We start from the raw sequence: 56,306 nt of genomic DNA, 5'->3' as shown, positions 1-56,306 counted from the left end.
TGCGCCGGGCTCAGCGTGGTCTGCGGCGTAACCTGCCAGTTGCGACGGGCAAAGTCGACAATCTTCTGCCACTCTGCGGCCTCAAGCGGCTGCTTGAGCGCTCCCTGCAGCGAGGTCAACGTCGGCGCGGTTTGCGCGCTGAGGGTCTGCCGCGCCTGTAGCCAGTAGGAAAGCGGCGTGAAGTGCGTCGCCGGGATCAGCTCCCCGGACTTGACGCCGCAAAGTTCCAGCATGGACTGCCAAATCAGCTTGCTTGGTTCGCCAGTGGCGGCCGCCAGCTTCGTCACCAGCTGATTGAGCGTGTTGTGCTCGGCTGGCAACAGCGGGCGGAGGGTCGGCGGGCGCTGCTGCGGCTGCGGGATAGACAGCTGACCACGCTGCAGCAGATGCAGAATGTGCTCCAGTTGCGTCTGGCTGAGGGCATGCAGCGCCGTTTGCCCATAATGCTGACGAATATAATCGCTCACCGCCTGACGGTTATTGCCCTGGCCGAGCAGATCGCTGAGCTGCGCCAGGGTCTGGCGATGATGATGATTGTCCTGCGCGGCGGCTAAGCGCTGGTTGAGACTGGCCTCTGCGGCGCTGAAATGGCGGGCCAGCAGGGGCGTGTCGCCTTTTAGTCCGAGATCATGTTTGACGCAGGCCCACACTTCCGCATTCTGCTGCGAGGTCAGCGCCACCAGGCGCGTGATCAATCGCTCCAGGACGGTGCGTTGCTGCATGGAAAGCGAAGGTTCGCCGGTGGCGGCAGTGCCTGATGGGCCTCGCCCAGGAGGACGGTCTGGCATATCTGCAAGGGGGTGCGTCATGATTCATCCTTTCGATATCGCGGTACTGGAACCAGGTGATGAGTATGCCTGGCGGCCAGATTATGGCACACTTCCCCGGTTAACTCTCGTTCTCAGACAGGTACTGAACTGTGAAAATCCTCGTTGATGAAAATATGCCCTATGCCCGTGAGCTTTTTAGCCGTTTAGGCGACGTGCAGGCGATCCCGGGTCGCCCGGTTCCGGCCGATGCCCTGACCGATGCGGATGCCTTAATGGTGCGCTCGGTCACCCGGGTCAATGAAGCATTGCTTGCCGGCAAGGCCATCAGGTTCGTCGGCACCGCGACCGCAGGCACCGATCATGTCGATCAGGCGTGGCTGCAGCAGGCGGGGATTGGTTTCTCCGCGGCGCCCGGCTGCAACGCCATCGCGGTGGTGGAGTATGTCTTTTCAGCGCTGCTGATGCTGGCTGAACGTGACGGCTTCGCGCTGCGCGATCGCACCGTCGGGATCGTCGGCGTCGGTAACGTCGGCGGGCGGCTGCAAAAGCGCCTGGAGGCGTTGGGTATCAAAACCCTGCTTTGCGATCCCCCGCGTGCCGACCGCGGCGACGAAGGCGACTTCCGCTCCCTCGACGATCTGGTCCAGCAAGCTGATGTCATCACCTTCCATACCCCGCTGTATAAAGAAGGGCAATATAAAACCCTGCATCTGGCGGATGAGGCGCTGATTAGCCGCCTGAAGCCCGGAACGATTTTGATCAACGCCTGCCGCGGGCCGGTGGTGGATAACGCTGCGTTGCTGAAACGACTGGAAGCCGGTCAGTCCCTAAGCGTGGTGCTGGACGTTTGGGAGCCGGAGCCGGATCTCAACGTAGAGCTTCTTAAGCGAGTGGATATCGGCACGGCGCATATCGCCGGCTATACCCTTGAAGGGAAGGCGCGCGGGACGACGCAGGTGTTCGAAGCCTATAGCGCCTTTATCGGCCATCCGCAGCAGGTGGCGCTGGATACCCTGTTGCCGGCCCCGGAGTTTGGCCGCATCACCCTGCATGGCCCGCTCGATCAGCCGACGCTGAAAAGACTGGTTCATTTGGTGTATGATGTGCGCCGCGATGATGCGCCGCTGCGGAAGGTGGCGGGCGTCGCCGGTGAATTCGACAAGCTGCGTAAAAATTATCAGGAACGTCGCGAATGGTCTTCGCTGTACGTGCAGTGCAGCGATGAGCAGGCGGCGGCCCTGTTGCGCCAGCTCGGTTTTAACGCCGTGCATCATCCTGTTCGTTAATGTCTTCTTAATGCCCCTGCCGGATACTCCGGCAGGGCCGCTTTATTTCTGGAGTAAACCACCATGTCTGAAGGCTGGAATATTGCCGTACTGGGCGCAACGGGCGCCGTAGGCGAAGCCCTGCTCGAAACTCTTGCTGAACGCCAGTTCCCGGTGGGGGAGATTTTTGCTCTGGCGCGCAATGAAAGCGCGGGCGAACATCTGCGTTTTGGTGGCAAGTCGGTGATCGTCAAGGACGCCGCCGAGTTTGACTGGACCCAGGCCCAGCTGGCTTTCTTTGCCGCAGGCGCAGAAGCCAGTGCGGCGTATGTCGAAGATGCGACAAACGCCGGGTGTCTGGTTATCGATCTCAGCGGCCTGTTTGCGCTGGAGCCGGACGTACCGCTGGTGGTGCCGGACGTGAACCCGTTTGTGTTAGGCGATTACCGCAACCGCAATCTGATTGCGGTGCCCAACAGTCTGACCAGCCAGCTGCTGACGGCGCTCAAGCCGCTTATCGATCAGGGTGGACTGTCGCGCATTAGCGTTACTAACCTGCTCTCCGCCTCAGGGCAGGGGAAAAAAGCGGTGGATGCGCTGGCAGGGCAGAGCGCCAAGCTGTTGAACGGCATCCCCATCGATGAAGACGATTTCTTTGGCCGCCAGCTGGCGTTCAACATGCTGCCTCTACTGCCGGATCGTGAAGGTAGCGTGCGCGAAGAGCGCCGTATCGTCGATGAAGCGCGCAAAATTCTGCAGGATGACGGGCTGATGATCTCCGCCAGCGTCGTCCAGTCGCCGGTCTTCTACGGCCATGCGCAGATGGTGAACTTTGAAGCGATGCGTCCGCTGGCGGCGGAAGAGGCGCGTGACGCCTTTACCCGCGGCGAGGAGATCGAACTGTCTGAAGAGGGCGAATTCCCCACTCAGGTTGGCGACGCCTCCGGTAACGCCCGTCTCTCCATCGGCTGCGTGCATAATGACTACGGCATGCCGGAGCAGGTCCAGTTCTGGTCGGTGGCGGATAACGTCCGCTTCGGCGGCGCGCTGATGGCGGTGAAGATCGCCGAGAAGCTGATTGAGGAGTACCTGTACTGATGTCTGAGATGGAGCAACAGCCGGTCTGTAAAATCGCGCTGGGCATCGAGTACGACGGTAGCAAATATTACGGCTGGCAGCGGCAAAACGAAGTGCGCAGCGTGCAGGAGAAGCTGGAAAAGGCGCTCTCGCAGGTGGCGAACGAACCGATTACCGTCTTTTGCGCCGGCCGCACCGACGCCGGTGTCCATGGCACCGGCCAGGTGGTGCATTTCGAAACCCGGGCGCAGCGTAAAGATGCCGCCTGGACGCTGGGGGTAAATGCGAATTTACCTGGTGACATCGCGGTGCGTTGGGTCAAACATGTACCGGCGGATTTTCATGCCCGGTTCAGCGCCACGGCGCGCCGCTATCGTTACGTCATCTATAATCATCGCCTGCGTCCGGCGGTATTGAGTCATGGCGTCACGCATTTTCACCAGCCGCTCGACGCCGCGCGCATGCAGCGCGCCGCGCAGTGTCTGCTGGGGGAGAATGACTTTACCTCGTTTCGCGCAGTGCAGTGCCAGTCGCGAACCCCGTGGCGCAACGTGATGCACATTAACGTTACCCGTTACGGCGCTTATGTGGTGGTGGATATCAAAGCGAATGCCTTTGTACATCATATGGTCAGGAATATTGTGGGCAGCCTGATGGAAATCGGGGCCGGTAACCAGCCGGAGAGCTGGATGGCAGAACTGCTGGCAGCAAAAGACAGGACGCTCGCTGCGGCAACGGCAAAAGCGGAAGGGTTGTATCTGGTGTCGGTGGATTACCCGGCCCATTATGATTTACCGGTGCTGCCAATGGGCCCGCTGTTTCTGGCGGACTAATAGGGTCATTAAGGGTAAAGACAAACATGGACTTGATTCACTTTTTAATTGATTTCATCCTGCATATTGATGTGCACCTGGCCGAGCTGGTCGCCCAGTACGGCGTCTGGGTTTATGCCATTCTGTTTTTGATTCTGTTCTGCGAAACCGGGCTGGTGGTGACGCCGTTTCTGCCGGGAGATTCCCTGCTGTTCGTCGCGGGCGCGCTCTCGGCCCTGCCCACCAACGATCTTAATGTCCATCTGATGGTATTGCTGATGGTCATCGCGGCTATCGTCGGCGATGCGGTCAACTACACCATTGGCCGGCTGTTCGGCGCAAAGCTGTTCAGCAATCCGAACTCGAAGATTTTCCGTCGCAGCTATCTGGATAAAACCCATAGCTTCTATGAACGTCACGGTGGAAAAACCATTATCCTCGCGCGCTTTGTGCCGATAGTCCGAACCTTCGCGCCGTTTGTGGCGGGAATGGGGCATATGTCCTATCGTCATTTTGCGGCCTATAACGTCGTCGGGGCGCTGCTGTGGGTGCTGCTGTTCACCTACGCCGGCTATCTGTTTGGCGATCTGCCGGTGGTGCAGGAGAACCTGAAGCTGCTGATCGTGGCGATCATCGTGCTTTCCGTCCTGCCGGGCGTGATTGAGATTATTCGCCATAAGCGGGCGGCGGCGAAGCAGGCGAAGTAGTTTAGCCTGTGTTGCGCGTGACGGTGCAGAGCGTCACGCGCAGCGGTTTGACCACTTTTTTATCCCATGTTCCGGGATGATATGATTTAATGTGCAACATTCATGGTCTGTAAGAGGCAAAAATGGCATTATGCGCCCCTTACGACAAAACTGGCATCGACCAGGTTCAGGCAGAAAGGTTATCAATGAGCTGGATTGAACGAATTAAAAGCAACATCACTCCCACCCGCAAGGCGAGCATTCCTGAGGGTGTATGGACCAAGTGCGACAGCTGCGGTCAGGTACTCTACCGCGCCGAGCTGGAGCGCAACCTGGAGGTTTGCCCTAAGTGCGATCACCATATGCGCATGTCGGCGCGTAATCGCCTGCATAGCCTGTTGGATGAAGGTTCTCTGGTAGAACTGGGTAGCGAACTTGAGCCAAAAGATGTGCTGAAGTTCCGCGATTCAAAAAAATATAAAGACCGCCTGGCGTCCGCTCAAAAAGAGACGGGCGAGAAAGACGCGCTGGTGGTAATGAAAGGTACGCTCTACGCGATGCCGGTTGTGGCCGCCGCGTTTGAGTTCTCCTTTATGGGGGGATCGATGGGTTCCGTCGTTGGCGCACGCTTTGTGCGCGCGGTGGAGCAGGCGCTGGAAGATAACTGCCCGCTGATCTGCTTCTCCGCCTCCGGTGGCGCCCGTATGCAGGAAGCGCTGATGTCGCTGATGCAGATGGCGAAAACCTCCGCGGCGCTGGCGAAAATGCAGGAGCGCGGATTACCGTACATCTCTGTGCTGACCGACCCGACCATGGGCGGCGTATCGGCGAGCTTTGCGATGCTGGGTGACCTGAACATTGCCGAGCCGAAAGCGCTGATCGGCTTTGCCGGTCCTCGCGTTATTGAGCAGACCGTACGTGAGAAGCTGCCGCCGGGATTCCAGCGCAGTGAGTTCCTGATTGAAAAAGGGGCGATCGATATGATCGTTCGCCGTCCGGAAATGCGTCTCAAGCTGGCCAGCATTCTGGCGAAGCTGATGAACCTGCCGGCGCCGGTTGCCGCTTCGGAAACGCCTCATGAAGGCGTGGTGGTGCCGCCGGCACCGGATCAGGAACCCGAGGCCTGATAAAGCAGAGGGCAGGGCCTGGCGGCGCTGCCCTTTTTTATTCATACGCGTTAACCGTCAATTCTTGCGGGCATCATGGAAAAAGATCCTATTCCTCAGGCCACGTCGCCCCTGGCTACGTGGCTTTCTTATCTGGAACATCTGCACAGTAAAACCATCGACCTGGGGCTGGCGCGCGTCAGCGAGGTCGCACGGCAGATGGATATCGTCAAACCGGCGCCGTTCGTCTTTACGGTCGCGGGCACCAATGGCAAAGGCACCACCTGCCGCACGCTGGAAACCGTCCTGATGGCGGCCGGCTATAAAGTGGGGGTCTACAGCTCTCCGCATCTGGTGCGTTACACCGAACGCGTGCGCATTCAGGGAGCGGAACTGCCGGAGGCGGCGCATACGGCCTCGTTTGCGGAGATTGAAGCGGCGCGGGGCGACATCTCGCTGACCTACTTTGAATACGGCACGCTCTCTGCGCTATGGTTGTTTAAGCAGGCGCAGCTGGATGTGGTGATCCTGGAGGTGGGGCTCGGCGGCCGTCTCGACGCCACTAATATCGTGGATGCCGATGTCGCCGTGGTTACCAGCATCGCTCTCGATCATACCGACTGGCTGGGACCGGATCGCGAAAGTATCGGCCGGGAGAAAGCCGGTATCTTCCGTGCCGGAAAACCGGCGGTAGTAGGGGAGCCGGATATGCCGCACACCATTGCTGAAGTGGCGAGCGAGAAGGGCGCCCTGCTCCAGCGCCGCGGCGTCGACTGGCGCTATGAGGTGGAAGGCGAGACATGGTCTTTCCGCGACGCGGGCGGGGCGTTAAGCCGCCTGCCTCTGCCTCAGGTGCCGTTGCCGAACGCCGCCACGGCCGTGGCGGCGCTGCGCGCCAGCGGACTTGCCGTGGATGACGCTATCCTGCGCGCGGGGATCCGCGACGCGATGCTGCCGGGACGCTTTCAGATAATCAGCGACGCCCCGCGGGTGATCCTCGATGTGGCGCATAACCCGCACGCGGCGGCTTATCTCGCCGGGCGTCTCAAAACGTTAGCGAAAACGGGACGCGTGCTGGCGGTTATTGGTATGCTGCATGATAAGGACATTGCCGGCACGTTGGCCAATCTGGCCCCGGAAGTCGACGCCTGGTACTGCGCGCCGCTGGAAGGGCCGCGCGGGGCGACGGCGGAGCAGCTGGTGGAACATTTGCGTGGCGGCACAGTCTATAGCAGCGTGGCGCAGGCGTGGCATGCGGCCATGGCTGACGCTAAAGTGGAAGATACCGTGCTGGTGTGTGGTTCGTTTCACACGGTCGCACAGGTTATGGAAGAGATAGACGCGGGGAGAATCGGTGGCGAGTAAGTTTCAGAACCGTTTAGTCGGGACAATCGTGCTGGTGGCGCTGGGGGTGATTATCCTGCCAGGGCTGCTGGACGGGCAGAAAAAGCATTACCAGGATGAGTTTGCCGCGATCCCGCTGGTGCCGAAACCGGGCGATCGTGATGAACCGGATATGCTGCCGGCGGCGACTCAGGCGCTGCCTTCGCAGCCGCCGGAAGGGGCGGCGGAAGAGGTGCGGGCGGGCGATGCCGCCGCGCCATCGTTAGATCCGTCGCGTATCCCGGTGAACAGCAACAGCTTCGATGACGTTCAGGAGCCGGTAGTGGCCGCGAAACCCCAGCCTAAACCTCAGCCGAAGCCGCAGCCGCAACAGCAGGCCGCGACGCCAACGCCGCCGCCTGCTAAGCCACAGCAGCAACAACCGCAGCAGCAGGCGGCCCTGCCGGCGCCGACCGGCAAAGCCTATGTGGTTCAGCTGGGCGCGTTGAAGAACGCCGATAAGGTGAACGAGATCGTTGGTAAACTGCGGGCGTCGGGCTTCAAAGTCTATACGTCGCCTTCGACGCCGGTACAGGGTAAAATTACCCGTATCCTCGTCGGGCCGGATGCGTCAAAAGACAAGCTCAAGGGCCAGCTGGGCGATCTGCAACAGATCTCCGGGCTCAGCGGGGTAGTGATGGGCTTCACCCCGAACTGATTGTTTTTTCCACGATGCGGAAAGAACGCGGCGGGGCTAAACGCCCCGTAAACCCTGTCTCAGCCGCCCTGAAGAGGCGAAAGACAGTCTGGCGTTGAATGTTTTTTCAGCGCCATTTTTATTTCTGTAGGGCAAGGAAATCCCTACGCAAACGTTTTCTTTTTCTGTTAGAATGCGCCCCGAACTGGACGACAGGGCGTAAAATCGTGGGACGTATATGGTCTGGATTGATTACGCCATTATGGCGGTGCTGGGTCTTTCTTGCCTGGTCAGCCTGATCCGCGGCTTCGTTCGCGAAGCTTTATCGTTAGTCACGTGGGGTTGCGCGTTTTATGTCGCCAGCCACTACTACGCTGATCTGTCTGTCTGGTTTACGGGCTTTGAGGATGAACGGGTTCGAAATGGGATTGCTATTGCGGCGCTGTTTATCGTGACGCTCATCGTTGGCGCTATCGTGAACTATGTGATAGGCCAGCTGGTGGAGAAAACCGGTTTGTCAGGTACCGACAGGGTATTGGGGATCTGCTTCGGCGCGCTACGTGGGGTGCTGATCATCGCCGCTATTCTGTTCTTCCTTGACACCTTTACCGGGATGGCGAAGAGCGATGACTGGCATCAGTCGCAGTTTATTCCCTATTTTACCCCCGTCATCAGATGGTTTTTTGAATACCTGCAAAGCTCGTCAAGTTTCTTGCCTAAAGTATAGACTTTAGGTCGTTGCTGAACGAGGAAAAGACGTATGTGCGGTATTGTCGGTATCGCCGGTGTTATGCCGGTTAACCAGTCGATTTATGATGCGCTAACGGTGCTCCAGCACCGTGGACAGGATGCCGCTGGCATCATCACCATTGATGCCAACAACTGCTTCCGGTTGCGTAAGGCTAACGGGCTGGTAAGCGACGTATTCGAAGCCCGCCATATGCAGCGTATGCAGGGCAATATGGGGATTGGCCACGTGCGTTACCCCACGGCGGGCAGCTCCAGCGCCTCCGAAGCGCAGCCGTTTTACGTCAACTCGCCGTATGGCATCACGTTGGCGCATAACGGCAACCTGACCAACGCCCATGAGCTGCGTAAAAAGCTGTTTGAAGAAAAACGCCGCCACATCAATACCACCTCAGATTCCGAAATCCTCCTCAATATTTTCGCCAGTGAGCTGGATAACTTCCGTCACTACCCACTGGAAGCGGATAACATCTTTGCCGCGATTGCGGCGACCAACCGCTTGATCCGCGGCGCGTACGCTTGCGTGGCGATGATCATCGGTCATGGCATGGTGGCCTTCCGCGACCCGAACGGCATTCGTCCGCTGGTGCTGGGCAAACGTGACGTAGGCGATGGCCGCACCGAGTATATGGTGGCCTCGGAAAGCGTGGCGCTTGACACCCTTGGCTTTGAATTCCTGCGCGATGTGGCGCCGGGCGAAGCGGTTTATATTACCGAGAAGGGCCAGCTGTTTACCCGTCAGTGCGCCGATAACCCGGTCAGCAACCCGTGCCTGTTCGAGTACGTCTATTTTGCCCGTCCGGACTCGTTTATCGACAAAATTTCCGTCTACAGCGCCCGCGTTAATATGGGGACCAAGCTGGGCGAGAAGATTGCCCGCGAGTGGGAAGATCTGGATATTGACGTCGTTATCCCGATCCCGGAGACCTCCTGCGATATCGCGCTGGAGATCGCCCGCATCCTCGACAAGCCTTATCGACAGGGCTTCGTGAAGAACCGCTACGTCGGCCGCACATTTATCATGCCTGGCCAGCAGCTGCGTCGTAAGTCTGTGCGCCGCAAGCTCAACGCCAACCGTGCGGAGTTCCGCGATAAGAACGTGCTACTGGTGGACGATTCCATCGTTCGCGGCACCACCTCGGAGCAGATCATCGAGATGGCCCGCGAAGCAGGGGCGAAAAAAGTGTATCTGGCCTCAGCCGCGCCGGAAATTCGTTTCCCGAACGTGTACGGTATCGATATGCCGACCGCCAACGAACTTATCGCTCATGGCCGCGAAGTGGATGAGATCCGCCAGATCATCGGCGCCGATGGCCTGATTTTCCAGGATCTCAACGATCTGATCGAGGCGGTGCGCGCGGAAAATCCGGATATTCAGCAGTTTGAATGTTCTGTGTTCAACGGCGTGTACGTCACCCGGGATGTCGACCAGCAGTACCTCGACTACCTCGATTCCCTGCGTAACGATGATGCCAAAGCGGTTCAGCTGCAGAACGAAGTCGAAAACCTCGAGATGCACAACGAGGGTTAAGCCGTTCACGCGTCGCGGGCCCGCCGTTCCTGATGGACGGCGGGCCTTTTTTTCGCCCGGCAACGGTGCGTCAATGGTTGCGCCAACGGCTATAATCCGGCAAAGTCTGCGGCATGACGCGCAAGGGGTAACAGAACGTGAAACGACTGATTATTGGCATTTCCGGCGCCAGCGGCGCCATCTATGGCGTGCGGATGCTGCAGGTGCTGCGGGATGTGCCGGATATTGAAACCCATCTGATCCTCAGTCAGGCGGCGCGCCAGACGCTGGCGATGGAGACCGACTTTACCGTGCGTGAAGTGCAGGCGCTGGCTGATGTGGTGCATGATGCCCGCGACATCGCCGCCAGTATCTCCTCCGGCTCGTTTAAAACCGCCGGGATGGTGATTTTACCCTGCTCAATGAAAACGCTCTCGGGTATTGTCCATAGCTACACGGATGGTCTGCTGACGCGGGCGGCGGATGTGGTGCTGAAGGAGCGTCGTCCGCTGGTGCTCTGCGTGCGGGAGACTCCGTTCCATCTTGGCCATCTGCGACTGCTGGTGCAGGCTGCGGAGCTGGGGGCGGTGATTATGCCGCCGGTGCCGGCCTTCTACCATCGGCCGCAAAGCCTGGATGATGTTATCAACCAGACCGTCAACCGGGTACTCGATCAGTTCGACATTAGCCTGGAACAAGACTTATTTACGCGCTGGCAAGGGTCACAGGATTGCACCAAATAGGTGCGTGAAATGTACGCTTGCGCTGCGCTGGTGCAAATTTGTCGTCCCGATCAAATCCTCGACATTTATTTCGTCTTTTTGCGCTCAGGCGCTGCGGTTTCGCCAGTAATGCTGGTATCTTCCCTTTTAAGACAATCCTGCAACTTTATTTTAACAAATTTAACCCTGTTCCCGGCACGCACCGGGAAGATGGCACAAAAACTGCAGGATTGATCGGCAATCACCATAACAAGCAACGCACCACATCACGACACTTAAGGGTACTGTATGAAGAAGACGATTCTGGCTCTCTCTTTACTCGTGGGAATGAGCAGCACGGCCAGTGTGTTTGCTGCTCTGCCGCAGAGCATTCGTATTGGCACTGACGCGACCTATGCGCCCTTTTCGTCGAAAGACGCGAAAGGGGACTTTGTTGGCTTTGATATCGATTTAGGCAATGAACTGTGCTCCCGTATTAAGGTGAAATGTACCTGGGTCGGCAGTGATTTTGACTCCCTGATCCCCTCCCTCAAGGCGAAGAAAATTGACGCCATCATCTCCTCGCTCTCCATCACCGAGAAGCGCCAGCAAGAGATCGCCTTCTCTGACAAGCTTTATGCCGCCGACTCCCGGCTGATCGCGGCCAAAGGCTCGCCGATCCAGCCGACGCTGGAGGCGCTGAAAGGTAAGCACGTCGGCGTGCTGCAGGGCTCCACGCAGGAAGCCTATGCTAACGATCGCTGGCGCAGCCAGGGCGTTGACGTGGTGGCATATCAGAACCAGGACCTGATCTATTCCGACCTCTCCGCTGGTCGTCTGGATGCGGCGCTGCAGGATGAAGTCGCCGCCAGCGAAGGCTTCCTGAAGCAGCCTGCCGGGAAAGATTTCGCCTTTGCCGGCCCGTCCGTTAAAGACAAAAAGTACTTTGGCGACGGCACCGGTATCGGCCTGCGTAAGGACGACGCCGAGCTGAAAGCCGCGTTTGATAAAGCGCTGGGCGAGATGCGCAAAGACGGCACTTACGACAAAATGGCGAAGAAATACTTCGATTTTAACGTCTACGGCGACTAAGACTGCCGCAGGCCCGCGCTATCGGGTGGGCCTGCCGCCATGCTCGTGTAAAAGCCCTGAAAAGGTGCATCGCCAGACGCTGTGGATCATTTTAGTGCAAAGGCAGGCGCTTTTGTGGCTAAAAAATGCATAGTTAAGCGTTTGTGGTGCAAAAAAATGGCCTTTCTGGTGCATAAATCTTTGCCCTCAAGGGGCGAATAATGGCACGATAACTGGTGTTAATAGTTCTAATAAACCCGTTAGAATGACAGTCTGTCGAGGATAGTTATGAAAAAACTGGCGTTGTCTCTCTCTTTAGCGCTGGCCCTTTCCAGCGTTTCCACGGTCTTTGCCGCTATTCCGCAAAAAATTCGTATCGGTACCGATCCGACTTATGCTCCCTTCGAATCGAAGAATGCGCAGGGGGAATTGGTGGGTTTTGATATCGATCTGGCAAAAGAGCTGTGTAAGCGTATTAATACCCAATGTACCTTTGTGGAAAACCCGCTGGATGCGCTGATCCCCTCTTTAAAAGCGAAGAAAATCGACGCGATTATGTCTTCGCTGTCGATTACCGAAAAGCGTCAGCAGGAAATCGCTTTCACCGACAAACTGTATGCGGCTGATTCGCGTCTGGTGGTGAAAAAGGGCAGCCCGGTAACGCCGGATCTTGCCACCCTGAAGGGTAAGCGCGTGGGCGTGCTGCAGGGTACGACGCAGGAAACTTATGGTAATGAGCACTGGGCGCCGAAAGGTATCGAAATTGTCTCCTATCAGGGGCAGGACAATATCTATTCCGACCTGACCGCCGGCCGTATTGACGCCGCTTTCCAGGATGAGGTCGCGGCCAGCGAAGGGTTCCTGAAACAGCCTATCGGTAAAGATTATCAGTTTGGCGGTCCGTCGATTAAGGACGAAAAGCTGTTCGGCGTCGGCACCGGTATGGGGCTGCGTAAGGAAGACAACGAACTGCGCGAAGCGCTGAATAAAGCGTTTGCAGAGATGCGTAAGGACGGCACCTACGACAAGCTGGCGAAAAAATATTTCGATTTTAACGTATACGGCGAATAATTCTCACGCCTCACCATTGCGCGTCCGATTCACGCGCAATGGTGGATGACAGACAGGGTAGGCAGCATGCTGTATGGGTTTTCACAGGTTATTTTGCAGGGTGCGCTTGTCACCCTGGAGCTTGCGCTCAGCTCGGTCGTTCTCGCCGTCCTGATTGGGCTGGCGGGCGCTGGCGCAAAGCTATCGAGCAATCGTCCTCTGGCGCTGGTATTTGAAGGCTATACCACACTGATCCGCGGCGTCCCCGACCTGGTGCTGATGCTGTTGATTTTCTACGGCCTGCAGATTGCGCTTAACAGCGTTACCGATGCGCTGGGCATGGCGCAGTTTGATATTGACCCGATGATCGCCGGGATTATTACCCTTGGCTTTATCTATGGCGCCTATTTTACGGAAACCTTCCGCGGCGCCTACCTGGCGGTGCCGAAGGGGCATATCGAAGCGGCCACCGCCTTTGGCTTCAGCGGCGGGCAGACGTTCCGGCGCATCCTGTTCCCGGCGATGATGCGCTACGCGCTGCCGGGGATCGGCAACAACTGGCAGGTTATCCTCAAGGCGACGGCGCTGGTCTCGCTGCTGGGGCTGGAGGATGTGGTCAAAGCCACGCAGCTGGCGGGCAAAAGCACCTGGCAGCCGTTCTACTTCGCCATCGTCTGCGGCCTGATTTATCTGGTATTTACCACCCTTTCTAATGGCGTACTGCTGCTGCTCGAACGCCGCTATACCGTTGGCGTCAAGAGGGCTGACCTGTGATTGAAATTATTCAGGAATATTGGAAATCCCTGCTGTGGACCGACGGCTATCGCTTTACCGGCGTGGCGATTACCTTATGGTTGCTGATCTCTTCGGTGGTCATGGGCGGCATCCTGGCGGTCTTTCTGGCAATCGGCCGCGTTTCGAGCAATAAGTTCATCCAGTTTCCCATCTGGCTGTTTACTTACATATTTCGCGGCACGCCGCTGTATGTGCAGCTGTTGGTCTTTTACTCCGGTATGTACACCCTGGAAATCGTCAAAGGCACTGAACTGCTGAACGCCTTTTTCCGCAGCGGGCTAAACTGTACGGTGCTGGCGCTGACCCTGAACACCTGCGCTTATACCACCGAAATTTTCGCCGGCGCGATCCGCTCGGTACCGGCGGGCGAAATTGAAGCGGCGCGGGCCTACGGCTTCTCTTCGGTCAAACTGTACCGCTGCATCATCCTGCCTTCCGCGCTGCGGATTGCGCTGCCGGCCTACAGTAACGAAGTGATCCTGATGCTGCACTCGACGGCGCTGGCGTTTACCGCTACGGTGCCGGATCTGCTGAAAATCGCCCGCGATATCAACTCGGCCACCTATCAGCCGTTCACCGCCTTTGGCATCGCCGCGGTGCTCTATTTAATTATCTCGTATGTGCTGATTAGCTTGTTCCGCAAAGCGGAAAAGCGTTGGTTGCAGCATATCAAACCTTCTTCGACGCATTGAGAACGCCATGTCCGACAATAAATTAAACGTTATCGATCTGCATAAACGCTATGGGGAACACGAGGTGCTGAAGGGCGTCTCGCTGCAGGCGAAAGCCGGGGACGTTATCAGTATCATCGGTTCATCGGGTTCCGGGAAAAGTACCTTTCTACGCTGTATTAACTTCCTTGAAAAACCGAGCGAAGGCACGATCGTCGTCAGCGGCCAGAATATTGGCCTGGTACGGGATAAAGACGGTCAGCTGAAGGTGGCCGACAAGAACCAGCTGCGCCTGCTGCGCACCCGGTTGACCATGGTGTTTCAGCATTTCAATCTGTGGAGCCATATGACGGTGCTGGAGAACGTCATGGAGGCGCCGATTCAGGTGCTGGGCTTAAGCAAACAGGAAGCGCGCGAACGGGCGGTAAAATACCTGGCCAAGGTCGGGATAGACGAACGTCAGCAGGCGAAATACCCGGTGCATCTTTCCGGCGGCCAGCAGCAGCGTGTCTCTATTGCCCGCGCGCTGGCGATGGAGCCGGAAGTGCTGCTGTTCGATGAGCCGACCTCCGCGCTGGATCCGGAGCTGGTGGGCGAAGTGTTACGCATCATGCAGCAGTTGGCGGAAGAGGGGAAAACCATGGTGGTGGTGACCCACGAAATGGGCTTTGCCCGCCACGTCTCTTCACATGTCATTTTCCTGCATCAGGGAAAAATCGAAGAGGAAGGGCATCCGGACGCGCTGTTCGGCGCGCCGAAAAGCCCGCGCCTGCAGCAGTTTCTGAAAGGTTCGCTGAAATAAACGGCTTACCCGGCGTCTGCGGGCGCCGGGTGGGATTCACGCTCCAGCCGGTAAATCCAGTCATCGTAATCGACGCCGTTCAGATGATAGGCTTTCTCCAGCACCTGCGTGCGCACAAAGCCTTGCTTCTCCAGCAGGCGCGATGATCCACGATTCTCTCCCAACACCCAGGCATTGATGGCCTGTACCCCCAGCGTGCTGAAACCATAATCGCAGATCGCCCGCAGCGCTTCGCTGGCATAGCCTTTTCCCTGAGCCTCGGGCAGCAGCGCATAGCCGACGTCGGCCTCGTGCGGATTTTTAGGGCTGATGCGAAGCCCAATATCGCCCAGCGCATCGCCGCGCTTATTACGCAGAACATACACGCCGGGATCGGCGCAGCGACTGGCGAACACGCTGCGCAACGCCTCCTCGCTTAACACTTCGCCCATAAAACGCATCACCTGCGGATCCTGGCGCAGGCGCAGAAAAAAGGGCCAGTCATCGGTAACAAAGCGGGTAAGCGAAAGGCGAGGCGTGGTGATGGTCGTCATAAAGCAGTCAATTCGAAGAAGGAAAGGCCTACCTTAGCACTTTGCTTCGCCAGGTAACACCTGCGAACCGGCCGGCTGGCGATGAACTCAGGCGCTTCAGGGCGCTGGCTGTCCGGGATATGGCGATGCTGCAGCGCCAGGCTGAGGCCATCCAGGCGTGGAGCATGAGCCAGCAGAATGGAATCAGGGGAGCCAATGCTCCCCTGTGTCAGCCATTAACTCAGCACATCCTTTAGCGCTTCGTCGAGATCGTACCAGCGGAAGGCGAAGCCGGCGGCTTCCAGTCGCTTAGGCAGCGCGCGCTGGCCGCCGAGCACCAGCACAGCGGATTCGCCCATCAGCAGGCGGATGGCGGCGGCGGGAACGCGGAAAATCGCCGGTCGATTGAGCGCATGACCCAGCGCGTGGGCGAACTGCTCGTTATGCACGGGATAGGGCGAAACCATATTGAATGGGCCGCGCAGATCGTTATCCAGCAGCCACAGAATGCCGTTAACCATATCGTCGATATGGATCCAGGCCAGGTACTGTCTGCCGCTGCCGATAGGCCCACCGAGGCCGAGCTTAAAGGCCGGGGTCATTTTGCCAAGAATACCGCCCCGCGGCGCCAGTACCACGCCGGTGCGCAGCAGACAGACGCGGGTGCGCTCGCTTTGCGCTTCGCAGGCAATTTGCTCCCAGCGGGCGCAGAGCTTATGGGTAAACTCATTGTGCGGCGGCTCTTCTTCAGTCACCACCACTTCGCCGAGGTCGCCGTAATAGCCGGTGGCTGACCCGCTGATCAGCACGGAGGGAGGGGTGTCGCTGGCGTGGATCAAGCCCACCAGCCGCTGAGTGAGATCCCAGCGACTATGGCATAAGCGCTGTTTCTGCTCGGCGGTCCAGCGTTTATCGGCGATGGGCTCGCCCGCCAGATTGATGACGGCATCGATGTCATTGAGGTGGTGATGGCCCTCGAAATCGCGCCACAGCGTGACGCGCGGATCGAGACGGGCGCGGGCGGTATCCGGATGTCGGGTGGAGACCGTGACGCTATGCCCAAGCTCCAGCAGTCTGGGTATCAGATGTCGGCCAATCAGGCCGGTACCACCAGTAAGCAGGATCTTCATACCACCTCCCTGACATGGTTAGCGCCGCCAGCTCATGGTCATGGATACCGAGTCGGCATAGCGCAGCGCGTGAAGTTTATCGATCTCCACTTCAGCATATGTGACCCAGTGATGTTCGCATGCGATATTCAGCACATCCTGAGTTAATTTTTCCAGCAGCGAGAAACGACCATTCTCAAGATGGCTAATGATGCGTTTGGTAATGGTGCGGTAGTTCAACGCATCATTAATGTCCTCGCTGTCGCGCGCTTTATCGGCAGGGTAGTGAATGGCCACATTCACTACCACGTCCTGGCGGTTGGCGATCTCTTCCTCTTTAATACCAATAAAAGTACGCAGGCGCAGGTTCTTAATACGAATAATGGCGTCTGGTTGAGACATTGCAGGCTTCCTCCGTGGTTTAAGTCCTGCAATCATACAACAAAGCGCGACGGGCGAGCAGGGGGTTAATAAGGCTGAATTTTTAGCATCGCTTCCACCGTCGCCGGCCGCTGCTTAATGCGCTCATACCAGTTATGCACCGCCGGATAGTTCGCCAGATCGATCCGCTGGCGGACATGGCAGTTCACCCAGGGCCAGGCGGCGATGTCGGCGATGCTGTAGTGGTCCCCGCCCAGCCACGGGCTGGATCCCAGGCGATGATTCAGTACCCCATAGAGTCGCTGGGTTTCCACCTGAAAACGCTCAATCGCGTAGGGCACGGTTTGCGGCGCTGAGTGGGAAAAATGCTGATTTTGCCCCAGCATCGGCCCCAGGCCGCCGACCTGCCAGAACAACCACTGCAGGGTGGTATAGCGCGCCCGCAGCTCCCCGCTCAGCAGCTTGCCGCTTTTTTCCGCCAGATAGAGCAGGATGGCGCCGGACTCGAAGACGCTCAACGACGCGCCGCCGTCGGCAGGCATGTGGTCGACGATAGCTGGAATTTTGTTATTCGGCGAAATCGCCAGAAACTGCGGATGAAACTGCTCCCCTTTGCCAATATCGACCCGAATTAGCCGATAGGCCAGCTGCGCCTCTTCGAGAAACAGGGTGATTTTGTGGCCGTTTGGGGTGGGTGCATAGTAGAGATCGATCATAATATTTCCCGCCGTCGTGGGTCGCAAACTGATCGAGTATAGGTGAAGCTGCGCGACCCGGGAAAAAATCCGCGAGCGGGGCGCCAGCCACGCAGCGGACGAGCAGTGACATCGCCGGTAAGACAGGCTATGTTGGTTTATTGCCCTGTCTACCAACCCTGAGGAAGTTATGAGCCAGCCTGTGATTACCCTGTGGTCCGATGCCGATTTTTTCTCACCGTACGTGATGTCTGTTTATGTCGCGCTGCAGGAAAAGAGCCTGCCTTTTAGCCTTAAAACCATCGACCTGGGCAGCGGCGAACATCTGCAGGCCGGCTGGACGGGCTATACTGCCACCCGTCGCGTACCGCTGCTGGAGGTTGACGATTTCGCGCTGAGCGAGTCTTCGGCGATTACCGAATATCTGGATGAGCGTTTCGCGCCGCCTGAGTGGGAGCGCCTTTATCCACACGATCTGCAAAAGCGGGCCCGCGCTCGGCAGATCCAGGCCTGGCTACGCAGCGATCTGGTGCCCATTCGTGAAGAGCGATCCACCGCCGTGGTGTTTGGCGGGGTGAAAATGCCGGCGCTCAGCGAGGCAGGCAAGCGGTCGGCGGAAAAACTGTTTGCCACCGCTACCACGCTGCTGGCCCACGGCGGGCAAAATTTATTCGGCGAATGGTCTATTGCCGATGCCGACCTGGCGCTGATGCTCAATCGTCTGGTTCTCAATGGCGATGAGGTGCCGGAGGCGCTGGCGGATTATGCGACTTTCCAGTGGCAGCGGGCCTCAATCCAGCGTTACGCGGCGCTTTCCGCCAAACGCGGAGGCTGATAACCCGCCGCGCTTCCGCTATCATAGAGGCATCGTAACCAGTGGAGATGGAACCTATGAAGCTGATGTTTGCCTCCGATATTCATGGTTCGCTACCTGCGACGGAACGCGTGCTTGAGCGGTTCGCGCAAAGTGGCGCCAGGTGGCTGATCATCCTCGGCGATGTGCTTAATCACGGGCCACGCAACGCGCTGCCGGAAGGCTATGCGCCGGCGGAGGTGGCCGAGCGGCTGAACAGCGTGGCGGAGCGCATCATTGCGGTTCGCGGTAACTGCGACAGCGAAGTGGATCAAATGCTGCTTCGTTTTCCCATGACCGCGCCCTGGCAGCAGGTGCTTGGCGAAGGCTACCGCCTGTTTCTGACCCACGGTCATCTTTATAGCCCGGATAATTTGCCGCCACTTGCCGCTGGCGATGTCCTGGCGTATGGCCATACTCATATTCCGGTTGCTGAAAAACGCGGGGCGTTCTCTCTGTTTAATCCAGGCTCAGTGAGTATCCCAAAAGGGGGATATTCCGCCAGCTATGGGCTACTGGATGAGGGGCGTCTGCAGGTTTTAGCACTCAATGATAATCAGGTTATTGCAGAGGTCGCAATTTACCCGTAATTTAGCCCTCAATCATAAAGACGCGCCGCAAGAGCGCTTTTAAAGTAAGGTTTCCTGATGGCGGAACAGAATCATTTGGCAAGCACAGAATGGGTCGATATTGTTAATGAAAACAATGAGGTGATAGCACAGTCCAGCCGCGAGCAGATGCGCGCGCAGTGCCTGCGCCACCGGGCGACCTATATCGTCGTTCACGACGGAATGGGGAAAATTCTGGTGCAGCGACGCACCGAGACAAAAGACTTTCATCCGGGCATGCTGGATGCCACCGCCGGCGGCGTCGTGCAGGCTGATGAGCAGTTGCTGGAGTCGGCCCGTCGCGAGGCGGAAGAGGAGTTAGGCATCGCCGGGGTGCCGTTTGCCGATCACGGCCAGTTCTACTACGAAGATAAATTCTGCCGCGTCTGGGGAAGCCTGTTCAGCTGCGTCTCCCACGGGCCGTTTGCCCTGCAGGAAGAGGAGGTGAGCGAGGTGTGCTGGTTAACGCCGGAAGAGATCACCGCCCGCTGCGATGAGTTCACGCCCGACTCGCTGAAAGCGCTGGCGCTGTGGATGACCCGTAACGCCGGCAACGAGTATGATGACGCGGAAGAGAGCGAGCGCGAATAAACGCGCTAACGCGTGGCAGCAACTGCTGTTCGCCTCCTGACAAAAAAGGCAGCCATCTGGCTGCCTTTTGCTTTCTCTCAGCGGGCGATTACTTCTGCTGCTGAGCTGACTGGATCGCGGTCAGTGCGATGGTGTAGACGATATCGTCAACCAGCGCGCCACGAGACAGATCGTTGACCGGCTTGCGCATACCCTGCAGCATCGGCCCGATGGAGATCAGGTCGGCAGAGCGCTGTACCGCTTTGTAAGTGGTGTTACCGGTGTTCAGATCCGGGAAGATGAACACGGTCGCGCGGCCAGCTACCGGCGAGTTCGGCGCTTTGGATTTCGCGACGTCAGCCATCACCGCGGCGTCATACTGCAGCGGGCCGTCGATCATCAGGTCAGGACGTTTTTCCTGCGCCAGACGGGTCGCTTCGCGGACTTTTTCTACATCGCTACCCGCGCCAGAAGTACCGGTGGAGTAGGAGAGCATCGCCACGCGCGGTTCGATGCCGAAGGCAATCGCGGAGTCAGCGGACTGAATCGCGATTTCCGCCAGCTGCTCTGCGGTCGGATCCGGGTTGATCGCGCAGTCGCCGTAAACATAAACTTGTTCCGGCAGCAGCATGAAGAACACGGAAGAGACCAGCGAGCTGCCCGGTGCGGTTTTGATCAGCTGCAGCGGCGGACGAATGGTGTTGGCGGTGGTGTGTACCGCGCCGGACACCAGGCCATCGACTTCGTCCTGTTCCAGCATCAGGGTGCCGAGAACCACGTTATCTTCCAGCTGCTCGCGGGCGACGGCTTCGGTCATGCCCTTGTTCTTACGCAGTTCGACCAGGCGAGCCACGTAGCTTTCGCGCACTACTTCCGGGTCGACGATTTCGATACCGGCGCCCAGCTCAACGCCCTGCGCTGCTGCAACGCGGTTAATCTCATCCGGGTTGCCCAGCAGCACACAGGTGGCGATCCCGCGTTCGGCGCAGATGGCTGCAGCTTTCACGGTACGCGGCTCGTCGCCTTCCGGCAGAACGACGCGTTTGCCGGCTTTGCGCGCCAGCTCGGTCAGCTGGTAGCGGAAGGCTGGCGGAGAGAGACGACGGCTGCGCTCGGAGGTCGCGGTCAGCGATTCGATCCAGTCGGCGTTGATGTAGTTGGCAACGTATTCCTGAACTTTCTCAATGCGCTCGTGATCGTCAACCGGTACTTCGAGGTTGAAGCTCTGCAGGCTCAGGGAGGTCTGCCAGGTGTTGGTGTTGACCATAAACACCGGCAGGCCGGTGGCGAAGGCGCGTTCGCACAGCTTGCTGATGCGCGCGTCCATTTCATAGCCGCCGGTCAGCAGGATGGCGCCGATTTCCACGCCGTTCATCGCTGCCAGGCAGGCGGCAACCAGCACGTCAGGACGATCTGCGGAAGTAACCAGCAGCGAACCTGCGCGGAAGTGCTCCAGCATGTGCGGGATGCTGCGCGCGCAGAAGGTCACGGATTTCACGCGGCGGGTGTTGATATCGCCTTCGTTGATGATGGTCGCATTCAGGTGATGGGCCATGTCGATCGCGCGGGTGGCGATCAGATCGAAGCTCCACGGTACGGCGCCCAGCACCGGCAGCGCGCTGCCTTTTTGCAGCTGAGCCGGGTCGATCTTCACGACTTTCGCTTTGGATGAGTCGTCGAAAATTTCCGACAGATCAGGACGGGTACGGCCCTGCTCGTCGACCGGCGCGTTCAGTTTGTTGATGATAACGCCGGTGATGCTGGTGTTTTTCGCGCCGCCAAAGCTGTTGCGGGTCAGTTCAATACGCTCGTTCAGCTGTTCTGGCGTATCGGTGCCTTGCGACATGACGAAGACGATTTCCGCGTTCAGGGTTTTGGCGATTTCAAAGTTCAGCGCCTGAGCGAACTGATGCTTACGGGTCGGCACCAGGCCTTCCACCAGCACCACTTCCGCGTCCTGGGTGTTCGCGTGATAGTTGGCGATGATCTCTTCCATCAGCACATCTTTCTGATTGCTGGAGAGCAGAGATTCAACGTGGTTCATCTTCAGCGGTTCAGCAGCGGTGGTGGTGGAGGAGCTGGCGCGAACGATGGTGGTGGTCTGGTCCGGGGCATCGCCGCCGGAGCGCGGCTGGGCGATAGGTTTAAAGACGCTCAGACGAACGCCTTTGCGTTCCATAGCGCGGATCACACCGAGGCTGACGCTGGTCAGACCTACGCTGGTACCGGTAGGAATTAACATGATAGTACGGGACACGGTATATCCTCTTTCGTTACCGCCAGTATCAGGCGGGATACAAAACAGCACCACCAGCGACCCGTCATACTCCACGTTGCACGTGCGTTGGCTCTACTTGCTCACCCCGGTCGCGTATGCGCCGGGGATCTGCTGTGTCGCCGCCTTCCTGCAGCGCGAAGTATTGCGGGTCAGGGCTGGCGGTGTGGAATTATGCGGTCAGACGGCTGGCGTCTTGCGCGATGACCAGCTCTTCGTTGGTCGGGATAACCACGGCAGGACGGGTGCCTTCTTTGTTGATGAAGCCAGACTTGCCGAAGCGGGCAGCCAGGTTACGCTCATGGTCAACTTCGAAGCCCAGTACGCCCAGTTTGCCCAGCGACAGCTCACGCACCATCGCGGCGTTTTCACCAATGCCACCGGTGAAGACCACGGCGTCGAGACGGCCGTCCATCAGCGCGGTGTAGGAGCCGATGTATTTCGCCAGGCGGTGGCAGTAGACGTCCATCGCGCGTTTAGCGTCGGCTTTTTCCTGGTAGTTGTCTTCTACGTAGCGGCAGTCGCTGGTGACTTCGGTCAGGCCCAGCAGGCCGGACTCTTTGGTCAGCATTTTGTTGATGGCGTCAACGCTCATGCCCAGGGTGTCGTGCAGATGGAAGATGATTGCCGGATCGATATCGCCGGAGCGGGTACCCATCACCAGGCCTTCCAGCGGGGTCAGACCCATGGAGGTGTCAACGCATTTGCCGTTACGAATAGCGGAAACCGAACCACCGTTGCCAAGGTGGCAGGTGATGATGTTCAGCTCTTCAACCGGCTTGTTCAGGATCTTAGCGGCTTCCTGAGTCACGTAGAAGTGGCTGGTGCCGTGTGCGCCGTAACGACGAACGCCGTGCTCTTTGTACAGGCTGTACGGCAGGGCGTAGAGATAGGATTCTTCCGGCATGGTCTGGTGGAACGCCGTATCGAATACTGCCACGTTTTTGTCTTTCAGGTGCGGGAAGGATTTCAGCGCTTCAGCGATGCCGATCAGATGTGCCGGATTGTGCAGCGGTGCGAAGGACGCCGCGTCTTTAATGCCCTGAATCACGGACTCGTCGATGACGACGGAGCTGGTGTATTTTTCACCGCCGTGGACGATACGGTGGCCAATTGCGGTCAGCTGAGCAGACAGTTCTGGTTTTTGTGCCAGAATAGTGTTAACGATAAAGTTCAGTGCTTCGCTGTGCGCGGCGCCCGCGCCTAATTCGGCTTCTTGTTTGCCGCCGTCAATTTTCCATTTGATACGGGCTTCTGGCAGGTGGAAGCATTCCGCTAAACCGGACAGGTATTCGTCGCCGTTAACGGCGTCAAGGATAGCAAATTTCAGAGAGGAGCTACCGCAGTTCAGAACCAGTACTAACTTACTCGACATGGAAGTACCTTTTTATGATACGTGGCTAAAAAAACGTCAGTGTGTCATTAGCGTAGCGCAGGATGACCTCGACATTTATGATTAACATCATGCCTTGTTCTGTTTTCAGGCACGATGAGATAAGTACATTTGATTTTATGCCATTTTGCATAATTTTCAGCCAATGGCAGAATATGCGATAATTTGACTAGCCTGGCAAAAGAGTCTATCCGCCCTTTCAGGCGGGCACAGGATACCTGATTGCGGCATCCTTTGCCAAAATCTTTTGAACGATGTCATGCATAGTTGGTGTTTTGCACGAATTTTTTAAGTTTTATATGTAAAGTTGAGGTAAAGCCATGTCGACCCCTGAGAAACGCCCCGTTAGCTTCTTTAGCTTGTTCAACCGCGGGCAGCACTACGCGAAGACCTGGCCTCTCGACAAGCGCCTCGCGCCGGTATTTATTGAAAACCGCATCATTCGTGCCACCCGCTACGCCATCCGCATCATGCCGCCGATCGCCATTTTCACCCTCTGCTGGCAGATAGCGCTGGGCGGCCAGCTGGGGCCCGCCGTGGCCACCGCGCTGTTTGCACTGAGCCTGCCGATGCAGGGGTTATGGTGGTTGGGTAAACGTTCAGTGACGCCGCTGCCGCCTTCCATTCTTAACTGGTTCTACGAAGTACGCGGCAAACTGCAGGAGGCGGGGCAGGCGCTGGCGCCTGTCGAAGGCAAGCCCGATTATCAGGCGTTGGCTGACACGCTTAAGCGCGCCTTCAAACAACTCGATAAAACTTTCCTTGATGATTTGTAATTCACTACGGAAAACGCATATAAAAGAAGGCGCATGATTTATGCGCCTTCTTTATTTCACGCCCTACCGTGCTACAGGAGTCACAACATGGAAATGACCAATGCGCAGCGTCTGATTTTATCCAATCAGTACAAGATGATGACGATGCTCGACCCGGACAATGCGGAGCGCTACCGTCGTCTACAAACCATCATTGAGCGTGGGTATGGGCTGCAGATGCGTGAACTGGACCGCGAGTTCGGCCAGCTGACGGAAGAAACCTGCCGTACCGTTATCGACATCATGGAGATGTACCACGCGCTACACGTCTCCTGGACCAACCTGAAAGATGCGGCGGGTATCGACGAGCGTCGGGTCACCTTCCTCGGATTTGATGCCGCCACCGAAGCGCGTTTTCTCGGCTACGTGCGCTTTATGGTCAACGTTGAAGGCCGTTACAGCCACTTTGACGCCGGCACCCATGGCTTTAACTCGCAGACCCCGATGTGGGAGAAATATCAGCGGATGCTGAGCGTCTGGCACGCCTGCCCACGCCAGTATCATCTGAGCAGTAACGAAATTAACCAAATCATCAATGCCTGAGGGAGGTGCCCGTGCAGTGTAAAGGTTTCCTGTTCGATTTAGACGGGACGCTGGTGGATTCCTTGCCGGTGGTGGAGCGTTCATGGTGCAAATGGGGGGATCGTTTCGCCATTGACCATGATGAAATTCTCAGTTTTATTCACGGCAAGCAGGCCATTACCTCCATTCGCCATTTTATGCCGGGTCGCAGCGAGGAGGATATCCAGGCCGAATTCCGTTATCTCGAGCAGATGGAAGCCACTGATATCGAAGGCATCGTCGCTCTACCGGGGGCGTTAGCCCTGCTGAATACGCTCAATGAGGCCGGGATCCCGTGGGCGATTGTCACCTCCGGCTCGATTCCGGTTGCCCATGCGCGTCACCGCGCGGCGGGCCTGCCGATGCCGGAGGTGTTTGTCACCGCTGAGCAGGTGAAGCATGGCAAGCCGGCGCCGGACGCCTATCTGCTGGGCGCCGAGCGGCTGGGTCTGCCTGCCGGGGAGTGCGCGGTGGTGGAAGATGCGCCGGCGGGGCTCCTCTCCGGACTGGCGGCCGGCTGTCGCACTATCGCGGTCAACGTGCCCGCCGATGCCCCCCGTCGGGATGAAGCCGACCTCGTGCTGAGCAGCCTGGAAGATCTGGTGGTTGAACGCCAGACTGACGGCGTGGTAAATGTGCGTCTTAAAGCATAAACCCATGATTTCGCCCCGCGTCGTCGGGGCTTTTTTATGCCACTATGTCGACTCCCACTTGTGACAAGGAAACGTTGTGAACGGTGAATTGATTTGGGTTTTATCCCTCCTGGCCATCGCGGTTGTGCTGTTTGCTACCGGTAAGGTGCGCATGGATGCTATCGCCCTGATGGTCATTGTCGCCTTTGTCCTCAGCGGCACGCTGACGCTGACTGAAGCTTTTTCCGGGTTCAGCGATCCTAACGTGATCCTGATTGCCGCCCTGTTTATTATCGGCGACGGCCTGGTGCGTACCGGGGTGGCCACCAAGATGGGCGCCTGGCTGGTGAGCGTGGCAGGCAACAGCGAAACCAAAATGCTGATCTACCTGATGCTCACCGTCGCCGGGTTGGGCGCGTTTATGAGCTCCACCGGCGTGGTCGCCATTTTCATTCCGGTGGTCCTTAGCGTCTCGGCGCGGATGAATACCTCACCCTCGCGGCTGATGATGCCGCTGAGCTTCGCCGGGCTTATCAGCGGGATGATGACCCTGGTGGCGACACCGCCCAACCTGGTGGTCAACAGTGAACTGCTGCGCGAAGGACTGCACGGCTTCAGTTTTTTCAGCGTCACGCCGATTGGCCTGGTGGTGCTGATCCTGGGCATCGTCTATATGCTGGCGGTGCGCTTTATGCTGAAGACGGATAATGGCGATTCCGCGCGCGATGGGCGAAAAAGAAGTACCTTTCGCGATTTGATCCGCGAATATCACCTCACCGGCCGCGCTCGCCGGCTGGCGATCCGACCCGGTTCGCCGATGATCGGTCAGCGGCTGGATGATTTAAAGCTGCGTGAGCGCTACTGTGCCAACGTCATCGGCGTTGAGCGCTGGCGGCGGTTCCGCCGGGTGATTGTTAACGTCAATGGGGTCTCGGAATTTCGCGCCCGCGACGTCCTGCTGATCGATATGTCTGCCTCCGATGTCGACTTGCGCCAGTTCTGCGGCGAGCAAATGCTCGAGCCGATGGTGTTGCGCGGGGAGTATTTTGCCGATCAGGCGCTGGATGTGGGGATGGCGGAGGTGGCGCTGATCCCGGATTCAGAGATGATAGGCAAAACGGTGCGTGAGATAGCCTTCCGCACCCGGTTTGGTCTCAATATCGTCGGCATGAAGCGCGATGGCAAGGCGATGGATGGTTCCGTGGTCGATGAGCCGCTGCAGCTCGGCGATATTCTGCTGGTGGTCGGCAACTGGCGGCAAATTGCCCTGCTGGCGAAGCGCGGCCGGGATTTCGTGGTGCTCAATATGCCGGTTGAGGTCGATGACGCTTCGCCGGCCCACAGCCAGGCTCCGCACGCGATTTTCTGTCTGGTGCTGATGGTGGCCCTGATGCTGACGGATGAAATCCCCAACCCCATCGCCGCGATCATCGCCTGTCTGCTGATGGGCAAATTCCGCTGTATCAACGCCGAAAGCGCCTACAAGGCGATCCACTGGCCGAGCATCATTCTGATTGTCGGGATGATGCCGTTCGCCCTGGCGTTGCAGAAAACCGGTGGGGTGGATCTGGTGGTTAAGGGACTAATGGACGTCGCCGGAGGCGAGGGGCCTTATCTGATGCTCGGCTGCCTGTTTGTGATGTGCGCGGCGATAGGCCTGTTTATCTCTAACACGGCCACCGCGGTGCTGATGGCGCCTATTGCCCTGGCGGCGGCGAAGTCGATGGGTGTGTCGCCTTATCCCTTTGCCATGGTGGTGGCGATGGCGGCTTCGGCGGCGTTTATGACCCCGGTCTCTTCGCCGGTTAATACTCTGGTGCTTGGCCCGGGTAAGTACTCATTTAGCGATTTTGTCAAAATCGGCGTGCCCTTTACCGTGCTGGTGATGGTGATCTGCGTTCTGCTGATCCCGGTGCTCTTCCCGTTTTAAGATATGCAGGCCGGGTAGGGGGCGACCGCTGCCCGGCCTGAAAAATTACAGCGGCGAATCCTGGCTGATTTCATCCAGCGACAGCTGGAAGCTCGGGACAAACACCTGCATAAAGTAATCCATCTCCGCGCTGCGCCGCGAGGCCAGCGTTTTTTCCAGACGCCCTTTGGCCAGCAGAAATTCGTTGTTGCCCGCCGACAGCTCTTCGAGGCATTTCAGGTAGGCGCAGAGGGCGTCAGCCTGTTTGACGATCGACTGCTCTTCCTCACTGTAATGATGCTCGTCAATCAGCGGTTCGAAAATATCGCGCAGCTCGTCAGGCACCATATCCACTAGCTTCTGCTGGGCGATTTTCTCAATCGCCTTATATTCCTGGGCAATCTGTGAATTAAAATATTTCACCGGGGTAGGGAGATCACCGGTTAAAACCTCGGAGGCGTCGTGGTACATCGCCAGCAGGGCGATACGCTCTGGGTTGACCTGGCCGCCAAATTTGCGGTTTTTAATCGCCGCCAGCGCGTGGGCGACCATCGCCACCTGCAGGCTGTGCTCGGAGACATTTTCGGTGCGCACGTTGCGCATCAGCGGCCAGCGGTTAATCAGTTTCAGACGGGAGAGGTGGGCAAAGAAATGACTCTGACTCATAGGAACCCTTAATCAGTGACAACATCGGGTTCCATTGTGCGCAGGGATCGCCGCCGGATGCAAATGCCGGCGGCAGCACGACTAAAGCTGATGGTAGCCGGAGAGGAAGCGGCCAAAGCGGGAGATCGCCATCTCCAGGTCGTCTTCGCGAGGCAGGGTCACAATACGCACGTGATCCGGCCACGGCCAGTTAAAGGCAGTACCCTGCACCAGCAGCACTTTCTCCTGCAGCAGGAAATCGAGCACCATTTTCTGGTCGTCGTGAATATTGAAGCGTTTGGCGTCAATTTTCGGGAACATGTACAGCGCGCCTTTTGGCTTCATGCAGGAGACGCCCGGAATATCGTTGATCAGCTCCCAGGCGCGGTTGCGTTGTTCATACAGACGCCCGCCGGGAATGATGAATTCGCTGATACTCTGGTAGCCGCCCAGCGCGGTCTGGATAGCATGCTGGGCCGGCACGTTGGCGCACAGACGCATCGAGGCCAGCATTTCCAGTCCTTCGATATAGCCTTTCGCGTGTTTTTTCGGGCCGTTCAGCACCATCCAGCCCTGACGGAAGCCGGCGACGCGGTAAGTTTTCGACAGTCCGTTGAAGGTCACCGTCAGCAGATCCGGTGCCAGAGCGGCAATCGAGTGATGCTGGGCTTCGTCGTAGAGGATCTTGTCGTAGATCTCATCGGCGAAAATAATCAGGTTGTGCTGGCGGGCGATCTCCACGATCTCCTGCAGCAGCTCTTTGGAGTAGACCGCGCCGGTGGGGTTGTTGGGGTTGATGATCACGATCCCGCGGGTGCGAGGCGTGATTTTGGCGCGGATATCGTCAAGATCCGGAAACCAGTCAGAGGATTCGTCACACAGATAGTGCACCGCTTTACCACTGGAAAGAGACACCGCCGCCGTCCACAGCGGGTAGTCCGGAGCGGGAACCAGCATCTCATCGCCACTGTTTAACAGCGCCTGCATCGCCTGCACAATCAGCTCGGACACGCCGTTGCCGATGTAAATATCTTCCACGGTGACATCGCGCATTCCCCGCGCCTGGTAATGCTGCATGATAGCTTTACGCGCCGAGTACAATCCTTTCGAATCGCAGTATCCCTGGGCGGTAGGCAGATTGCGGATGACGTCGACGAGGATCTCGTCAGGGGCCTCGAAGCCGAAGGGTGCCGGGTTGCCGATGTTCAGTTTCAGAACCTTATTGCCTTCTTCTTCAAGACGTTTCGCTTCTTTCAGAACCGGTCCGCGGATGTCATAACAGACGTTCTCTAACTTGCTGGATTTTTCGATGGGGGACATGAATCTTGACCTTTTAGCTGTTATCGCCACTCCCTGCCGTGGAAGTCAGCACGGAACAATGTACTCCGCCTCCCCGCTGTTTTGAAGGCTTTGCAGGAGAAGATTTTGCTAATGCAGGATTTTAAGCGTAATTGATTTATCTGTTGGTTGCTGGTTTTTCCTATTGTTTATGCCTTTTCATGGCATTTTTTCGGTCGTCTATGTTGATGTAGTGCCTTTTTTACCATCATTTATCTGGTTTGTTGGTTAGGTAAACGGGGCGCTGGAGAATGGGGGGCGGCTAGAAAACGCTATTCTTAATCTCATAGCGGTTGATTTGTAATTTTGATGTTAAATAATTTTAATAAAAAACTGCGCGTAAGCGCATTATTATTATTTTTGACAGGTAATAATCTGAGGTTTGTTAATTTATATAAAATGTTGAAAAAAATTTAAAATTATCTCAGTTAATCCTTATTAAGGCTTATAAAAAGGATGGGAATCGGTTAGAATATCGCCGTTAATATCAGTGGTAGTCGGCATGAATTATGGCTGAATTGATATTTAATATATTGTTATTACAGGATTTTATTGTTCGTTGTTCGCCAAAAAGAAGTCCGGCGAAAGAGAGGCTTTCTCGCCACTACTGCGCGATTTTCCGGGGCGACGTAAGACGCCTGGCTGGCCGTGGTAATAAATAATAATGAGAAATACGAACAATATATTACTCCGGTGTTCTGCGCATTTGCTCAGACGAGTACTTTGGCATGTAATAACGTTCGTCCAGTTGTTTATCCGCCATCAGACGGTGAGCACGAGGCTCAGGGAATAGCCGGAAACCTGGCGTAAAGCATCAACAAGGCAGGTCAGCGTTAGCCACCTGTAAGTGAAGAAAGATGATTAATACAACACGTCCGATACTCAACCTCGATCTCGATCTGCTGCGCACCTTTGTAGCAGTCGCTGATTTGAACACCTTCGCTGCCGCCGCCGCCGCAGTGTGTCGTACCCAGTCCGCGGTCAGCCAGCAAATGCAACGCCTGGAGCAACTGGTTGGCAAGGAGCTTTTCGCTCGTCACGGACGCAATAAACTGCTGACCGAGCAGGGCATCCAGCTGCTGGGCTATGCCCGCAAAATCCTGCGCTTTAACGATGAAGCCTGCATGTCGCTGATGTATGGCAGCCTGCAGGGGGGACTGACCATCGGCGCGTCGGAAGAAACCGCTGATACTATCCTGCCGTTTCTGTTAAACCGCATCGGCTGCTTCTATCCCAGAATGACGCTGGAGATTAAAGTCCATCCCCATGCCGTCATCATGGCGATGCTGAGCGCGGGAGAGGTCGATCTGGCATTAACCACCCATCAGCTTCCCGGTTTTACCGCTTTCACGCTGAGAACGTCGCCTACCCTCTGGTACTGTGCAGCGGACTACGTGCTGGCGAAAGGGGAATCGATCCCCCTCATCTTGCTCGAAGAGCCTGGCCCGTTCCGTGAGGACATCATCGCCGCGCTGGAGGCTGCCCGCGTCTCCTGGCATCTGGCTCACGGCGCCTCGTCGCTCTCCGGGGTGAAAGCGGCGGTGAAAGCCGGGCTGGGGGTCACCGCGCGTCCGGTCGAAATGATGAGCCCGGATTTGCGCGTGGCCGGCATCAGCGATGGCCTGCCGGTCCTGCCGGATACCCGGTACGTCGTTAGCTGCAATCCGCAGACGGTGGGCGAACTACCGCAGGCGATTTTTCAATCTCTGAGCCAGGAGAGCGATCCCTGGCGCGCCGGGCCGGCACTTACTCCGGAAGAGGGAGGAAGCACCTTCATTTTGTGAGGTTATTTTGCTAACAAAGATCACAAAAACTGGTAACAGAATGTAAGTGCCCAAAAAGAGCCTCAAGGGTGGGTTTCCCGTCTGGTGGCTCTTTTTTTTGCACTATTATTGATGTTTTGAATCTTTTTTTTATTTCTTTGCAAGAAAATCAGCATATTGGCGTGACCTGGCGCTCACCTTGCCGACTTTTCCCAGCACTTTCAACACTTCCTGCTAATGTTAAAAAACCGGATGGATTGTTGCCGATTTCTTGTGGTAATTAACAAAACCGTGTCGCAGATCAAGAAAATACCCCTCTTTGGGGGGAGGAATCGAGGCTAAATCCTGTCAAAATAGCAGGGATTTTTGATTTACGACGGAAACGGACACGATTCAACAACACTAAAACCGAACAGTATGCAAGGTTATTTCGCATAAAAGGGCATTTAATGTTAATGAAAAGATTCCAATGTAAATTAATGTTATGAAAACTTTTGTTAAAGTTGACAAAAGGTTAAAGAAAGGGGTAAAAAGCCACGGCATCTGGGCTTCTCACATCTTCCAGGGACGCTTTTTTGCACGGTTATTTTTTATTCCTCCCGTGAAACGCTGTGGCGTTCATCTGCCAGTAAGAGCAGAGGGTTTTGGCGCTACACTTTTTTGGTTAAGCAATGCGTATGTCAACATCCACTGAAGTCATCGCTCATCACTGGGCATTCGCTATATTTCTCATCATCGCTATCGGCCTGTGCTGCCTGATGCTCGTCGGCGGCTGGTACCTTGGCGGTCGCGCGCGCGCGCGTAGCAAAAACACGCCGTTTGAATCGGGGATCGACTCCGTTGGTTCGGCCCGCTTACGTCTTTCTGCGAAGTTTTATCTGGTTGCCATGTTCTTCGTTATCTTCGACGTGGAAGCCCTGTATCTCTACGCATGGTCGACCTCCATCCGCGAGAGCGGTTGGGTCGGCTTTGTGGAAGCCGCAATTTTCATTTTAGTGCTACTGGCTGGTCTGGTTTATCTCGTTCGCATCGGCGCACTGGACTGGACGCCTGCGCGTTCCCGTCGCACGCTGGTTAACCCGGAAACAGACAGTCCCACTAACCGTCATATGCAGTAAAAGCGAGGCAATAAGATGGATTATACGCTCACCCGCATAGATCCTAACGGTGAGAACGACCGTTACCCCCTGCAGAAACAGGAGATCGTTACCGACCCCCTGGAGCAGGAAGTCAACAAAAGCGTGTATATGGGGAAACTCGAACACGCGCTGCATGACATGGTGAACTGGGGCCGTAAGAACTCAATTTGGCCGTATAACTTCGGCCTTTCTTGCTGTTATGTGGAAATGGTGACGTCATTCACTGCGGTGCATGACGTTGCGCGCTTTGGGGCCGAAGTTCTGCGCGCCTCTCCGCGTCAGGCGGACCTGATGGTGGTCGCCGGAACCTGCTTCACCAAAATGGCGCCGGTGATTCAGCGTCTTTATGATCAGATGCTGGAGCCGAAGTGGGTGATTTCCATGGGCGCCTGCGCGAACTCCGGCGGCATGTACGACATCTATTCCGTCGTCCAGGGCGTGGATAAATTCATCCCGGTCGATGTGTACATCCCGGGCTGCCCGCCGCGTCCGGAGGCCTATATGCAGGCGCTGATGCTGCTGCAGGAGTCCATTGGTAAAGAACGTCGTCCGCTCTCATGGGTGGTTGGCGATCAGGGCGTCTATCGCGCCAATATGCAGTCGGAACGCGAGCGTAAACGCGGCGAACGTATTGCAGTGACCAATCTGCGGACGCCGGACGAGATTTAATTTGCGCCTGCGGGCGGGAGAATCACTTCGCAAATCAATCTACAACAGCGCGAAGTCTCGCCCGGCAGTCACCACGGACCTTTTGCAATGGTGAACAATATGACCGATTTAACCGCGCATGACGCCGCACCAGCCTGGCAAACCCGCGATCACCTTGATGACCCGGTGATCGGCGAACTGCGCGACCGCTTTGGGCCGGATGCCTTTACCGTTCAGCCAACCCGCACCGGCGTACCGGTGGTATGGGTCAAGCGCGAGCAGCTGCTTGAGGTGGGTGATTTCCTGAAGAAATTGCCGAAGCCTTACGTGATGCTGTTTGACCTGCACGGTATGGACGAACGTCTGCGCACGCACCGCGATGGCCTGCCCGCCGCGGATTTTTCCGTTTTCTATCACCTGATTTCCATCGACCGCAACCGCGACATCATGCTCAAGGTGGCGCTGTCTGAAAACGATCTGCATCTGCCAACCTTCACCAAACTGTTCCCCAACGCCAACTGGTATGAACGTGAAACCTGGGAAATGTTTGGTATTACCTTCGATGGCCACCCAAATCTGCGTCGCATCATGATGCCGCCGACCTGGGAAGGCCACCCGCTGCGTAAAGACTACCCGGCGCGCGCCACCGAATTCGATCCGTTTGAGCTGACCAAAGCCAAACAGGATCTGGAGATGGAAGCGCTGACTTTCAAACCGGAAGAGTGGGGCATGAAACGCGGCACCGACAACGAGGACTTCATGTTCCTCAACCTCGGTCCGAACCACCCGTCCGCGCACGGTGCCTTCCGCATTATTCTGCAGCTGGATGGCGAAGAGATCGTCGACTGCGTGCCGGATATCGGTTACCACCACCGCGGCGCCGAGAAGATGGGCGAGCGCCAGTCCTGGCACAGCTACATCCCGTACACCGACCGTATCGAATACCTTGGCGGCTGCGTCAACGAGATGCCGTACGTGCTGGCCGTAGAAAAACTGGCCGGGATCACCGTGCCGGATCGCGTCAACGTGATCCGCGTGATGCTCTCCGAACTGTTCCGCATCAACAGCCACCTGCTGTATATCTCAACCTTTATTCAGGACGTCGGCGCGATGACGCCGGTCTTCTTCGCCTTTACCGATCGGCAGAAAATCTACGATCTGGTGGAAGCGATCACCGGTTTCCGTATGCACCCGGCGTGGTTCCGCATCGGCGGCGTCGCGCACGATCTGCCGCGCGGTTGGGATCGTCTGCTGCGTGAGTTCCTCGAGTGGATGCCGAAGCGTCTGGACTCCTATGAAAAAGCCGCCCTGCGCAACACCATTCTGAAGGGCCGTTCCGTCGGCGTGGCAGCCTATACCGCCAAAGAGGCGCTGGAGTGGGGCACCACCGGCGCAGGCCTGCGCGCCACAGGTATCGGCTTCGACGTGCGTAAATGGCGTCCTTATTCTGGCTACGAAAATTTCGACTTCGAAGTCCCGACCGGCGGTGGCGTTTCTGACTGCTACACCCGCGTGATGCTGAAAGTCGAAGAGCTGCGCCAGAGCCTGCGCATTCTTCAGCAGTGCCTCGACAATATGCCGGAAGGGCCGTTCAAAGCGGATCACCCGCTGACCACGCCGCCGCCGAAAGAGCGCACGCTGCAGCATATCGAAACCCTGATCACCCACTTCCTGCAGGTATCGTGGGGCCCGGTCATGCCGGCCAACGAATCCTTCCAGATGATTGAGGCGACCAAGGGGATTAACAGTTACTACCTGACCAGCGACGGCAGCACCATGAGCTACCGTACCCGCGTCCGCACGCCGAGCTTTGCGCACCTGCAGCAGATCCCGTCGGCGATCCGCGGCAGCCTGGTATCCGACCTGATCGTCTATCTGGGTAGTATCGATTTTGTTATGTCAGACGTGGACCGCTAATTATGCACGAGAATCAACAACCACAAACCGAGGCTTTTGAGCTGAGTGCGGCAGAGCGTGAGGCTATTGAGCACGAGAAGCACCACTACGAAGACCCGCGTGCGGCGTCCATCGAAGCGCTGAAAATCGTTCAGAAACAGCGCGGCTGGGTGCCGGATGGCGCGATCTACGCCATTGCCGATGTGCTGGGCATCCCGGCCAGCGACGTCGAAGGCGTGGCGACGTTCTACAGCCAAATTTTCCGCCAGCCGGTTGGCCGTCACGTGATCCGCTACTGCGACAGCGTGGTGTGTCACATTACCGGCTATCAGGGGATTCAGGCCGCCATCGAGAAGAAGCTGAACATCAAGCCAGGGCAGACCACCTTTGATGGCCGCTTTACCCTGCTGCCGACCTGCTGCCTGGGCAACTGCGACAAGGGACCGACCATGATGATTGATGAGGACACTCACAGCCATCTGACGCCGGAGGCAATTCCTGACCTGCTGGAGCAGTACAAATGAAAACCGTAATTCGTACTGCGGAAACGCATCCGCTCACCTGGCGCCTGCGCGACGACAAGCAGCCGGTCTGGCTGGACGAGTATCGCAGCAAAAATGGCTATGAAGGGGCGCGAAAAGCGCTGACCGGCATGGCGCCGGACGAGATCGTCACGGCGGTAAAAGACGCTGGCCTGAAAGGGCGCGGCGGCGCGGGCTTCTCCACCGGTCTGAAGTGGAGCCTGATGCCGAAAGACGAGTCCATGAACATCCGTTACCTGCTGTGTAACGCCGATGAGATGGAGCCGGGCACCTATAAAGACCGCCTGCTGATGGAGCAGCTCCCGCACCTGCTGGTGGAAGGCATGCTGATCTCCGCCTTTGCGCTGAAGGCTTATCGCGGCTACATCTTCCTGCGCGGAGAGTATATCGAAGCGGCCCAGCATCTGCGCCGCGCGATTGCCGAAGCCACCGAGGCGGGCCTGCTGGGGAAAAATATCCTCGGCACTGGTTTTGACTTCGAGCTGTTTGTCCACACCGGGGCAGGACGCTATATCTGCGGCGAAGAGACGGCGCTGATCAACTCCCTGGAAGGCCGCCGCGCTAACCCGCGCTCCAAGCCGCCGTTCCCGGCGAGCTCCGGCGTGTGGGGTAAGCCGACCTGCGTCAACAACGTGGAAACCCTGTGCAACGTGCCGGCGATTCTGGCTAACGGCGTCGAGTGGTACCAGAACATCTCCACCAGTAAAGATGCCGGCACCAAGCTGATGGGCTTCTCCGGCCGCGTGAAGAACCCGGGCGTCTGGGAGCTGCCGTTCGGCACCACGGCCCGCGAGATCCTTGAAGATTACGCCGGCGGTATGCGCGATGGCCTGAAGTTTAAAGCCTGGCAGCCGGGTGGGGCAGGGACCGACTTCCTCACCGAAGCGCACCTCGATCTGCCGATGGAGTTCGAAAGCATTGGTAAAGCGGGCAGCCGTCTGGGCACCTCGCTGGCGATGGCCGTTGACCACGAGATCAACATGGTCTCGCTGGTGCGCAACCTCGAAGAGTTCTTTGCCCGCGAGTCCTGTGGCTGGTGTACGCCGTGCCGCGATGGTCTGCCGTGGAGCGTGAAGATCCTGCGCGCCCTGGAGCGCGGCGAAGGTCAGCCTGGCGATATCGAAACGCTTGAGCAACTGTGTCGATTCCTGGGCCCAGGGAAAACCTTCTGCGCGCACGCGCCGGGCGCGGTTGAGCCGCTGCAGAGCGCGATTAAATATTTCCGCGAAGAATTCGAGGCTGGCATTAAGCAGCAGTTCAGCAATACCCATGCAATCAACGGGATTCAGCCGAACCTGCTTAAGACGCGCTGGTAATCTAAAGGTTTTTTTATTTTTGGAAGCACGCTAATGGCTACGATTCATGTAGACGGCAAAGAATACGAGGTCAACGGAGCGGACAACCTGCTGGAGGCTTGTCTCTCTCTTGGGCTTGATATTCCCTACTTTTGCTGGCATCCGGCGCTAGGGAGCGTCGGTGCTTGCCGCCAGTGTGCGGTGAAGCAATATCAGAACGCGGAAGACACGCGTGGTCGCCTGGTGATGTCCTGTATGACTCCGGCATCCGATGGCACCTTTATTTCTATCGACGACGGCGAAGCGAAGCAGTTCCGCGAAAGCGTGGTGGAGTGGCTGATGACCAACCACCCGCACGACTGCCCGGTCTGCGAAGAGGGCGGCAACTGCCACCTGCAGGATATGACGGTGATGACCGGCCATAGCTTCCGCCGCTATCGTTTTACCAAGCGTACCCACCGCAACCAGGATCTGGGGCCGTTTATTTCTCACGAAATGAACCGCTGCATCGCCTGCTACCGCTGCGTGCGCTACTACAAAGATTATGCCGACGGCACCGATCTGGGCGTCTATGGCGCCCACGACAACGTCTACTTCGGCCGCCCGGAAGATGGCACCCTGGAAAGCGAATTCTCCGGCAACCTGGTGGAAGTCTGCCCGACCGGCGTCTTCACTGATAAAACGCACTCTGAGCGTTATAACCGTAAGTGGGACATGCAGTTTGCGCCGAGCATCTGCCAGCAGTGTTCCATTGGCTGCAACATCAGCCCGGGCGAACGCTATGGCGAGCTGCGTCGTATCGAAAACCGCTATAACGGGACCGTTAACCGCTACTTCCTCTGCGACCGCGGTCGTTTCGGCTATGGCTACGTGAACCTGAAAGACCGTCCGCGTCAGCCGGTTCAGCGCCGCGGCGACGATCTGATTACCCTCAACGCCGAGCAGGCGATGCAGGGCGCGGCGGATATTCTGCGCCAGTCGAAGAAAGTGATCGGCATCGGCTCCCCGCGCGCCAGCATTGAAAGCAACTTCGCGCTGCGCGAGCTGGTGGGCGCCGACAATTTCTATACCGGCATCGCCAAAGGCGAACAAGCGCGCCTGCAGATGATGCTGAAAGTGCTGCGCGAAGGTGGGATCCACACCCCAAGCCTGCGCGATATCGAATCCTACGACGCGGTACTGGTGCTGGGCGAAGACATTACCCAGACCGGCGCGCGCGTCGCGCTGGCGGTGCGTCAGGCGGTGAAAGGGAAAGCACGCGAAATGGCGGCGGCACAGAAAGTGGCCGACTGGCAGATTGCGGCGATCCTCAACATCGGCCAGCGCGCCAAGCACCCGCTATTCGTCACCAACATCGATGACACCCGCCTGGATGACATCGCCGCGTGGACCTACCGCGCGCCGGTAGAAGATCAGGCGCGTCTCGGCTTCGCCATCGCCCATGCGCTGGACGACAGCGCGCCGGCGGTTGACGGCCTGAGCCGCGAACTGCAGGGTAAAGTCGATGTCATCGTCCAGGCGCTGGCCGGGGCGAAAAAACCACTGATTATTTCCGGGACCAACGCCGGCAGCATGGAGATCATCCAGGCCGCTGCTAACGTGGCGAAAGCCCTGAAAGGCCGTGGCGCCGACGTCGGCGTGACCATGGTTGCCCGCGCGGTGAACAGCGTCGGTCTGGGTATGATCGGCGGCGGCTCGCTCGAGGAGGCGCTCGACGAACTGGAAAGCGGCGCCGCAGACGCAGTTATCGTGCTGGAAAACGACCTTCACCGTCATGCTTCCGCCGCCCGCGTCGACGCAGCGCTCTCCAAAGCGCCGCTGGTGATGGTGGTTGACCATCAGCGCACGGCGATTATGGACAAAGCGCACCTGGTGCTCTCCGCGGCAAGCTTTGCGGAAAGCGACGGCACCGTGGTGAACAACGAAGGCCGCGCCCAGCGTTTCTTCCAGGTCTACGACCCGGCCTACTACGACGCGAAAACCGTGATGCTGGAAAGCTGGCGCTGGCTGCATTCTCTGCACAGCACCGTTAACAACCGTCAGGTTGACTGGACGCAGCTGGACCACGTTATCGATGCCGCGATTGCCGCACTGCCGCAGCTGGCGGGCATAAAAGATGCCGCGCCGGATGCGACCTTCCGCATTCGTGGGCAGAAACTGGCGCGTGAACCGCACCGCTACAGCGGCCGCACGGCGATGCGCGCTAACATCAGCGTCCACGAGCCGCGTCAGCCGCAGGATAAAGACACGATGTTCGCCTTCTCCATGGAAGGGAACAACCAGCCGTCTGCCCCGCGTTCGCAGATCCCGTTCGCCTGGGCGCCGGGCTGGAACTCCCCGCAGGCATGGAACAAGTTCCAGGATGAAGTGGGCGGGAAACTGCGCCATGGCGATCCGGGCGTCCGCCTGTTTGAAGCTTCCGCCAGCGGGCTGGAATACTTCACGGCGGTGCCGGCCAGCTTCCAGGCGGAAGAGGGGAAATGGCGTATCGCACCTTATTATCACCTGTTTGGCAGCGATGAGCTGTCACAGCGCGCGCCGGTGTTCCAGAGCCGGATGCCTGAGCCGTACATCAAGCTGAACCCGGCGGATGCCGCGAAGCTTGGCGTCAACGCCGGGGCGATGCTCTCCTTTAGCGTGGAAGGCCAGACCCTGCGTCTGCCGCTGGTTATCTCTGAAGGTCTGACCGCAGGACAGGTTGGCTTACCGATGGGCATGCCGGGCATTGCGCCGGTACTGACCGGATCGCGTATTGATTCACTGCAGGAGGCGAAAGCATGAGCTGGTTAACGCCGGATCTTATCGACATTCTGTTAAGCATCCTGAAGGCCGTGGTCATTCTGCTGGTGGTGGTCACCTGCGGCGCGTTCATGAGCTTCGGCGAGCGTCGTCTGCTCGGTCTGTTCCAGAACCGCTACGGGCCAAACCGGGTGGGCTGGGGCGGTTCGCTGCAGCTGGTCGCCGACATGATCAAGATGTTCTTTAAAGAGGACTGGATCCCGCGCTTTTCCGATCGCGTGATCTTTACTCTGGCGCCGGTTATCGCCTTTACCTCGCTGCTGCTGGCCTTCGCTATCGTGCCGGTCAGCCCGACGTGGGTGGTGGCTGACCTGAATATCGGGATCCTGTTCTTCCTGATGATGGCAGGCCTGGCGGTTTACGCGGTGCTGTTCGCCGGTTGGTCGAGCAACAACAAATACTCCCTGCTGGGGGCGATGCGTGCTTCCGCGCAGACCCTAAGCTACGAAGTGTTCCTCGGCCTCTCCCTGATGGGCGTGGTGGCGCAGGCGGGGTCATTCAATATGACCGATATCGTCAACAACCAGGCGCATCTGTGGAACGTTATCCCGCAGTTCTTCGGCTTCGTGACGTTCGCCATCGCCGGCGTGGCGGTGTGTCACCGTCACCCGTTCGACCAGCCGGAAGCGGAGCAGGAGCTGGCCGATGGTTACCACATTGAATACTCCGGCATGAAGTTCGGTCTGTTCTTCGTGGGTGAATACATCGGTATCGTCACCGTTTCAGCGCTGATCGTCACGCTGTTCTTCGGCGGCTGGAATGGCCCGTGGTTACCTCCTTTCATCTGGTTCGCGCTGAAAACCGCGTTCTTCATGATGATGTTCATTTTGATCCGCGCATCATTACCGCGTCCGCGCTATGACCAGGTAATGTCCTTTGGCTGGAAGGTATGCCTGCCATTAACGCTGGTCAACTTGTTGGTAACGGCGGCTGTCATTCTCTGGCAGGCGCAATAAGGGGTGAATTGAACATGACCTTAAAAGAATTATTGGTGGGGTTCGGCACCCAGGTCCGGAGTATCTGGATGATTGGCCTGCATGCCTTCGCCAAACGTGAAACCCGGATGTACCCGGAAGAGCCGGTCTATTTGCCGCCGCGTTATCGCGGCCGCATCGTGCTGACGCGCGATCCGGACGGTGCAGAGCGCTGCGTCGCCTGTAACCTGTGTGCGGTAGCTTGCCCGGTGGGCTGTATTTCGCTGCAGAAAGCAGAGACGGTAGACGGCCGCTGGTATCCTGAGTTCTTCCGCATCAACTTCTCACGCTGCATCTTCTGCGGTCTGTGCGAAGAAGCGTGCCCGACCACGGCGATCCAGTTGACCCCTGACTTCGAGCTGGGTGAATACAAACGTCAGGATCTGGTGTACGAAAAAGAGGATCTGCTGATTTCCGGTCCGGGCAAATACCCGGAATATAACTTCTACCGGATGGCGGGTATGGCAATCGACGGCAAAGATAAGGGCGAAGCGGAAAACGAAGCTAAGCCGATCGACGTCAAGAGCCTGTTACCGTAAGGAGAGGGCAATGGAATTCGCTTTTTATATCTGTGGCCTGATCGCCATCCTCGCAACCTTGCGGGTCGTCACCCACACCAATCCGGTGCATGCGCTGCTGTACCTGATCATTTCGCTGTTAGCGATTGCCGGGGTGTTCTTCTCGCTGGGCGCGTACTTCGCCGGGGCGCTGGAGATTATCGTCTACGCTGGGGCCATTATGGTGCTGTTCGTCTTCGTGGTGATGATGCTCAACCTGGGCGGCAGCGAAATCGAACAGGAACGCAAATGGCTGCAGCCGGGGATCTGGATTGGCCCGGCCATCCTCTCCGCAGTGCTGCTGGTGGTTATCGTTTACGCCATTCTGGGGATTAACGACCAGGGTATCGACGGCGCGGCAATCAACGCTAAAGAAGTGGGTATTGCGCTGTTTGGGCCGTACGTCCTGGCGGTGGAGCTGGCCTCCATGCTGCTGCTGGCGGGCCTGGTGGTCGCCTTCCACATCGGTCGCGAAGAGCGCGCCGGCGAGGTGCTGAGCAACCGCGTGAACGACAGCGACAAAAGAAAAACGGAGGAACACGCATGATCCCCTTAACACATGGACTGATCCTCGCGGCCATCCTGTTTGTGCTTGGTCTGACGGGGCTGGTGATCCGCCGCAATCTGCTATTTATGTTGATCAGCCTGGAAATCATGATTAACGCCGCCGCGCTGGCCTTTGTGGTGGCGGGCAGCTACTGGGGCCAGGCAGATGGTCAGATTATGTATATCCTCGCCATCAGCCTTGCGGCTGCGGAAGCGAGTATCGGTCTGGCGCTGCTGCTGCAGCTCCATCGTCGCCGCCAGAACCTGAACATCGATTCAGTAAGTGAGTTGCGTGGATGAACATGCTTGCCTTAACCATTCTTTTGCCATTGATTGGCTTTGTGCTGCTGGCCTTCTCCCGCGGGCGCTGGTCGGAAAACCTTTCCGCCACCGTTGGCATGGGCTCGGTAGGCCTGGCGGCGCTGGTCACCGCCTATGTCGGCGTCGACTTTTTCGCTAACGGCAAACAGGCGGTCAGCGTGCCGCTGTGGACCTGGATGTCGGTAGGGGATTTCAACATCGGCTTCAACCTGGTGCTGGACGGCCTGTCGCTGACCATGCTCTCCGTGGTGACCGGCGTCGGCTTCCTGATCCACATGTTCGCCTCCTGGTATATGCGCGGTGAAGAGGGCTACTCCCGCTTCTTCGCCTACACCAACCTGTTTATCGCCAGCATGGTGGTTCTGGTACTGGCCGACAACCTGCTGCTGATGTACCTGGGTTGGGAAGGGGTGGGTCTTTGCTCTTACCTGCTGATCGGCTTCTACTACACCGATCCGAAGAACGGCGCCGCAGCGATGAAAGCGTTTGTGGTGACCCGCGTCGGCGACGTGTTCCTCGCCTTCGCGCTGTTCATCCTCTACAACGAACTGGGTACCCTCAACTTCCGCGAAATGGTTGAGCTGGCGCCGCAGCACTTTGCTAACGGCAGTACCACGCTGCAGTGGGCGACGCTGATGCTGCTCGGCGGCGCGGTCGGTAAATCCGCCCAGCTGCCGCTGCAAACGTGGCTTGCCGATGCGATGGCGGGTCCGACGCCGGTTTCCGCGCTGATCCACGCCGCGACCATGGTCACCGCCGGCGTCTACCTGATCGCCCGTACCCACGGTCTGTTCCTGATGACGCCGGAAGTGCTGCATCTGGTCGGGATCGTCGGGGCGGTTACCCTGGTGCTGGCGGGCTTCGCCGCGCTGGTGCAGACCGACATTAAACGCGTTCTCGCTTACTCCACCATGAGCCAGATTGGCTACATGTTCCTCGCGCTGGGCGTGCAGGCATGGGACGCGGCGATTTTCCATCTGATGACTCACGCGTTCTTTAAAGCGTTGCTGTTCCTGTCGTCTGGTTCGGTGATTCTCGCCTGCCATCACGAACAGAACATCTTCAAGATGGGCGGCCTGCGCAAATCTATTCCGCTGGTGTACGTCTGCTTCCTGGTGGGGGGCGCGGCGCTGTCCGCTCTGCCGCTCATTACCGCAGGCTTCTTCAGTAAGGATGAGATTCTGGCGGGGGCGATGGCCAACGGCCATATCAACCTGATGGTGGCGGGCCTGGTCGGCGCCTTTATGACCTCGCTGTACACCTTCCGCATGATTTTCATTGTGTTCCACGGTAAAGAGCAAATTCACGCGCACGCAGGGAAGGGGATCACCCATCATCTGCCGCTGATTGTGCTGCTGGTGCTGTCCACCTTCGTTGGCGCGCTGATCGTGCCGCCGCTGGAAGGCGTCTTACCGCAGACCACTGAACTGGCGCACGGCAGCGTGATGACGCTGGAGATTGCCTCCGGGATCATCGCTATTGCCGGCATCCTGATCGCCGCATGGCTGTGGCTGGGCAAACGCACCCTGGTGACCTCTATCGCCAACAGCGCGCCTGGCCGCTTCTTCGGTACCTGGTGGTTCCATGCCTGGGGCTTCGACTGGTTATACGACAAAGTATTCGTTAAGCCATTCCTCGGCATTGCCTGGCTGCTGAAGAGCGATCCGCTGAACTCGTTGATGAACATCCCGGCGCTCCTCTCCCGCTTCGCAGGTAAAGGCCTGCTGGTGAGCGAGAACGGCTATCTGCGCTGGTATGTGGCGTCAATGAGCATTGGCGCGGTGGTGGTTCTGGCGCTGCTGATGGTATTGCGTTGAGTTTGAGAACGATTGTGTTGCCCGGCGGCGCGGTGCTTGCCGGGCCTACGGGAGCGTAGGTCGGGTAAGCGTTAGCGCCACCCGACAAAACAAGCCTCAAACCGAAGTGAATTTTCTGTGAGAATTCGTTGAAAATCAGGTCGTAAAGGACAGGCGTTATCGGCGAAGTCAAAGTGGACGCCGCCTGCGCGGGGCAATCGGAGCGTACTAAAGTACGTGAGGATTGTGAGCACAGCCGGAGTTCGTTATGACGAGTAAGATAGCCTGAACCGGACTTAAATAAGGAATAAAAATCACCATGTTATTGCCTTGGTTGATATTAATCCCCTTTATCGGCGGCTTCCTGTGCTGGCAGACCGAACGCTTTGGCGTGAAAGTGCCGCGCTGGATCGCGCTGATTACCATGGGACTGACGCTGGTGCTTGGCCTGCAGCTGTGGATGCAGGGCGGCTATTCTCTGACGCAATCCGCGGGTATTCCGCAGTGGCAATCTGAGTTCGTGCTGCCGTGGATCCCACGCTTCGGCATTAGCATTCATCTGGCGATCGACGGCCTGTCGCTGCTGATGGTAGTGCTGACCGGCCTGCTCGGCGTGCTGGCGGTGCTCTGTTCCTGGCGCGAAATCGAAAAATACCAGGGCTTCTTCCACCTCAACCTGATGTGGATCCTGGGCGGCGTCATCGGCGTGTTCCTCGCCATCGACATGTTCCTGTTCTTCTTCTTCTGGGAAATGATGTTGGTGCCGATGTACTTCCTGATCGCGCTGTGGGGCCACAAAGCCTCTGATGGTAAAACGCGTATCACGGCGGCCACCAAGTTCTTCATCTATACCCAGGCGAGCGGCCTGGTGATGCTGATTGCCATTCTGGCGCTGGCATTCGTCCACTTCAACGCCACCGGCGTGTGGACTTTCAACTATGAAGAGCTACTGAAAACCCCGATGTCCCACGGCGTGGAATATCTGCTGATGCTCGGCTTCTTCATCGCCTTCGCGGTGAAAATGCCGGTGGTGCCGCTGCACGGCTGGCTGCCGGACGCCCACTCCCAGGCGCCGACCGCCGGTTCCGTCGACCTTGCGGGGATCCTGCTGAAAACTGCGGCCTACGGTCTGCTGCGCTTTGCGCTGCCGCTGTTCCCGAACGCCTCCGCCGAGTTTGCGCCTATCGCCATGTGGCTGGGCGTGATCGGGATCTTCTACGGCGCGTGGATGGCCTTTGCCCAGACTGATATCAAACGTCTCATCGCCTACACCTCCGTGTCCCACATGGGCTTCGTGCTGATTGCTATCTACACCGGCAGCCAGCTGGCGTATCAGGGGGCGGTGATCCAGATGATTGCTCACGGTCTCTCCGCGGCGGGTCTGTTTATTCTCTGCGGCCAGCTGTACGAACGTCTACATACCCGTGACATGCGTCAGATGGGCGGTCTGTGGAGCAAAATCAAATGGCTGCCGGCGATGTCGATGTTCTTCGCCGTCGCCACCCTGGGGATGCCGGGCACCGGTAACTTCGTCGGCGAATTTATGATCCTGTTCGGCAGCTATAAAGTGGTGCCGGTGATCACCGTGATCTCGACCTTTGGTCTGGTATTCGCGTCCGTTTACTCGCTGTCGATGCTGCATCGCGCTTACTTCGGTAAAGCGAAAAGCGAAATCGCGGCGAAAGCGCTGCCGGGGATGTCCCTGCGTGAACTGTCTATCATCCTGCTGCTGGTGGTGCTGCTGGTGCTGTTGGGCTTCTTCCCACAGCCGATCCTCGACACCTCGCATGCTGCGATGAGCAACATTCAGCAGTGGTTTGTTAATTCTGTTTCTACTACAAGGCCGTAATTCGCCATGACAATAACTCCACAACAACTGATCGCACTGCTACCGCTGCTGATCGTCGGCTTGACGGTGGTGGTTGTGATGCTCTCCATTGCGTGGCGACGCAATCATTTTCTCAATGCCACGCTGTCGGTTCTCGGGCTTAATGCCGCGCTGGTCTCGCTCTGGTTCGTCGGCCAGAATGGGGCAATGGACGTCACGCCGCTGATCCGCGTTGACGGCTACGCGATGCTCTACACTGGGCTGGTGCTGCTGGCGAGTCTCGCCACCTGTACTTTCGCCTATCCGTGGCTTGAGGGTTACAAGGACAACAAAGAAGAGTTCTACCTGCTGGTGCTGATCGCCGCCCTGGGCGGCATTCTGCTGGCCGGTGCGAATCATCTGGCGGCGCTGTTCCTCGGCATTGAGTTAATCTCGCTGCCGCTGTTCGGCCTGGTCGGCTACGCCTTCCGCCAGAAGCGTTCGCTGGAAGCGAGCATCAAATACACCATCCTCTCCGCGGCAGCCTCCTCTTTCCTGCTGTTCGGTATGGCGCTGGTGTATGCGAACTCCGGCAACCTGTCCTTCCTTGCGCTGGGCAAGAGCCTGGCGGACAACACGCTGCACGAGCCGCTGCTGCTGGCGGGTCTCGGCCTGATGATCGTCGGTCTTGGCTTTAAGCTGTCGCTGGTGCCGTTCCACCTGTGGACGCCGGACGTTTACCAGGGGGCGCCTGCGCCGGTCTCCACCTTCCTGGCGACCGCCAGCAAGATCGCCATCTTCGGCGTGGTGATGCGTCTGTTCCTGTACATGCCGGTGGGCAACAGCGAAGCGGTGCGCGTGGTGCTGGGGCTGATCGCCTTCGCCTCTATCATCTTCGGTAACCTGATGGCGCTGAGCCAGACCAATATCAAACGTCTGCTCGGTTACTCTTCTATCTCCCACCTCGGCTATCTGCTGGTGGCGCTGATCGCCCTGCAAAGCGGCGAAATGTCGATGGAAGCCGTTGGCGTCTACCTGGCCGGCTACCTGTTCAGCAGCCTCGGCGCGTTCGGCGTGGTCAGCCTGATGTCCAGCCCATACCGTGGCCCGGACGCGGACTCGCTGTTCTCCTACCGCGGTCTGTTCTGGCACCGTCCGATCCTGTCGGCGGTGATGACGGTGATGATGCTCTCCCTGGCCGGTATCCCAATGACTCTCGGCTTTATCGGTAAGTTCTACGTGCTGGCCGTCGGTGTTCACGCCCATCTGTGGTGGCTGGTTGCCGCGGTGGTTGTCGGCTCGGCGATCGGTCTCTACTACTACCTGCGCGTGGCGGTGAGCCTGTACCTGAGCGCGCCGGAGCAGCTGAACCGTGATGCGCCGTCGAACTGGCAGTACAGCGCTGGCGGTATCGTGGTGCTGATCTCTGCCCTGCTGGTGCTGGTGCTCGGTATCTGGCCGCAGCCGCTGATTAGCATCGTGCAGCTGGCGACGCCGCTGATGTAAGTGGATTGACTCAATAAAAAAACCGCCGGAATGGCGGTTTTTTTATGCCCGGAATGTTACGCCACCGTGTAAACCATAAAGTCTTCCGCCAGCAGGGTGTCCGGGAAAATCTCCCGGCATTCCGCCAGCATCCGCAGGCAGCCCTCGGCATCGTAGCGTGAGCTAAAGTGGGTGGCGATAAGCGTGCCGACGCCTGCCTCTTTAGCCAGCGTCGCGGTCTGCTGACTGGAGGAGTGGCCGCGACTATTGGCTTTCTCCGCCATCGCCTGCTCCAGGGTGGTCTCGTGGACCATCACATCCGCCCCGCGCGCCATCTCCAGCGCCTGCGGGCAGGGGGCGGTATCGCCAAAGATGGCCAGCGTTTTACCCGGCGTGGCGGGCCCCAGGTAGCGGCTGCCGTCGATCACCCGGCCATCCGCCAGCGTCACCTGTTCACCGCGCTTAAGGCGGTGAAACAGCGGCCCGGGAGGCACGCCGTCGGCAATCAGCTGGGCGGCGTCGAGGGCGCCGGGCTTGTCGTGTTGCTCAATGCGATACCCGTAGCACTCCACCGGATGGCTAAGCGGGAACGCGGTGACCCGATAGCCCTCTTCGTCGAACACCAGACCGGGGCCGACTTCGATGATGGTCAGAGGATAGTCGGTCCACGAGCCGCTGAGGCGCAGCGCGGTATCAATGAATTCTTTTATTCCTGTTGGTCCGTAGACCGTCAGCGGCAGCGAATTCCCCTGCATCGAGCGGCTGCACAGCAGCCCGGGCAGGCCGAACAGATGGTCGCCGTGCAAATGGGTAATAAAGATCTTATTCAGTTTGCCAGGATGATGGGGCGTATGCAGAAACTGATGCTGGGTCCCTTCGCCGCAGTCAAACAACCACATTTCGGCGCGGGTTGGCTGTTGCAAATTGAGTATTATCGACGTCATATTACGCGTGCGGGTCGGCACCCCGGCGGATGTCCCCAAAAAAGTTAATTCCATCGTCCAGTGTCCTCAGGGCGAGTCGCAAAACATCAGTATATCAATAAGGAGCAGCAGATGATGACCTGGCAGGATCTCCATCATAGTGAACTCACCGTTCCCCAGCTGTATGCGCTACTGAAGCTGCGCAGCGAAGTCTTTGTCGTGGAGCAGCAGTGCGCTTATCAGGATGTCGACGGCGATGATTTGGTTGGGGAAAATCGCCATCTTCTCGGCTGGCGCGATGGCGAACTGGTGGCTTATGCGCGGATCCTTAAAAGCGAAGAGATGTACGATCCGGTGGTGATTGGCCGGGTTATCGTCAGCCCCGCCGCGCGCGGCGAAAAGCTTGGCCATCAGCTGATGGCGCAGGCGCTGGCCAGCTGTCAGCGGCACTGGCCGCAAAAGTCGATTTACCTTGGGGCGCAGGCGCACCTGCAAGCTTTTTACGCCCACTTCGGTTTTACGCCGGTGACTGAGGTCTATGATGAGAATGGCATTCCGCACATCGGCATGGCGCGGGAAAGCCGCGCTGTTTGACCCCTCAACACTCACATTCCAACCCTGTTCCGGGCCGGCGAGCAGGTAAGATAAAACCCGCTCCCTCGTCATGGGTACTGCTATTCCGCCGTCGAACCCCTTATAATGTGGGGTTTTACTACCGTGGAGGTTTGCGTGCTGTCTGTTTCCACTGCGCTGGCCCGTTTACGTGACGGCCTGAGTGAGCCCTTTCCTGACTCACCCGGCACGCGAATTATCGATATTGCCTTTCCGCTGAATGATGCCTTCGATCCGCTGCTATGGTGCGGCCAGCAGCCGCAGTGGCCGCAGTTCTACTGGCAACAGCGCAATGGCGACGAGGAGCTGGCGGCGCTGGGGGCGGTAAAAAGCTTTCCCTCGCTCGACGCGGCGAACCGCTTTTTACACCAGGCCGGACGGCAGGATCTGCGCATCTGCGGCCTGAATGCGTTTGCCCCGCAGCAAGGCCGGCTGGTGCTGCCGCGTCTGGAATGGCGTCGGTGCGGCGGCAGGGCCGTGATGCGGCTGGTGCTGCACAGCGACCTCTCCCTGCGCGACGATGCCATGACGGCGCGTGATTTTCTCGCCAGCCTGACCACCGCCCAGGCGACCCCTGGCGGCGTACCGCCGCTGTTGAGCGAGCGCCACTCCTCCGATTATCCCCTGTGGCAGGCAATGATAGACCTGGCGACGCAGGCCATCGCCGCCGGCGACATGGATAAAGTGGTGCTGGCGCGGGCAACCGACCTGCAGTTTGCCGCCCCGCTGGATGCCGTGAGCATCATGGCCGCCAGCCGCAGCCGCAATCTTAACTGTTTTCATTTCCTGATGGCGTTCAATGCCCGTCAGGCGTTTTTCGGCTCCACGCCGGAGCGGCTGTGGCGCCGGCGCGGCGCGCTGCTGCGCACCGAAGCGCTGGCGGGCACCGTCGCTAATCATCAGGATGACGCGAAGGCGCAGCAGTTGGCCGACTGGTTGATGAAAGACGACAAAAATCAGCGGGAAAACATGCTGGTGGTGGAGGATATCTGCCAGCGCCTGCAGAGTGAGGCCTCGACGCTGGACGTTCTGCCGCCGCAGGTGGTGAGGTTGCGCAAGGTACAGCATCTTCGACGCTGCATCTGGACCGAGCTGGCGGAGCCTGACGACAGCCGCTGTCTGCTGCAGCTGCAGCCTACCGCCGCGGTGGCCGGCCTGCCGCGGCGGGCGGCGCTGGCATTCATTCAGCGCCATGAACCTTTTTCCCGTGAATGGTACGCCGGTTCCGCCGGGTATCTGTCGCTGGCGCAAAGCGAGTTTTGCGTGGCGCTGCGTTCGGCGAAAGTGGACAACGACACCCTGCGACTGTATGCCGGGGCGGGGATCGTCAGCGGCTCCGATGCGCTGCAGGAGTGGCAGGAGATTGACAACAAAGCGGCCGGGCTGCGCTCGCTACTCTGTCCATAAGCGGGAATGACGATGCATATCAAAACGCCGTCACTTTGGCTTATCTATACTTAGCATCAATATTTGATACCGGACAATTTCATGTCAGTAAGCGCATTTAACCGACGCTGGGCGGCGGTGATCCTGGAAGCTTTAACGCGCCACGGCGTGCAGCATATCTGCATCGCGCCGGGCTCGCGCTCGACACCCTTAACCCTGGCGGCGGCGGAAAACCGCGCCTTTATCCATCATACCCATTTTGACGAACGCGGCCTCGGCCACCTGGCGCTCGGTCTGGCGAAAGCCAGCCGCCAGCCGGTGGCGGTCATTGTGACCTCCGGGACCGCCACCGCGAACCTTTACCCGGCGCTGATTGAGGCAGGGCTCACCGGGGAAAAGCTGATTCTCCTGACCGCCGACCGTCCGCCGGAGCTGATCGACTGCGGCGCCAATCAGGCGATTCGTCAGCCGGGGATGTTCGCCTCCCATCCGTCGCAGACGATTTCTCTGCCGCGTCCCTCGCAGGATATTTCCGCCCGCTGGCTGGTCTCGACCATCGACCAGGCGCTGGGCGAGCTGCACGCCGGCGGGGTGCATATCAACTGCCCGTTCGCCGAACCGCTGTATGGCGATATGGATGATACCGGCGTGGAGTGGCAGCAGCAGCTCGGCAGCTGGTGGCAGAGCGATAAGCCCTGGCTGCGTCAGGCGCTGCAGAGGGAAAGTGAGAAACAGCGCGACTGGTTCTTCTGGCGGCAAAAGCGCGGCGTGGTCGTGGCGGGCAGAATGAGCGCTGCCGAAGGGAAAAAAGTGGCCGAGTGGGCCCAAACCCTCGGCTGGCCGCTGATCGGCGATGTCCTGTCGCAGACCGGGCAGCCGCTGCCGTGCGCTGACCTGTGGCTGGGCAATGGCAAAGCGGTGAGCGAGCTGGCGCAGGCGCAGATCGTGGTTCAGCTCGGCAGCAGCCTGACCGGCAAGCGGGTTCTGCAGTGGCAGGCCACCTGCGAGCCTGATGAATACTGGCTGGTGGATAATCTGCCCGGTCGTCTCGATCCGGCACAGCACCGCGGCCGCCGTCTCCTCGCCAGCATTGACCGCTGGCTTGAGCTGCACCCGGCGGAGAAACGCCAGCCGTGGGCGACGGCCATTCCTGAACTGGCCCGTCAGGCGTGGGAGGCGGCGGTCGCCAGCAACGAACCCTTTGGCGAAGCGCAGCTGGCGCAGCGAATTCGCCGCTATCTGCCGGAACAGGGGCAACTGTTTGTCGGCAACAGCCTGGTGGTGCGCCTGATCGACGCCCTGGCGCAGCTGCCGGCCGGCTACCCGGTTTACAGCAACCGCGGCGCCAGCGGCATTGATGGCTTGATCGCCACCGCCGCCGGCGTGCAGCACGCCAGCGCCAGGCCAACCCTGGCCATCGTCGGCGATCTTTCGGCGCTGTACGATCTCAACTCGCTGGCTCTACTGCGCCAGGCGTCGGCGCCGCTGGTGCTGATCGTGGTGAACAACAACGGCGGGCAGATTTTCTCCATGCTGCCGACGCCGCAGGACGAGCGGCGTCAGTTCTACTTAATGCCGCAGGATGTTGATTTCAGCCACGCGGCGGCGATGTTCGGCCTGGCCTATCATCGCCCGGCTGACTGGCAGGCGCTGGATGAGGCGCTGGCCGGCGCCTGGCGCAGGGCAGGGGCGACGGTGATTGAGCTGGCGGTCAATGAGACCGACGGCACACAGACCCTCCAGCAGCTGCTGGCGCAGGTAAGCCGCCTGTGACTCTCAGCGCGGCTATCGAACATGGCCAGCCGGGTTATCCCTGGCTGGTCTTTCTGCACGGTTTTTCCGGCGACCGCAACGAGTGGCGGGAAGTGGGCGACGCGTTTCGCGCCTGGCCGCGGCTGTATCTCGATCTGCCGGGCCACGGCGGCTCCGCGAATATCGCAGTGCAGGACTTTGCCGGGGTCAATATTCTGCTGCAGGCTACGCTTAATAGTTACAACATACTTAACTACTGGCTGATCGGCTACTCGCTGGGGGGCCGGGTGGCGATGAACTTCGCCTGCCAGCCGCGCGCGGGTCTGCGCGGCCTGATCGTCGAAGGCGGCCATCCGGGCCTGCAGGATGCCGAAGCGCGGCTGGCGCGGCGCAGCAACGACAGCGCCTGGGCGGACCGTTTTCGCCATGAGCCGTTGGCGCAGGTCTTTGCCGACTGGTATCAGCAGCCGGTCTTCGCTTCACTGAACGCCGGGCAGCGCGCGGCGCTGGTCGCCTTACGCAGCCGGAACAACGGCGCGACGCTGGCGGCGATGCTGCAGGCGACCTCCCTTGCCGGGCAGGCCGATCTGCGCGCACCCCTGCAGGCGCGCGATTTCCCCTTTCATTACCTGTGCGGCGAGCGCGACGCGAAGTTTCATGCCATCGCCCAGGCGCTCGCGGCGGATCTCCATCTTATTCACCATGCCGGACACAACGCGCACCGGGACAACCCGGCGGCGGTGATTGCCTGTCTGGCGCAGATTTTGGCAAGTTAACTGAAGGACATTCTATGATCTCTCTTGATGAAGCAATGCTCTATGCCCCTGTTGAATGGCACGATTGTTCCGAAGGCTATACCGATATTCGCTACCACAAATCGGCCGACGGCATTGCCAAAATCACTATCAACCGCCCGCAGGTGCGCAACGCCTTCCGCCCGCTGACCGTCAAAGAAATGATCCAGGCGCTGGCGGATGCCCGTTATGACGACAATATCGGGGTGATTGTCCTGACCGGCGAAGGTGAGAAAGCCTTTTGCGCGGGCGGCGATCAGAAAGTTCGCGGCGATTACGGCGGCTATCAGGATGACTCCGGCGTACATCATCTCAACGTACTCGACTTTCAGCGCCAGATCCGCACCTGCCCGAAACCGGTGGTGGCGATGGTGGCCGGCTACTCTATCGGCGGCGGCCATGTGCTGCACATGATGTGCGATCTGACCATCGCGGCGGAAAACGCCATCTTCGGTCAGACCGGGCCGAAAGTCGGCTCCTTCGACGGCGGCTGGGGCGCTTCCTATATGGCGCGCATCGTCGGGCAGAAAAAAGCGCGGGAAATCTGGTTCCTCTGCCGTCAGTATGACGCGCAGCAGGCGCTGGATATGGGGCTGGTGAACACCGTGGTGCCGCTGGCGGATCTGGAAAAAGAGACGGTCCGCTGGTGTCGGGAAATGCTGCAGAACAGTCCAATGGCGCTGCGCTGCCTGAAAGCGGCGCTGAACGCCGACTGCGACGGCCAGGCCGGTCTGCAGGAGCTGGCGGGCAACGCCACCATGCTGTTCTACATGACGGAAGAGGGGCAGGAAGGCCGCAATGCCTTCAACCAGAAACGTCAGCCGGACTTCAGCAAATTTAAACGGAATCCCTAATGCGCGTATCGCAGGTTTACCGCTGGCAGATACCGATGGACGCGGGCGTGGTGCTGCGCGAACGGCGGTTAAAAACCCGCGACGGGCTGTTCATCCACCTGCGGGAGGGTGAACGGGAGGGCTGGGGGGAAATATCTCCCCTGCCGGGATTCAGCGCAGAGACCCTGGAGGAGGCGCAGGCGGCGCTATTGGCGTGGGCGCAGGCCTGGCGCGACGGCGCGGAGCCGGCGCTTCCTGCGCTGCCCTCTGTCGCGTTTGGCATCAGCTGCGCGCAGGCGGAGCTCAGCGGCGAGCTGCCGCTGGCCGCGGATTATCGCGCAGCGCCGCTCTGCTCCGGCGATCCGGATGAGCTGTTCGCCAGACTGGCGGCGATGCCCGGCGAGAAAGTCGCTAAGGTGAAAGTGGGTCTCTGGGAGGCGGTCCGCGACGGCATGGTGGTTAATCTGCTGCTGGAAGCCATCCCCGACCTGCAGCTGCGTCTGGATGCCAACCGGGCCTGGACGCCGCTGAAAGCGCAGCAGTTTGCGAAATATGTCGATCCGGCGTATCGCCAGCGCATTGCGTTTATTGAGGAGCCTTGTAAAACGCCGGAGGACTCACGAGCCTTTAGCCGCGAAACCGGGATCGCTATCGCCTGGGATGAAAGCCTGCGCGAGGCGGATTTTCGCTTCGTCGCCGAGCCGGGCGTGCGCGCGGTGGTGATCAAGCCGACGCTAACCGGCAGTTTACAACAGGTTCAGCAGCAGGTCGCCGCGGCCCATGCGCTGGGGCTGAGCGCGGTGATCAGTTCGTCGATCGAGTCCAGCCTCGGGTTAACTCAGCTGGCGCGGGTTGCCGCCTGGCTGACGCCGCAGACCATCCCCGGACTGGACACCCTGTCGCTGATGAGCGCCCAACTGGTACGGCCGTGGCCGGAAAGCACCCTGCCGATGATCAACATGGATACGCTGGAGGCGCTGTTGTGACCTTTTGCGACTGGCCCTGGCGCCACTGGCGCCAGCGGCGCGGAGAGGCGCAGGCGCTGCGCCTGAATGACCAGCCGCTGACCTGGCGCGACCTGTGCGCCCACGTTGACGCGCTGGCGGCCGGCTTTGCCGCGCAGGGCGTAACGGCAGGTCACGGGGTGGCGCTGCAGGCTTTTAACCAGCCCTCGACGCTGCTGGCCTGGCTGGCGCTGCTGCAGTGCGGCGCGCGGGTGCTGCCGCTGAATCCGCAGCTGCCCGCAGCGTTGCTGCAGGAACTGCTGCCAGCGTTGACCGTCCAGCATCAGCTGGTGCTTAACGGCGATGCGCTGCCGGGGGATTTACCGGCGTTAACCCTGCAGGCGGCAGCGGGAACCCATGCTGTGCCGTGGCGCGGGGATCGTTTCGCCTCAATGACGCTGACCTCGGGGTCGACCGGTCTGCCGAAGGCGGCAGTGCATGATGCCAGCGCCCATCTGGCCAGCGCCGCCGGCGTGCTGGCGCTGATGCCGTTTGCCGCAGAAGATGACTGGCTGCTGTCGCTGCCGCTGTTTCATGTCTCCGGCCAGGGGATTATGTGGCGCTGGCTGCTGGCCGGCGCGCGGCTGACGGTGCGCGATAAACAACCGCTGGCGCAGATGCTGCAGGGCTGCACCCACGCTTCGCTGGTACCGACACAGCTGTGGCGCCTGCTGAATGACGGTGTTGCGCTCTCCCTCAAGGCGGTGCTGCTTGGCGGCGCGGCGATCCCCGTCGAGTTGACCGAGCGGGCGCGGGGGCAGGGGGTACGCACCTATTGCGGCTATGGCCTGACCGAGTTCGCTTCCACCGTCTGCGCCAAAGAGGCCGACGGCGCGGCGGATGTGGGCGCGCCGTTGCCGGGGCGGGAGATGAAAATCGTTGCCGGCGAGGTCTGGCTGCGGGCGGCGAGTATGGCCGCGGGCTACTGGCGCGACGGTCAATTGTTGCCATTGACCAACGACGAAGGGTGGTTTGCCACCCGCGATCGCGGCGAGATCATCAATGGTCGGCTCAATCTCCTCGGGCGCCTGGATAATCTCTTTTTCAGCGGTGGGGAAGGGATCCAGCCTGAGGAGGTGGAACGGATCATCGTGGCGCACCCGCAGATACAGCAGGCGTTTGTCGTGCCGCTGGACGATGCGGAATATGGCCAGCGTCCGGTCGCGGTGGTGGAATGCGATGATGGCTGCGAGATCAGTGTGCTGGCGGCATGGAGCGCGGAGCGGCTGGCGCGTTTCCAGCAGCCGGTGCGTTGGCTGCGGCTGCCGGAAACGTTAAAGAACGGTGGGATTAAGATCTCGCGCCGGGCGCTGCGCGAATGGGTCAATTCGCCGGCTTAGCCGATATTGGCTTCGGCGCGACGCTGGCGCTGTTTACGCCGCAGACGCAGCAGCGGCGGCACCACCAGCACGGCGATGGCCAGCACCAGCAGCGTTTTGGTTACCCCGCTTTGCCACAGGATCGCCAGGTTGCCGTTGCTGATGGACAGCGCGCGACGCAGGTTCTGCTCCAGCATCTCCCCCAGCACGAAGCCAAGGATCAGCGGCGACATCGGGAAGTGCATTTTGCGCATGATGTAGCCAAGCACGCCAAGCCCCACCATCAGCAGCAGGTCAAAAGTGGTGCTGTGTACCGCGTAAACGCCGACGGCGGAGACCGCGGCGATGGCCGGGACCAGAAACCACAGCGGAATGGTCAGCATACGGGTGAACAGGCCGATCAGCGGAATGTTCATGATAAGCAGCATCACGTTGGCGATCAGCAGGGCGGCAATCAGCCCCCAGACGATATCCGGCTGTTCGGTGAACATCGCCGGGCCGGGCGTAATGTTATACAGCGTCAGCGCGCCCATCATCACCGCGGTGGTGCCGGACCCTGGCACGCCGAGCGTCAGCATGGGAATAAAGGAACCGCAGGCGGAGGCGTTATTGGCCGCTTCCGGCGCCGCCACGCCGCGAATATCTCCCTTGCCGAAGTTATCGCTGTTACCGCTGAGTTTTTTCTCCGTCATGTAGGTAATGGCGCTGGCGATGGTCGCCCCGGCGCCGGGCAGAA

At 58.8% G+C, this 56,306-nt stretch carries 56 protein-coding genes (2 of these 56 only partly in view); 44 read left to right on the top strand and 12 right to left on the bottom strand.

Annotation, left to right across the window (positions count from 1 at the left end):
• On the bottom strand, positions 1-809 hold the 5' portion of the coding sequence (gene flk / locus ABLU73_RS05830) for a flagella biosynthesis regulator Flk (RefSeq protein ID WP_017899511.1). It extends 169 nt beyond the left edge of the window; the window shows 809 of its 978 coding nt (coding positions 1-809); it begins with the start codon at positions 807-809; the stop codon falls past the left edge of the window.
• 110 nt (positions 810-919) lie between these two features.
• On the opposite strand from flk, the gene pdxB reads away from it, so the two are divergent.
• The 10 genes from pdxB to ABLU73_RS05780 all read left to right on the top strand — a co-directional run bounded on the left by pdxB (position 920) and on the right by ABLU73_RS05780 (position 10,736).
• On the top strand, positions 920-2,056 hold the full coding sequence (gene pdxB, locus ABLU73_RS05825; protein ID WP_004201779.1) for a 4-phosphoerythronate dehydrogenase PdxB: 1,137 nt from the start codon (positions 920-922) through the stop codon (positions 2,054-2,056).
• A gap of 63 nt (positions 2,057-2,119) precedes the next feature.
• Positions 2,120-3,133, top strand: coding sequence for an aspartate-semialdehyde dehydrogenase (locus ABLU73_RS05820; RefSeq protein ID WP_004201776.1), 1,014 nt, complete (start codon positions 2,120-2,122; stop codon positions 3,131-3,133).
• Positions 3,133-3,945, top strand: a complete 813-nt coding sequence (gene truA, locus ABLU73_RS05815) for a tRNA pseudouridine(38-40) synthase TruA (protein WP_004201775.1) — start codon at positions 3,133-3,135, stop codon at positions 3,943-3,945. The genes ABLU73_RS05820 and truA overlap by 1 nt, the downstream gene beginning before the upstream one ends.
• Before the next feature lie 26 nt (positions 3,946-3,971).
• On the top strand, positions 3,972-4,631 hold the full coding sequence (locus ABLU73_RS05810) for a DedA family protein (RefSeq protein WP_264924760.1): 660 nt from the start codon (positions 3,972-3,974) through the stop codon (positions 4,629-4,631).
• Between the two features lie 185 nt (positions 4,632-4,816).
• Positions 4,817-5,737 (top strand): acetyl-CoA carboxylase, carboxyltransferase subunit beta, encoded by a 921-nt coding sequence (gene accD / locus ABLU73_RS05805; protein WP_004201773.1) that lies wholly within the window; start codon positions 4,817-4,819, stop codon positions 5,735-5,737.
• Between the two features lie 75 nt (positions 5,738-5,812).
• On the top strand, positions 5,813-7,081 hold the full coding sequence (gene folC, locus ABLU73_RS05800; protein WP_017899514.1) for a bifunctional tetrahydrofolate synthase/dihydrofolate synthase: 1,269 nt from the start codon (positions 5,813-5,815) through the stop codon (positions 7,079-7,081).
• Complete coding sequence (gene dedD, locus ABLU73_RS05795) at positions 7,071-7,757, top strand: cell division protein DedD (RefSeq protein WP_004201770.1); 687 nt, start codon at positions 7,071-7,073, stop codon at positions 7,755-7,757. The genes folC and dedD overlap by 11 nt, the downstream gene beginning before the upstream one ends.
• A 217-nt stretch (positions 7,758-7,974) precedes the next feature.
• Positions 7,975-8,463, top strand: coding sequence for a colicin V production protein (gene cvpA, locus ABLU73_RS05790; RefSeq protein ID WP_002913214.1), 489 nt, complete (start codon positions 7,975-7,977; stop codon positions 8,461-8,463).
• Positions 8,464-8,496: 33 nt separating this feature from the next.
• The gene (gene purF / locus ABLU73_RS05785) at positions 8,497-10,014 is read left to right on the top strand and encodes an amidophosphoribosyltransferase (RefSeq protein WP_004180758.1); all 1,518 of its coding nucleotides are present in this window, start codon (positions 8,497-8,499) and stop codon (positions 10,012-10,014) included.
• A gap of 137 nt (positions 10,015-10,151) precedes the next feature.
• On the top strand, positions 10,152-10,736 hold the full coding sequence (locus ABLU73_RS05780) for a UbiX family flavin prenyltransferase (protein ID WP_004180755.1): 585 nt from the start codon (positions 10,152-10,154) through the stop codon (positions 10,734-10,736).
• A 65-nt stretch (positions 10,737-10,801) separates the two neighbouring features.
• Here the strand turns inward: ABLU73_RS05780 and ABLU73_RS05775 are convergent, their stop codons facing one another.
• Entirely contained in the window at positions 10,802-10,963 is a 162-nt protein-coding gene (locus ABLU73_RS05775; RefSeq protein ID WP_004140952.1) for a hypothetical protein, read from the bottom strand.
• A 40-nt stretch (positions 10,964-11,003) separates the two neighbouring features.
• Here ABLU73_RS05775 and argT point away from each other — a divergent pair, with 40 nt between their 5' ends.
• The 5 genes from argT (at position 11,004) to hisP (ending at position 15,083) form a co-directional block, all read left to right on the top strand.
• On the top strand, positions 11,004-11,786 hold the full coding sequence (argT, locus tag ABLU73_RS05770; RefSeq protein ID WP_004180753.1) for a lysine/arginine/ornithine ABC transporter substrate-binding protein ArgT: 783 nt from the start codon (positions 11,004-11,006) through the stop codon (positions 11,784-11,786).
• Positions 11,787-12,053: 267 nt separating this feature from the next.
• Positions 12,054-12,836, top strand: coding sequence for a histidine ABC transporter substrate-binding protein HisJ (gene hisJ / locus ABLU73_RS05765; RefSeq protein WP_002913209.1), 783 nt, complete (start codon positions 12,054-12,056; stop codon positions 12,834-12,836).
• 66 nt (positions 12,837-12,902) lie between these two features.
• Positions 12,903-13,589, top strand: coding sequence for a histidine ABC transporter permease HisQ (locus tag ABLU73_RS05760; protein ID WP_004201769.1), 687 nt, complete (start codon positions 12,903-12,905; stop codon positions 13,587-13,589).
• The gene (hisM, locus tag ABLU73_RS05755; RefSeq protein ID WP_002913207.1) at positions 13,586-14,302 is read left to right on the top strand and encodes a histidine ABC transporter permease HisM; all 717 of its coding nucleotides are present in this window, start codon (positions 13,586-13,588) and stop codon (positions 14,300-14,302) included. Before ABLU73_RS05760 ends, hisM begins: the two co-directional genes overlap by 4 nt.
• A 7-nt stretch (positions 14,303-14,309) precedes the next feature.
• Positions 14,310-15,083, top strand: a complete 774-nt coding sequence (gene hisP, locus ABLU73_RS05750) for a histidine ABC transporter ATP-binding protein HisP (protein WP_002913206.1) — start codon at positions 14,310-14,312, stop codon at positions 15,081-15,083.
• 5 nt (positions 15,084-15,088) lie between these two features.
• Here hisP and ABLU73_RS05745 read toward each other — a convergent pair whose 3' ends face one another.
• The gene (locus ABLU73_RS05745; RefSeq protein ID WP_017899517.1) at positions 15,089-15,616 is read right to left on the bottom strand and encodes a GNAT family N-acetyltransferase; all 528 of its coding nucleotides are present in this window, start codon (positions 15,614-15,616) and stop codon (positions 15,089-15,091) included.
• A 119-nt stretch (positions 15,617-15,735) separates the two neighbouring features.
• On the opposite strand from ABLU73_RS05745, the gene ABLU73_RS05740 reads away from it, so the two are divergent.
• Positions 15,736-15,852, top strand: a complete 117-nt coding sequence (locus ABLU73_RS05740; protein ID WP_032425776.1) for a hypothetical protein — start codon at positions 15,736-15,738, stop codon at positions 15,850-15,852.
• Here the strand turns inward: ABLU73_RS05740 and ABLU73_RS05735 are convergent.
• The 3 genes from ABLU73_RS05735 to yfcG all read right to left on the bottom strand — a co-directional run bounded on the left by ABLU73_RS05735 (position 15,832) and on the right by yfcG (position 17,801).
• Positions 15,832-16,725, bottom strand: a complete 894-nt coding sequence (locus ABLU73_RS05735) for a TIGR01777 family oxidoreductase (protein ID WP_017899519.1) — start codon at positions 16,723-16,725, stop codon at positions 15,832-15,834. The two genes, ABLU73_RS05740 and ABLU73_RS05735, sit on opposite strands and share 21 nt — an antisense overlap.
• 18 nt (positions 16,726-16,743) lie before the next feature.
• The gene (gene folX, locus ABLU73_RS05730; protein ID WP_002913200.1) at positions 16,744-17,106 is read right to left on the bottom strand and encodes a dihydroneopterin triphosphate 2'-epimerase; all 363 of its coding nucleotides are present in this window, start codon (positions 17,104-17,106) and stop codon (positions 16,744-16,746) included.
• 65 nt (positions 17,107-17,171) lie between these two features.
• A complete protein-coding gene (gene yfcG, locus ABLU73_RS05725) occupies positions 17,172-17,801 on the bottom strand; it encodes a GSH-dependent disulfide bond oxidoreductase (protein WP_114506360.1) in 630 nt (209 codons plus the stop codon).
• Between the two features lie 169 nt (positions 17,802-17,970).
• On the opposite strand from yfcG, the gene yfcF reads away from it, so the two are divergent.
• Genes yfcF through yfcD form a run of 3 tightly spaced genes read left to right on the top strand, consistent with a single transcriptional unit; the run spans position 17,971 to position 19,832 of the window.
• Positions 17,971-18,615, top strand: a complete 645-nt coding sequence (gene yfcF / locus ABLU73_RS05720) for a glutathione transferase (RefSeq protein ID WP_004201762.1) — start codon at positions 17,971-17,973, stop codon at positions 18,613-18,615.
• Positions 18,616-18,671: 56 nt separating this feature from the next.
• Positions 18,672-19,223, top strand: coding sequence for a phosphodiesterase (gene yfcE / locus ABLU73_RS05715; RefSeq protein ID WP_004201761.1), 552 nt, complete (start codon positions 18,672-18,674; stop codon positions 19,221-19,223).
• A gap of 57 nt (positions 19,224-19,280) precedes the next feature.
• Positions 19,281-19,832, top strand: a complete 552-nt coding sequence (gene yfcD, locus ABLU73_RS05710) for an NUDIX hydrolase YfcD (protein WP_002913197.1) — start codon at positions 19,281-19,283, stop codon at positions 19,830-19,832.
• Positions 19,833-19,920: 88 nt separating this feature from the next.
• Here the strand turns inward: yfcD and pta are convergent, their stop codons facing one another.
• Complete coding sequence (pta, locus tag ABLU73_RS05705; RefSeq protein ID WP_004201759.1) at positions 19,921-22,068, bottom strand: phosphate acetyltransferase; 2,148 nt, start codon at positions 22,066-22,068, stop codon at positions 19,921-19,923.
• Between the two features lie 190 nt (positions 22,069-22,258).
• A complete protein-coding gene (gene ackA, locus ABLU73_RS05700; protein ID WP_004201756.1) occupies positions 22,259-23,461 on the bottom strand; it encodes an acetate kinase in 1,203 nt (400 codons plus the stop codon).
• A 338-nt stretch (positions 23,462-23,799) separates the two neighbouring features.
• On the opposite strand from ackA, the gene yfbV reads away from it, so the two are divergent.
• The 4 genes from yfbV (at position 23,800) to ABLU73_RS05680 (ending at position 27,417) form a co-directional block, all read left to right on the top strand.
• On the top strand, positions 23,800-24,255 hold the full coding sequence (yfbV, locus tag ABLU73_RS05695; RefSeq protein WP_002913194.1) for a terminus macrodomain insulation protein YfbV: 456 nt from the start codon (positions 23,800-23,802) through the stop codon (positions 24,253-24,255).
• Positions 24,256-24,342: 87 nt separating this feature from the next.
• Positions 24,343-24,837 (top strand): YfbU family protein, encoded by a 495-nt coding sequence (locus ABLU73_RS05690; protein ID WP_004201754.1) that lies wholly within the window; start codon positions 24,343-24,345, stop codon positions 24,835-24,837.
• Between the two features lie 11 nt (positions 24,838-24,848).
• Positions 24,849-25,508 carry a sugar phosphatase gene (locus tag ABLU73_RS05685; RefSeq protein WP_004201751.1) on the top strand — a complete coding sequence of 220 codons (660 nt, stop codon included), beginning with the start codon at positions 24,849-24,851 and terminating at the stop codon, positions 25,506-25,508.
• A 76-nt stretch (positions 25,509-25,584) separates the two neighbouring features.
• A complete protein-coding gene (locus tag ABLU73_RS05680; protein ID WP_048325231.1) occupies positions 25,585-27,417 on the top strand; it encodes an SLC13 family permease in 1,833 nt (610 codons plus the stop codon).
• Positions 27,418-27,462: 45 nt separating this feature from the next.
• On the opposite strand, the gene yfbR is transcribed toward ABLU73_RS05680, so the two are convergent.
• Both yfbR and alaA read right to left on the bottom strand, forming a co-directional pair.
• On the bottom strand, positions 27,463-28,062 hold the full coding sequence (gene yfbR, locus ABLU73_RS05675; RefSeq protein ID WP_004201749.1) for a 5'-deoxynucleotidase: 600 nt from the start codon (positions 28,060-28,062) through the stop codon (positions 27,463-27,465).
• Positions 28,063-28,143: 81 nt separating this feature from the next.
• On the bottom strand, positions 28,144-29,361 hold the full coding sequence (gene alaA / locus ABLU73_RS05670; RefSeq protein ID WP_004201748.1) for an alanine transaminase AlaA: 1,218 nt from the start codon (positions 29,359-29,361) through the stop codon (positions 28,144-28,146).
• A gap of 875 nt (positions 29,362-30,236) precedes the next feature.
• On the opposite strand from alaA, the gene ABLU73_RS05665 reads away from it, so the two are divergent.
• The 14 genes from ABLU73_RS05665 (at position 30,237) to nuoN (ending at position 46,968) form a co-directional block, all read left to right on the top strand.
• Positions 30,237-31,163, top strand: coding sequence for a LysR family transcriptional regulator (locus tag ABLU73_RS05665; protein ID WP_004201747.1), 927 nt, complete (start codon positions 30,237-30,239; stop codon positions 31,161-31,163).
• Positions 31,164-31,813: 650 nt separating this feature from the next.
• A complete protein-coding gene (gene nuoA / locus ABLU73_RS05660; RefSeq protein ID WP_002913181.1) occupies positions 31,814-32,260 on the top strand; it encodes an NADH-quinone oxidoreductase subunit NuoA in 447 nt (148 codons plus the stop codon).
• A 15-nt stretch (positions 32,261-32,275) separates the two neighbouring features.
• Positions 32,276-32,950, top strand: coding sequence for an NADH-quinone oxidoreductase subunit NuoB (nuoB, locus tag ABLU73_RS05655; protein WP_002913178.1), 675 nt, complete (start codon positions 32,276-32,278; stop codon positions 32,948-32,950).
• Between the two features lie 87 nt (positions 32,951-33,037).
• Positions 33,038-34,846: an NADH-quinone oxidoreductase subunit C/D gene (gene nuoC / locus ABLU73_RS05650; protein WP_348850075.1), complete on the top strand. Its 1,809-nt coding sequence runs from the start codon at positions 33,038-33,040 to the stop codon at positions 34,844-34,846.
• A 2-nt stretch (positions 34,847-34,848) separates the two neighbouring features.
• Positions 34,849-35,349 carry an NADH-quinone oxidoreductase subunit NuoE gene (gene nuoE / locus ABLU73_RS05645; RefSeq protein WP_002913160.1) on the top strand — a complete coding sequence of 167 codons (501 nt, stop codon included), beginning with the start codon at positions 34,849-34,851 and terminating at the stop codon, positions 35,347-35,349.
• The gene (nuoF, locus tag ABLU73_RS05640) at positions 35,346-36,683 is read left to right on the top strand and encodes an NADH-quinone oxidoreductase subunit NuoF (RefSeq protein WP_002913158.1); all 1,338 of its coding nucleotides are present in this window, start codon (positions 35,346-35,348) and stop codon (positions 36,681-36,683) included. The genes nuoE and nuoF overlap by 4 nt, the downstream gene beginning before the upstream one ends.
• Before the next feature lie 33 nt (positions 36,684-36,716).
• A complete protein-coding gene (gene nuoG, locus ABLU73_RS05635; RefSeq protein WP_004201744.1) occupies positions 36,717-39,443 on the top strand; it encodes an NADH-quinone oxidoreductase subunit NuoG in 2,727 nt (908 codons plus the stop codon).
• Positions 39,440-40,417 carry an NADH-quinone oxidoreductase subunit NuoH gene (gene nuoH, locus ABLU73_RS05630; protein ID WP_002913156.1) on the top strand — a complete coding sequence of 326 codons (978 nt, stop codon included), beginning with the start codon at positions 39,440-39,442 and terminating at the stop codon, positions 40,415-40,417. The genes nuoG and nuoH overlap by 4 nt, the downstream gene beginning before the upstream one ends.
• A gap of 14 nt (positions 40,418-40,431) precedes the next feature.
• Positions 40,432-40,974, top strand: coding sequence for an NADH-quinone oxidoreductase subunit NuoI (gene nuoI / locus ABLU73_RS05625; protein WP_002913152.1), 543 nt, complete (start codon positions 40,432-40,434; stop codon positions 40,972-40,974).
• A gap of 10 nt (positions 40,975-40,984) precedes the next feature.
• A complete protein-coding gene (gene nuoJ / locus ABLU73_RS05620) occupies positions 40,985-41,539 on the top strand; it encodes an NADH-quinone oxidoreductase subunit J (protein ID WP_004201743.1) in 555 nt (184 codons plus the stop codon).
• A complete protein-coding gene (gene nuoK, locus ABLU73_RS05615; RefSeq protein ID WP_002913148.1) occupies positions 41,536-41,838 on the top strand; it encodes an NADH-quinone oxidoreductase subunit NuoK in 303 nt (100 codons plus the stop codon). Before nuoJ ends, nuoK begins: the two co-directional genes overlap by 4 nt.
• Positions 41,835-43,676, top strand: a complete 1,842-nt coding sequence (nuoL, locus tag ABLU73_RS05610; protein WP_004201740.1) for an NADH-quinone oxidoreductase subunit L — start codon at positions 41,835-41,837, stop codon at positions 43,674-43,676. The genes nuoK and nuoL overlap by 4 nt, the downstream gene beginning before the upstream one ends.
• 298 nt (positions 43,677-43,974) lie before the next feature.
• The gene (gene nuoM / locus ABLU73_RS05605) at positions 43,975-45,504 is read left to right on the top strand and encodes an NADH-quinone oxidoreductase subunit M (protein ID WP_004201738.1); all 1,530 of its coding nucleotides are present in this window, start codon (positions 43,975-43,977) and stop codon (positions 45,502-45,504) included.
• A 6-nt stretch (positions 45,505-45,510) separates the two neighbouring features.
• Positions 45,511-46,968, top strand: coding sequence for an NADH-quinone oxidoreductase subunit NuoN (gene nuoN / locus ABLU73_RS05600; protein WP_004201737.1), 1,458 nt, complete (start codon positions 45,511-45,513; stop codon positions 46,966-46,968).
• Between the two features lie 56 nt (positions 46,969-47,024).
• Here nuoN and rnz read toward each other — a convergent pair whose 3' ends face one another.
• Complete coding sequence (gene rnz / locus ABLU73_RS05595) at positions 47,025-47,945, bottom strand: ribonuclease Z (RefSeq protein WP_004201736.1); 921 nt, start codon at positions 47,943-47,945, stop codon at positions 47,025-47,027.
• Between the two features lie 57 nt (positions 47,946-48,002).
• Between rnz and ABLU73_RS05590 the strand changes: the two genes are divergently transcribed.
• The 7 genes from ABLU73_RS05590 to menE all read left to right on the top strand — a co-directional run bounded on the left by ABLU73_RS05590 (position 48,003) and on the right by menE (position 55,591).
• Positions 48,003-48,464: a GNAT family N-acetyltransferase gene (locus ABLU73_RS05590; RefSeq protein ID WP_264924403.1), complete on the top strand. Its 462-nt coding sequence runs from the start codon at positions 48,003-48,005 to the stop codon at positions 48,462-48,464.
• Between the two features lie 135 nt (positions 48,465-48,599).
• On the top strand, positions 48,600-49,889 hold the full coding sequence (menF, locus tag ABLU73_RS05585) for an isochorismate synthase MenF (RefSeq protein ID WP_264924406.1): 1,290 nt from the start codon (positions 48,600-48,602) through the stop codon (positions 49,887-49,889).
• An 81-nt stretch (positions 49,890-49,970) separates the two neighbouring features.
• Entirely contained in the window at positions 49,971-51,641 is a 1,671-nt protein-coding gene (menD, locus tag ABLU73_RS05580) for a 2-succinyl-5-enolpyruvyl-6-hydroxy-3-cyclohexene-1-carboxylic-acid synthase (protein WP_264924408.1), read from the top strand.
• Positions 51,638-52,396: a 2-succinyl-6-hydroxy-2,4-cyclohexadiene-1-carboxylate synthase gene (gene menH / locus ABLU73_RS05575; protein WP_032456428.1), complete on the top strand. Its 759-nt coding sequence runs from the start codon at positions 51,638-51,640 to the stop codon at positions 52,394-52,396. Before menD ends, menH begins: the two co-directional genes overlap by 4 nt.
• A gap of 14 nt (positions 52,397-52,410) precedes the next feature.
• The gene (gene menB, locus ABLU73_RS05570; RefSeq protein ID WP_004201730.1) at positions 52,411-53,268 is read left to right on the top strand and encodes a 1,4-dihydroxy-2-naphthoyl-CoA synthase; all 858 of its coding nucleotides are present in this window, start codon (positions 52,411-52,413) and stop codon (positions 53,266-53,268) included.
• Entirely contained in the window at positions 53,268-54,233 is a 966-nt protein-coding gene (gene menC / locus ABLU73_RS05565; RefSeq protein ID WP_264924413.1) for an o-succinylbenzoate synthase, read from the top strand. The genes menB and menC overlap by 1 nt, the downstream gene beginning before the upstream one ends.
• Positions 54,230-55,591 carry an o-succinylbenzoate--CoA ligase gene (gene menE, locus ABLU73_RS05560; RefSeq protein ID WP_264924416.1) on the top strand — a complete coding sequence of 454 codons (1,362 nt, stop codon included), beginning with the start codon at positions 54,230-54,232 and terminating at the stop codon, positions 55,589-55,591. Before menC ends, menE begins: the two co-directional genes overlap by 4 nt.
• On the opposite strand, the gene ABLU73_RS05555 is transcribed toward menE, so the two are convergent.
• A protein-coding gene (locus ABLU73_RS05555; protein WP_004201726.1) for a tripartite tricarboxylate transporter permease crosses the window boundary here: on the bottom strand, positions 55,588-56,306 show its end. 799 nt of this gene lie beyond the right edge of the window; the window shows 719 of its 1,518 coding nt (coding positions 800-1,518); its start codon lies off the right edge, out of view — the gene reads right to left on this strand; the stop codon is at positions 55,588-55,590. The two genes, menE and ABLU73_RS05555, sit on opposite strands and share 4 nt — an antisense overlap.

Origin of the sequence: Klebsiella sp. GG_Kp175 (assembly GCF_040062325.1) — a bacterium.
GTDB lineage: Bacteria > Pseudomonadota > Gammaproteobacteria > Enterobacterales > Enterobacteriaceae > Klebsiella > Klebsiella quasipneumoniae.
The sequence above is the reverse complement of the archived record's forward strand: the minus strand, read 5'-3'. Positions and strand labels throughout refer to the sequence as shown.

Excerpts from the sequence above, each read along its gene's own strand:
- yfcE (WP_004201761.1), top strand. The coding sequence starts at position 18,672 with ATGAAGCTGATGTTTGCCTCCGATATTCATGGTTCGCTACCTGCGACG.
- menB (WP_004201730.1), top strand. The coding sequence starts at position 52,411 with ATGATCTCTCTTGATGAAGCAATGCTCTATGCCCCTGTTGAATGGCAC.
- hisJ (WP_002913209.1), top strand. The coding sequence starts at position 12,054 with ATGAAAAAACTGGCGTTGTCTCTCTCTTTAGCGCTGGCCCTTTCCAGC.
- nuoN (WP_004201737.1), top strand. The coding sequence starts at position 45,511 with ATGACAATAACTCCACAACAACTGATCGCACTGCTACCGCTGCTGATC.
- nuoF (WP_002913158.1), top strand. The coding sequence starts at position 35,346 with ATGAAAACCGTAATTCGTACTGCGGAAACGCATCCGCTCACCTGGCGC.
- ABLU73_RS05810 (WP_264924760.1), top strand. The coding sequence starts at position 3,972 with ATGGACTTGATTCACTTTTTAATTGATTTCATCCTGCATATTGATGTG.
- ABLU73_RS05590 (WP_264924403.1), top strand. The coding sequence starts at position 48,003 with ATGATGACCTGGCAGGATCTCCATCATAGTGAACTCACCGTTCCCCAG.
- yfbV (WP_002913194.1), top strand. The coding sequence starts at position 23,800 with ATGTCGACCCCTGAGAAACGCCCCGTTAGCTTCTTTAGCTTGTTCAAC.
- nuoG (WP_004201744.1), top strand. The coding sequence starts at position 36,717 with ATGGCTACGATTCATGTAGACGGCAAAGAATACGAGGTCAACGGAGCG.
- purF (WP_004180758.1), top strand. The coding sequence starts at position 8,497 with ATGTGCGGTATTGTCGGTATCGCCGGTGTTATGCCGGTTAACCAGTCG.
- ABLU73_RS05820 (WP_004201776.1), top strand. The coding sequence starts at position 2,120 with ATGTCTGAAGGCTGGAATATTGCCGTACTGGGCGCAACGGGCGCCGTA.
- truA (WP_004201775.1), top strand. The coding sequence starts at position 3,133 with ATGTCTGAGATGGAGCAACAGCCGGTCTGTAAAATCGCGCTGGGCATC.
- menD (WP_264924408.1), top strand. The coding sequence starts at position 49,971 with ATGTCAGTAAGCGCATTTAACCGACGCTGGGCGGCGGTGATCCTGGAA.
- ABLU73_RS05690 (WP_004201754.1), top strand. The coding sequence starts at position 24,343 with ATGGAAATGACCAATGCGCAGCGTCTGATTTTATCCAATCAGTACAAG.
- nuoI (WP_002913152.1), top strand. The coding sequence starts at position 40,432 with ATGACCTTAAAAGAATTATTGGTGGGGTTCGGCACCCAGGTCCGGAGT.
- rnz (WP_004201736.1), bottom strand. The coding sequence starts at position 47,945 with ATGGAATTAACTTTTTTGGGGACATCCGCCGGGGTGCCGACCCGCACG.
- nuoA (WP_002913181.1), top strand. The coding sequence starts at position 31,814 with ATGCGTATGTCAACATCCACTGAAGTCATCGCTCATCACTGGGCATTC.
- folX (WP_002913200.1), bottom strand. The coding sequence starts at position 17,106 with ATGTCTCAACCAGACGCCATTATTCGTATTAAGAACCTGCGCCTGCGT.
- cvpA (WP_002913214.1), top strand. The coding sequence starts at position 7,975 with ATGGTCTGGATTGATTACGCCATTATGGCGGTGCTGGGTCTTTCTTGC.
- accD (WP_004201773.1), top strand. The coding sequence starts at position 4,817 with ATGAGCTGGATTGAACGAATTAAAAGCAACATCACTCCCACCCGCAAG.
- yfcD (WP_002913197.1), top strand. The coding sequence starts at position 19,281 with ATGGCGGAACAGAATCATTTGGCAAGCACAGAATGGGTCGATATTGTT.
- alaA (WP_004201748.1), bottom strand. The coding sequence starts at position 29,361 with ATGTCCCCCATCGAAAAATCCAGCAAGTTAGAGAACGTCTGTTATGAC.
- argT (WP_004180753.1), top strand. The coding sequence starts at position 11,004 with ATGAAGAAGACGATTCTGGCTCTCTCTTTACTCGTGGGAATGAGCAGC.
- nuoH (WP_002913156.1), top strand. The coding sequence starts at position 39,440 with ATGAGCTGGTTAACGCCGGATCTTATCGACATTCTGTTAAGCATCCTG.
- yfcG (WP_114506360.1), bottom strand. The coding sequence starts at position 17,801 with ATGATCGATCTCTACTATGCACCCACCCCAAACGGCCACAAAATCACC.
- yfcF (WP_004201762.1), top strand. The coding sequence starts at position 17,971 with ATGAGCCAGCCTGTGATTACCCTGTGGTCCGATGCCGATTTTTTCTCA.
- nuoM (WP_004201738.1), top strand. The coding sequence starts at position 43,975 with ATGTTATTGCCTTGGTTGATATTAATCCCCTTTATCGGCGGCTTCCTG.
- ABLU73_RS05775 (WP_004140952.1), bottom strand. The coding sequence starts at position 10,963 with ATGGTGATTGCCGATCAATCCTGCAGTTTTTGTGCCATCTTCCCGGTG.
- hisP (WP_002913206.1), top strand. The coding sequence starts at position 14,310 with ATGTCCGACAATAAATTAAACGTTATCGATCTGCATAAACGCTATGGG.
- ABLU73_RS05665 (WP_004201747.1), top strand. The coding sequence starts at position 30,237 with ATGATTAATACAACACGTCCGATACTCAACCTCGATCTCGATCTGCTG.
- ABLU73_RS05735 (WP_017899519.1), bottom strand. The coding sequence starts at position 16,725 with ATGAAGATCCTGCTTACTGGTGGTACCGGCCTGATTGGCCGACATCTG.
- nuoC (WP_348850075.1), top strand. The coding sequence starts at position 33,038 with ATGGTGAACAATATGACCGATTTAACCGCGCATGACGCCGCACCAGCC.
- menC (WP_264924413.1), top strand. The coding sequence starts at position 53,268 with ATGCGCGTATCGCAGGTTTACCGCTGGCAGATACCGATGGACGCGGGC.
- ABLU73_RS05740 (WP_032425776.1), top strand. The coding sequence starts at position 15,736 with ATGGCGATGCTGCAGCGCCAGGCTGAGGCCATCCAGGCGTGGAGCATG.
- nuoL (WP_004201740.1), top strand. The coding sequence starts at position 41,835 with ATGAACATGCTTGCCTTAACCATTCTTTTGCCATTGATTGGCTTTGTG.
- yfbR (WP_004201749.1), bottom strand. The coding sequence starts at position 28,062 with ATGAGTCAGAGTCATTTCTTTGCCCACCTCTCCCGTCTGAAACTGATT.
- nuoB (WP_002913178.1), top strand. The coding sequence starts at position 32,276 with ATGGATTATACGCTCACCCGCATAGATCCTAACGGTGAGAACGACCGT.
- nuoE (WP_002913160.1), top strand. The coding sequence starts at position 34,849 with ATGCACGAGAATCAACAACCACAAACCGAGGCTTTTGAGCTGAGTGCG.
- nuoK (WP_002913148.1), top strand. The coding sequence starts at position 41,536 with ATGATCCCCTTAACACATGGACTGATCCTCGCGGCCATCCTGTTTGTG.
- ABLU73_RS05760 (WP_004201769.1), top strand. The coding sequence starts at position 12,903 with ATGCTGTATGGGTTTTCACAGGTTATTTTGCAGGGTGCGCTTGTCACC.
- nuoJ (WP_004201743.1), top strand. The coding sequence starts at position 40,985 with ATGGAATTCGCTTTTTATATCTGTGGCCTGATCGCCATCCTCGCAACC.
- ackA (WP_004201756.1), bottom strand. The coding sequence starts at position 23,461 with ATGTCGAGTAAGTTAGTACTGGTTCTGAACTGCGGTAGCTCCTCTCTG.
- folC (WP_017899514.1), top strand. The coding sequence starts at position 5,813 with ATGGAAAAAGATCCTATTCCTCAGGCCACGTCGCCCCTGGCTACGTGG.
- ABLU73_RS05745 (WP_017899517.1), bottom strand. The coding sequence starts at position 15,616 with ATGACGACCATCACCACGCCTCGCCTTTCGCTTACCCGCTTTGTTACC.